At 29.5% G+C, this 57,671-nt stretch carries 55 protein-coding genes, 1 pseudogene and 1 other annotated feature (1 of these 57 running past the window's edge); of the genes and pseudogenes, 50 read left to right on the top strand and 6 right to left on the bottom strand.

Annotated features, from left to right (window positions below; genetic code table 11):
• The 12 genes from dnaA to VJI77_RS06130 form a co-directional block, all read left to right on the top strand.
• On the top strand, positions 1 to 682 hold the final stretch of the coding sequence (dnaA, locus tag VJI77_RS06185; RefSeq protein ID WP_009354385.1) for a chromosomal replication initiator protein DnaA. 734 nt of this gene lie to the left of the window's left edge; only the last 682 of its 1,416 coding nucleotides appear in the window; the start codon falls outside the window, past its left edge; its stop codon occupies positions 680 to 682.
• Positions 683 to 958: 276 nt separating this feature from the next.
• Complete coding sequence (dnaN, locus tag VJI77_RS06180; protein ID WP_323988762.1) at positions 959 to 2,065, top strand: DNA polymerase III subunit beta; 1,107 nt, start codon at positions 959 to 961, stop codon at positions 2,063 to 2,065.
• A gap of 9 nt (positions 2,066 to 2,074) precedes the next feature.
• Entirely contained in the window at positions 2,075 to 2,296 is a 222-nt protein-coding gene (locus VJI77_RS06175) for an RNA-binding S4 domain-containing protein (protein WP_323988761.1), read from the top strand.
• 2 nt (positions 2,297 to 2,298) lie between these two features.
• Positions 2,299 to 3,399 (top strand): DNA replication/repair protein RecF, encoded by a 1,101-nt coding sequence (gene recF / locus VJI77_RS06170; RefSeq protein WP_323988760.1) that lies wholly within the window; start codon positions 2,299 to 2,301, stop codon positions 3,397 to 3,399.
• Complete coding sequence (gene gyrB, locus VJI77_RS06165) at positions 3,392 to 5,308, top strand: DNA topoisomerase (ATP-hydrolyzing) subunit B (protein WP_323988759.1); 1,917 nt, start codon at positions 3,392 to 3,394, stop codon at positions 5,306 to 5,308. Before recF ends, gyrB begins: the two co-directional genes overlap by 8 nt.
• A 9-nt stretch (positions 5,309 to 5,317) precedes the next feature.
• The gene (gene gyrA / locus VJI77_RS06160) at positions 5,318 to 7,747 is read left to right on the top strand and encodes a DNA gyrase subunit A (protein ID WP_323988758.1); all 2,430 of its coding nucleotides are present in this window, start codon (positions 5,318 to 5,320) and stop codon (positions 7,745 to 7,747) included.
• A 9-nt stretch (positions 7,748 to 7,756) separates the two neighbouring features.
• The gene (locus VJI77_RS06155; RefSeq protein ID WP_293439793.1) at positions 7,757 to 8,062 is read left to right on the top strand and encodes an STAS domain-containing protein; all 306 of its coding nucleotides are present in this window, start codon (positions 7,757 to 7,759) and stop codon (positions 8,060 to 8,062) included.
• A gap of 2 nt (positions 8,063 to 8,064) precedes the next feature.
• Positions 8,065 to 8,412, top strand: a complete 348-nt coding sequence (locus VJI77_RS06150) for an ATP-binding protein (RefSeq protein ID WP_323988757.1) — start codon at positions 8,065 to 8,067, stop codon at positions 8,410 to 8,412.
• A gap of 4 nt (positions 8,413 to 8,416) precedes the next feature.
• Entirely contained in the window at positions 8,417 to 9,181 is a 765-nt protein-coding gene (locus tag VJI77_RS06145; RefSeq protein WP_248111278.1) for a SigB/SigF/SigG family RNA polymerase sigma factor, read from the top strand.
• 219 nt (positions 9,182 to 9,400) lie between these two features.
• Positions 9,401 to 10,513: a DNA (cytosine-5-)-methyltransferase gene (dcm, locus tag VJI77_RS06140; protein WP_323988756.1), complete on the top strand. Its 1,113-nt coding sequence runs from the start codon at positions 9,401 to 9,403 to the stop codon at positions 10,511 to 10,513.
• A 15-nt stretch (positions 10,514 to 10,528) separates the two neighbouring features.
• Positions 10,529 to 11,596 carry an HpaII family restriction endonuclease gene (locus VJI77_RS06135; protein WP_323988755.1) on the top strand — a complete coding sequence of 356 codons (1,068 nt, stop codon included), beginning with the start codon at positions 10,529 to 10,531 and terminating at the stop codon, positions 11,594 to 11,596.
• Positions 11,597 to 11,665: 69 nt separating this feature from the next.
• Positions 11,666 to 13,048 (top strand): DUF4026 domain-containing protein, encoded by a 1,383-nt coding sequence (locus VJI77_RS06130; RefSeq protein ID WP_323988754.1) that lies wholly within the window; start codon positions 11,666 to 11,668, stop codon positions 13,046 to 13,048.
• Between the two features lie 177 nt (positions 13,049 to 13,225).
• Here VJI77_RS06130 and VJI77_RS06125 read toward each other — a convergent pair whose 3' ends face one another.
• A complete protein-coding gene (locus VJI77_RS06125) occupies positions 13,226 to 13,855 on the bottom strand; it encodes an MBL fold metallo-hydrolase (RefSeq protein WP_323988753.1) in 630 nt (209 codons plus the stop codon).
• A gap of 375 nt (positions 13,856 to 14,230) precedes the next feature.
• Between VJI77_RS06125 and VJI77_RS06120 the strand changes: the two genes are divergently transcribed.
• The 13 genes and pseudogenes from VJI77_RS06120 to VJI77_RS06060 all read left to right on the top strand — a co-directional run bounded on the left by VJI77_RS06120 (position 14,231) and on the right by VJI77_RS06060 (position 28,743).
• On the top strand, positions 14,231 to 19,078 hold the full coding sequence (locus VJI77_RS06120) for a S8 family serine peptidase (RefSeq protein WP_323988752.1): 4,848 nt from the start codon (positions 14,231 to 14,233) through the stop codon (positions 19,076 to 19,078).
• A gap of 148 nt (positions 19,079 to 19,226) precedes the next feature.
• Positions 19,227 to 20,363 (top strand): cysteine desulfurase family protein, encoded by a 1,137-nt coding sequence (locus VJI77_RS06115; RefSeq protein WP_323988751.1) that lies wholly within the window; start codon positions 19,227 to 19,229, stop codon positions 20,361 to 20,363.
• Positions 20,363 to 21,535 carry a tRNA uracil 4-sulfurtransferase ThiI gene (gene thiI / locus VJI77_RS06110; RefSeq protein ID WP_323988750.1) on the top strand — a complete coding sequence of 391 codons (1,173 nt, stop codon included), beginning with the start codon at positions 20,363 to 20,365 and terminating at the stop codon, positions 21,533 to 21,535. Before VJI77_RS06115 ends, thiI begins: the two co-directional genes overlap by 1 nt.
• The gene (locus tag VJI77_RS06105) at positions 21,525 to 22,424 is read left to right on the top strand and encodes a DMT family transporter (protein ID WP_323988749.1); all 900 of its coding nucleotides are present in this window, start codon (positions 21,525 to 21,527) and stop codon (positions 22,422 to 22,424) included. Before thiI ends, VJI77_RS06105 begins: the two co-directional genes overlap by 11 nt.
• Positions 22,425 to 22,507: 83 nt before the next feature.
• Positions 22,508 to 23,305 (top strand): DUF6612 family protein, encoded by a 798-nt coding sequence (locus VJI77_RS06100; RefSeq protein ID WP_323988748.1) that lies wholly within the window; start codon positions 22,508 to 22,510, stop codon positions 23,303 to 23,305.
• Positions 23,306 to 23,434: 129 nt separating this feature from the next.
• A complete protein-coding gene (locus tag VJI77_RS06095; RefSeq protein ID WP_323988747.1) occupies positions 23,435 to 24,280 on the top strand; it encodes a DUF6612 family protein in 846 nt (281 codons plus the stop codon).
• A 118-nt stretch (positions 24,281 to 24,398) separates the two neighbouring features.
• Positions 24,399 to 24,653, top strand: a complete 255-nt coding sequence (locus tag VJI77_RS06090; protein WP_323988746.1) for a hypothetical protein — start codon at positions 24,399 to 24,401, stop codon at positions 24,651 to 24,653.
• A complete protein-coding gene (locus VJI77_RS06085) occupies positions 24,602 to 25,240 on the top strand; it encodes a DUF6612 family protein (protein ID WP_323988745.1) in 639 nt (212 codons plus the stop codon). Before VJI77_RS06090 ends, VJI77_RS06085 begins: the two co-directional genes overlap by 52 nt.
• A gap of 118 nt (positions 25,241 to 25,358) precedes the next feature.
• Positions 25,359 to 25,520 (top strand): hypothetical protein, encoded by a 162-nt coding sequence (locus VJI77_RS06080; RefSeq protein WP_323988744.1) that lies wholly within the window; start codon positions 25,359 to 25,361, stop codon positions 25,518 to 25,520.
• 12 nt (positions 25,521 to 25,532) lie between these two features.
• Positions 25,533 to 26,210: pseudogene (locus VJI77_RS06075) on the top strand (DUF6612 family protein); the annotation flags it as partial.
• A gap of 133 nt (positions 26,211 to 26,343) precedes the next feature.
• Positions 26,344 to 27,255: a DUF6612 family protein gene (locus tag VJI77_RS06070; RefSeq protein ID WP_009354831.1), complete on the top strand. Its 912-nt coding sequence runs from the start codon at positions 26,344 to 26,346 to the stop codon at positions 27,253 to 27,255.
• A gap of 135 nt (positions 27,256 to 27,390) precedes the next feature.
• Positions 27,391 to 28,206, top strand: coding sequence for a DUF6612 family protein (locus VJI77_RS06065; RefSeq protein WP_323988743.1), 816 nt, complete (start codon positions 27,391 to 27,393; stop codon positions 28,204 to 28,206).
• Between the two features lie 33 nt (positions 28,207 to 28,239).
• Positions 28,240 to 28,743, top strand: coding sequence for a hypothetical protein (locus tag VJI77_RS06060; protein WP_323988742.1), 504 nt, complete (start codon positions 28,240 to 28,242; stop codon positions 28,741 to 28,743).
• Positions 28,744 to 28,759: 16 nt separating this feature from the next.
• Here VJI77_RS06060 and VJI77_RS06055 read toward each other — a convergent pair whose 3' ends face one another.
• The 4 genes from VJI77_RS06055 to brnQ form a co-directional block, all read right to left on the bottom strand.
• Entirely contained in the window at positions 28,760 to 29,260 is a 501-nt protein-coding gene (locus VJI77_RS06055) for an HXXEE domain-containing protein (protein ID WP_323988741.1), read from the bottom strand.
• Positions 29,261 to 29,343: 83 nt separating this feature from the next.
• Positions 29,344 to 30,081, bottom strand: a complete 738-nt coding sequence (locus tag VJI77_RS06050) for an ABC transporter permease (RefSeq protein WP_313961399.1) — start codon at positions 30,079 to 30,081, stop codon at positions 29,344 to 29,346.
• Positions 30,074 to 30,985, bottom strand: a complete 912-nt coding sequence (locus VJI77_RS06045; RefSeq protein WP_323988740.1) for an ATP-binding cassette domain-containing protein — start codon at positions 30,983 to 30,985, stop codon at positions 30,074 to 30,076. The genes VJI77_RS06050 and VJI77_RS06045 overlap by 8 nt, the downstream gene beginning before the upstream one ends.
• Before the next feature lie 125 nt (positions 30,986 to 31,110).
• On the bottom strand, positions 31,111 to 32,445 hold the full coding sequence (brnQ, locus tag VJI77_RS06040) for a branched-chain amino acid transport system II carrier protein (RefSeq protein ID WP_323988739.1): 1,335 nt from the start codon (positions 32,443 to 32,445) through the stop codon (positions 31,111 to 31,113).
• Positions 32,446 to 32,547: 102 nt separating this feature from the next.
• Positions 32,548 to 32,771, bottom strand: a binding site (T-box leader).
• Positions 32,772 to 32,963: 192 nt separating this feature from the next.
• Between brnQ and VJI77_RS06035 the strand changes: the two genes are divergently transcribed.
• The 12 genes from VJI77_RS06035 to VJI77_RS05980 all read left to right on the top strand — a co-directional run bounded on the left by VJI77_RS06035 (position 32,964) and on the right by VJI77_RS05980 (position 43,938).
• Positions 32,964 to 33,656, top strand: coding sequence for a Crp/Fnr family transcriptional regulator (locus tag VJI77_RS06035; protein ID WP_293439806.1), 693 nt, complete (start codon positions 32,964 to 32,966; stop codon positions 33,654 to 33,656).
• 492 nt (positions 33,657 to 34,148) lie between these two features.
• Entirely contained in the window at positions 34,149 to 34,967 is an 819-nt protein-coding gene (gene modA, locus VJI77_RS06030) for a molybdate ABC transporter substrate-binding protein (RefSeq protein ID WP_323988738.1), read from the top strand.
• A 47-nt stretch (positions 34,968 to 35,014) separates the two neighbouring features.
• Positions 35,015 to 35,677, top strand: coding sequence for a molybdate ABC transporter permease subunit (gene modB, locus VJI77_RS06025; protein ID WP_009448367.1), 663 nt, complete (start codon positions 35,015 to 35,017; stop codon positions 35,675 to 35,677).
• A gap of 16 nt (positions 35,678 to 35,693) precedes the next feature.
• Positions 35,694 to 36,737 (top strand): sulfate/molybdate ABC transporter ATP-binding protein, encoded by a 1,044-nt coding sequence (locus VJI77_RS06020; protein WP_323988737.1) that lies wholly within the window; start codon positions 35,694 to 35,696, stop codon positions 36,735 to 36,737.
• Between the two features lie 20 nt (positions 36,738 to 36,757).
• A complete protein-coding gene (moaA, locus tag VJI77_RS06015) occupies positions 36,758 to 37,699 on the top strand; it encodes a GTP 3',8-cyclase MoaA (RefSeq protein ID WP_323988735.1) in 942 nt (313 codons plus the stop codon).
• A 1-nt stretch (position 37,700) separates the two neighbouring features.
• Positions 37,701 to 38,186: a cyclic pyranopterin monophosphate synthase MoaC gene (gene moaC / locus VJI77_RS06010; RefSeq protein WP_323988734.1), complete on the top strand. Its 486-nt coding sequence runs from the start codon at positions 37,701 to 37,703 to the stop codon at positions 38,184 to 38,186.
• A complete protein-coding gene (locus VJI77_RS06005) occupies positions 38,186 to 38,617 on the top strand; it encodes an MOSC domain-containing protein (protein ID WP_323988733.1) in 432 nt (143 codons plus the stop codon). Before moaC ends, VJI77_RS06005 begins: the two co-directional genes overlap by 1 nt.
• An 856-nt stretch (positions 38,618 to 39,473) precedes the next feature.
• Entirely contained in the window at positions 39,474 to 40,478 is a 1,005-nt protein-coding gene (locus VJI77_RS06000; protein ID WP_313961409.1) for an ABC transporter ATP-binding protein, read from the top strand.
• The gene (locus VJI77_RS05995) at positions 40,478 to 41,413 is read left to right on the top strand and encodes an ATP-binding cassette domain-containing protein (protein ID WP_323988732.1); all 936 of its coding nucleotides are present in this window, start codon (positions 40,478 to 40,480) and stop codon (positions 41,411 to 41,413) included. Before VJI77_RS06000 ends, VJI77_RS05995 begins: the two co-directional genes overlap by 1 nt.
• 1 nt (position 41,414) lies before the next feature.
• Entirely contained in the window at positions 41,415 to 42,371 is a 957-nt protein-coding gene (opp4B, locus tag VJI77_RS05990) for an oligopeptide ABC transporter permease (RefSeq protein ID WP_323988731.1), read from the top strand.
• Positions 42,372 to 42,387: 16 nt separating this feature from the next.
• Positions 42,388 to 43,302, top strand: coding sequence for an ABC transporter permease (locus tag VJI77_RS05985; RefSeq protein ID WP_313961412.1), 915 nt, complete (start codon positions 42,388 to 42,390; stop codon positions 43,300 to 43,302).
• Positions 43,303 to 43,506: 204 nt separating this feature from the next.
• Entirely contained in the window at positions 43,507 to 43,938 is a 432-nt protein-coding gene (locus VJI77_RS05980) for a hypothetical protein (protein WP_323988730.1), read from the top strand.
• Positions 43,939 to 44,589: 651 nt separating this feature from the next.
• Here VJI77_RS05980 and VJI77_RS05975 read toward each other — a convergent pair.
• Positions 44,590 to 45,006, bottom strand: a complete 417-nt coding sequence (locus VJI77_RS05975; protein WP_323988729.1) for a hypothetical protein — start codon at positions 45,004 to 45,006, stop codon at positions 44,590 to 44,592.
• 234 nt (positions 45,007 to 45,240) lie between these two features.
• Between VJI77_RS05975 and greA the strand changes: the two genes are divergently transcribed.
• The 13 genes from greA to pyrE all read left to right on the top strand — a co-directional run bounded on the left by greA (position 45,241) and on the right by pyrE (position 57,586).
• Positions 45,241 to 45,723 carry a transcription elongation factor GreA gene (greA, locus tag VJI77_RS05970; protein ID WP_009354343.1) on the top strand — a complete coding sequence of 161 codons (483 nt, stop codon included), beginning with the start codon at positions 45,241 to 45,243 and terminating at the stop codon, positions 45,721 to 45,723.
• 35 nt (positions 45,724 to 45,758) lie between these two features.
• Positions 45,759 to 47,216, top strand: a complete 1,458-nt coding sequence (lysS, locus tag VJI77_RS05965) for a lysine--tRNA ligase (protein WP_323988816.1) — start codon at positions 45,759 to 45,761, stop codon at positions 47,214 to 47,216.
• 9 nt (positions 47,217 to 47,225) lie between these two features.
• Positions 47,226 to 47,588 (top strand): hypothetical protein, encoded by a 363-nt coding sequence (locus VJI77_RS05960; protein WP_323988728.1) that lies wholly within the window; start codon positions 47,226 to 47,228, stop codon positions 47,586 to 47,588.
• Positions 47,589 to 47,600: 12 nt separating this feature from the next.
• The gene (locus tag VJI77_RS05955; RefSeq protein WP_313961646.1) at positions 47,601 to 48,791 is read left to right on the top strand and encodes a DegT/DnrJ/EryC1/StrS family aminotransferase; all 1,191 of its coding nucleotides are present in this window, start codon (positions 47,601 to 47,603) and stop codon (positions 48,789 to 48,791) included.
• A 2-nt stretch (positions 48,792 to 48,793) separates the two neighbouring features.
• Entirely contained in the window at positions 48,794 to 49,678 is an 885-nt protein-coding gene (locus VJI77_RS05950; RefSeq protein WP_323988727.1) for a UTP--glucose-1-phosphate uridylyltransferase, read from the top strand.
• A 2-nt stretch (positions 49,679 to 49,680) separates the two neighbouring features.
• Positions 49,681 to 51,507 carry a polysaccharide biosynthesis protein gene (locus tag VJI77_RS05945; RefSeq protein ID WP_323988725.1) on the top strand — a complete coding sequence of 609 codons (1,827 nt, stop codon included), beginning with the start codon at positions 49,681 to 49,683 and terminating at the stop codon, positions 51,505 to 51,507.
• A 485-nt stretch (positions 51,508 to 51,992) separates the two neighbouring features.
• Positions 51,993 to 52,913, top strand: coding sequence for an aspartate carbamoyltransferase (pyrB, locus tag VJI77_RS05940; protein WP_323988724.1), 921 nt, complete (start codon positions 51,993 to 51,995; stop codon positions 52,911 to 52,913).
• Positions 52,913 to 53,356 (top strand): aspartate carbamoyltransferase regulatory subunit, encoded by a 444-nt coding sequence (locus tag VJI77_RS05935; RefSeq protein ID WP_029949439.1) that lies wholly within the window; start codon positions 52,913 to 52,915, stop codon positions 53,354 to 53,356. The genes pyrB and VJI77_RS05935 overlap by 1 nt, the downstream gene beginning before the upstream one ends.
• Positions 53,340 to 54,527: a dihydroorotase gene (locus VJI77_RS05930; RefSeq protein WP_323988723.1), complete on the top strand. Its 1,188-nt coding sequence runs from the start codon at positions 53,340 to 53,342 to the stop codon at positions 54,525 to 54,527. The genes VJI77_RS05935 and VJI77_RS05930 overlap by 17 nt, the downstream gene beginning before the upstream one ends.
• Positions 54,527 to 55,381: an orotidine-5'-phosphate decarboxylase gene (gene pyrF / locus VJI77_RS05925; RefSeq protein WP_323988722.1), complete on the top strand. Its 855-nt coding sequence runs from the start codon at positions 54,527 to 54,529 to the stop codon at positions 55,379 to 55,381. Before VJI77_RS05930 ends, pyrF begins: the two co-directional genes overlap by 1 nt.
• Positions 55,371 to 56,099 (top strand): dihydroorotate dehydrogenase electron transfer subunit, encoded by a 729-nt coding sequence (locus VJI77_RS05920; RefSeq protein ID WP_004832568.1) that lies wholly within the window; start codon positions 55,371 to 55,373, stop codon positions 56,097 to 56,099. The genes pyrF and VJI77_RS05920 overlap by 11 nt, the downstream gene beginning before the upstream one ends.
• Entirely contained in the window at positions 56,099 to 56,995 is an 897-nt protein-coding gene (locus VJI77_RS05915; protein WP_323988721.1) for a dihydroorotate dehydrogenase, read from the top strand. Before VJI77_RS05920 ends, VJI77_RS05915 begins: the two co-directional genes overlap by 1 nt.
• A gap of 9 nt (positions 56,996 to 57,004) precedes the next feature.
• The gene (gene pyrE, locus VJI77_RS05910) at positions 57,005 to 57,586 is read left to right on the top strand and encodes an orotate phosphoribosyltransferase (RefSeq protein ID WP_323988720.1); all 582 of its coding nucleotides are present in this window, start codon (positions 57,005 to 57,007) and stop codon (positions 57,584 to 57,586) included.
• The last annotated feature ends 85 nt before the right edge of the window (positions 57,587 to 57,671 follow it).

The raw sequence follows: 57,671 nt of genomic DNA, 5'->3' as shown, positions 1-57,671 counted from the left end.
AAAGACTGCAACACAAGAGGAATTTTTCCATACTTTTAATGAATTATACAGTAGAAATAAGCAAATTATAATTTCATCAGATAGACCACCAAAGGAGATTAAAAATCTGGAGGACAGACTTAAGAGTAGATTTAATATGGGTCTAACTGTTGATATTCAACCACCTGATTTTGAGACGAGAATGGCTATTTTACAAGATAAGGTAAAGTATGAGCCTATAGCTCTTTCAAATGAAGTTTTAGAATTTATTGCAATGAATATAAAGACGAACATAAGAGAGCTCGAAGGGGCTTTAATTAATGTTTTGGCTCATTATAAATTGAAACAAGATGCTCCAATGACTGTTGATTATGTAAAGGGAATTTTATCCCAAAAACTTAATGAACTAAATAGGAGAGAATTGGATATTGATTTGATAAAGGAAACTGTAAGTGAATATTTTAAAATAGAAGTTTCCGATTTAAGCTCTAAAAATAGGGCTAACTCAATTGCTTATCCAAGACAGGTTGCGATGTATCTTTGTAGAAATATGTTAGACTGTGCTTTAGGAAATATAGGTTCAGCCTTTGAGAAAGATCATACTACCATAATGCATGGGGTTAAGAAAATTGATGAAAAGATAAAGACTACTGAATCTGTAAGAAAAGATATAGAAAACATAAAGAAAATGTTAGAAGATTAATATTACAAAAAAGTAATATTATTTTTAAAGAAATTTTTAGTTATTCGACTTATACTGTTTATAAGTATGTTGATAAGTTGTTGATAACTTTGTAAGATTTTTTTAGTTGTTAATATGTTTATAAGTCTATAATTATTTTGTGATTTATACAGTAGTTATACAGTAAATAAATATTGATATTTCAATGTTTAAAAGGGTTGTTTAAGATATCCACAGCCCCTACTACTATTACTACTAAATTATATATTTTTTATATGTGAAAAAAAGGAGAAAATTATGGAAATAAAGATAATGCAAAATGAACTTTTGGGTTTGATAAATATATCTTTAAGAGCTATAAGTTTAAAAAATAACACTTCAATACTAGAAGGAATTTTATTTATTGCAAAGGATAATAGATTAACTTTAAAGTCAACTGATTTGGAACTTGCAATTGAAACTTCAACTGAATGTAAAGTTGAAAAAGAAGGAGAAGTTTTACTTAATGCTTCAATGATTTCTAATATAGTGAGAAAATTACCTAATGATGAAGTATATATAAAGGTTGATAGAGAAAAAGTCTTTATTCAAAGTGAAAATGCGAAATTCAATATAATTGCAATGGATATTTATTCATATCCTGAATTTCCAACTTTTGAAAACAAAGTGGACTTTTATGTTCAAGAAAATTTGCTTAAAGTTGCAACTAAACAAACTATTTTTGCAACAGCTATTGATGATTATAGAATAGTTTTAAATGGTGTTGATGTTGAAATAGAAAATAAAAATGTTGATTTTGTTGCACTTGATGGACATAGAATTGCAAAGAGAAGTTTTAAGATAGAAGAAGATATTGAGAAAAAAGTTATAATTCCACCAAGAGCTTTAAACGAAATTTCAAAGATTGTTCCTGAGGGCTCTGTTGTTGGAGTTTCACTGGTAAGAGGAAGTGCGATTTTCACTTTTGAAAATACAATCTTTTCAACAAGAGTAATTGACGGAGAGTATTTGAACTACAAGGCACTATTCTCCTACGAACATAAGACAAAAGTTATTGTTTCAAGACGTGATTTAATAAATGCAATTGAAAGAGCAAATATTATCTATAAGGCAGAAAAGGGCGATTTAGTTACTTTTACAATAGATGATAATAGTATTTTAGTTGAAGGATCATCTGAAATTGGAGATTTAAAAGATATTATCGACATCAAAAAAGAAGGAGATAATTTAAAAATAGCCTTTAATTCAAAATATGTTTTAGAGGGATTAAAGACAATAGAACAGGATTTTGTTGAAATTACATTTAATGGTAGAGCAGGAGCTTGTATCATAAGACCTGAAGATGAAAATATAGATTATACTTATTTAGTTTTACCTGTTTTGTTGCAAGATTCTCAATACTAGGAGTTTAAAATGGAAGAAATTATTATTGATACCGAATTTATAAAATTGGATTCGTTGTTGAAATATGCAGCTGTTGTTCAAACTGGAGCTGATGCTAAATTCTTTATTTCTGAAGGATTAGTTTTGGTTGACGGAGAAGTTGAAACAAGACGTGGTAGAAAAATTTATGACGGAATGACTGTTAAGGTATTGGCAGACGAAGAAGTAAATTTGATTATTAAAAAGAGGTAGAGTTGATAGTTGAAAAAATACATTTGACCAACTTTAGAAATTTAAAAGATATTTCTTTTGAGTTTAAAGAGAATATAAATGTTTTTGTCGGAAAAAATGGAATCGGAAAGACGAATGTTTTGGAGGCGATTTATATTTCTCTTGTTGCGTCAAGTTTTAGGCAGGCAAAACAAGAAGATTTTATAAGTTTTGGAGAGAATTTTACGAAAGTTGATACTTTTGTAAATGAAAAGGGATTTGAAAATAAAATTTCTTTTTTATATACTGACGATAAGAAAAAAGTTTTTAAAATTGATGATATTAAACTTAAGAGTATAAATGAGCTTTACGACTTTTCAAATGTTATTGGATTTTTTCCTGATGAGCTAAAAATTATTACAGAAAGTCCAAATTTTAGAAGGAATTTTTTTGATAGCTTTATTATGAAGATGACAAAGGGCTATAAACAAAAATTAAATTTATATAGAAATGTTATTTTCAGAAGAAATTTACTCTTAAAGGGAATGAATTTATCCAGTTTTTATAAGCAGGAGATGAATGCTCTTACAAAAAAGCTTGCTCTTTTGTGCTATGAAATAAGTATGGAGAGAAAAAAGTTGATTGATTTGATAAATATGGAAATAAATTCAATTCATCAACAATTATCAGGAGAAACTCTTTCTGTAGAGTATGAGTCAATTTTATCGGATTATAAAAAATCAGAAAATGAATGTCTAAAGGAAATTTTAGAAAATTTTTCTAAGTCCTATAAATTGGATAGTGAAAATAAGACTACAAACTTTGGTATTCACAAGGAAAATTTTAAATTTATCTTAAATGGTAAAGATGCAAAGAGTTTTTCTTCACAAGGTCAAAAGAGAAATATTATAATTACAGTTAAGATGTGTCAAAAGAATATTTTTGAAGAGTATAAGAGAGTAAAGCCAATAATTTTACTCGACGATCTATTTAGTGAATTGGACGAAGATAGAAGATATGAAATTTTGGAATATTTAACGGATAATCAAGTCTTTATAACGACTACAGATAAATCTTTTGTAAATAATTTTAAGAATATTAATGTTATAGAAATGGAAAAAGTGAGAAAGGAAAAATATGAGTAAAGAAAAAATTAGAAATTACGGGGCGAAAGACATTAAGGTTTTAACAGGTCTTGAACCAGTTAGACTTAGACCTGGTATGTATATAGGTTCGACAGGAGTAAAGGGACTTCATCATCTAGTTTATGAAGTTGTTGACAATAGTATTGACGAAGCTTTGGCAGGAGTTTGTGATACAATTACAGTTACAATCTTTGAAGATAATTCTGTAAGAGTTGAAGACAATGGTAGTGGTATTCCGGTAGAAGTGCATCCACAAACAGGAAAATCAACCCTTGAAACAGTTTTGACAATTCTACATGCCGGAGGTAAGTTCAATAACAATGCTTACCAAGTTTCAGGGGGACTTCATGGAGTTGGGGTTTCTGTTGTAAATGCTCTTTCAGAATGGCTTATTGCAAATGTAAAAAGAGATGGAAAACTTTATGAACAACAATTTTCAAGGGGAAATGCTACTTCAAAGCTTGAAGTGGTAGGTACTTCAAAAGAAACTGGAACAATAATAACTTTTAAACCTGATTCTGAAATTTTTGATACAACTATCTATGAAAAAGAAATTTTAAGAAACAGATTTAGAGAAATGGCATTTTTAAATAAAGGTGTTAAAATTATTTTTACAGATGAAAGAGAAGATTTTACAGAAACTTTTCATTATGAAGGTGGAATAAAATCTTTTGTTGAGTATATGAATAGAAATAAAAATAGTCTTCATAGCGAAGTTATTTATTTTCAAGGACAAAGAGGAGATTCACAAGTTGAAATTTCTATGCAATATACAGACGGATACTCTGAAAATGTCTTAACTTTTGCAAATAATATCCATACACCTGAAGGTGGAAGCCATTTAGTAGGATTTAAGACTGCTCTTACTCGTACTTTAAATGACTATGGAAGAAAATACAATTTAATTAAGGATAAGGACGCAAATCTTCAAGGGGATGATACAAGAGAAGGTCTTACAGGAATTGTTTCAATAAAACTTCCTAATCCACAATTTGAAGGACAAACTAAGGCAAAACTTGGAAATAGTGAAAGTCGTGGTATTGTTGAAGCATTCCTATATGATAATTTGATGACTTTCCTAGAAGAAAATCCAAAAGTTGGTAAAATTATTATAGAAAAGGCTCAAAGTAGTGCAAGAGCGAGAGAAGCTGCAAGAAAGGCAAGAGATTTAACTCGTAAAAAATCCATTCTTGACAATACTACTTTACCTGGTAAATTATCCGACTGCCAAGAAAGTGATATTGCTGTAAATGAAATTTATCTTGTCGAAGGGGACTCTGCGGGTGGTTCTGCAAAACAAGGTAGAGATAGTAAATTCCAAGCAGTTTTACCACTTAAAGGTAAGATTATGAATGTTGAAAAGGCAAGAATTGACAAGATTTTAGGTTATGAAGAAATTAAATCAATGATTACTGCTTTTGGAACAGGAATCGGAAAAGATTTTAACTTAGATAATTTAAGATATGGAAAAATAGTTATAATGACAGATGCCGACGTTGACGGTGCACATATTAGAACTTTGATTTTAACATTTTTCTATCGTTATATGAAAGAATTAATCGAACAAGGTCATGTATATATTGCACAACCACCACTTTATGGAATTATTAAAGGTGTTAAGGTTGTAAAATATTGTTGGACTGATGAAGAATTACAAGCTAGTTTAGATGAACTTGGTCGTGATTCACATAGAATTCAAAGATATAAAGGTCTTGGGGAAATGAATCCTGCACAACTTTGGGAAACAACTATGAATCCTGAAAACAGACTTTTCCTACAAGTAAATATTGATGATGAAGAACTTGTGTCAATAGATGAAACTTTCTCAACTCTTATGGGAGATAAGGTTGAACCAAGACGTGAATTTATAGAACAAAATGCGAAATATGTTGAAAATATTGACGCATAGGAGGAATAGATGGCTGATATAGAAAATAAAATGAATATAGTCGATGTAGATATCGAAAAGGAAATGAAAAAGTCATACCTTGAATATGCCATGAGTGTTATTGTTGCAAGAGCTTTGCCTGATGTTAGAGATGGTTTAAAGCCTGTTCATAGAAGAATTATTTATGCAATGCAAGGTCTTGGACTTTTACCAGACAAGCCTTATAAAAAATCTTCAAGACTTGTTGGGGAAGTAATGGGTAAATATCACCCTCATGGTGACTCTGCAATTTATGATGCAACAGTTAGACTTGCGCAAGATTTTAACTTGCGTTATCCTCTTGTTGACGGTCAAGGTAACTTTGGTACTATTGACGGAGACGGTGCTGCCGCTCCTCGTTATACAGAAGTTAGAATGCAAAAACTTGCTCTTGAAATGTTAAGAGATATTAATAAAGATACAGTTGACTTCGCACCAAACTATGACGAAAACGAAAAAGAACCGGTTGTTTTACCAAGTAAATTTCCAAATCTTTTGGTAAATGGTGCAGCTGGTATCGCCGTTGGTATGGCTACAAATATGCCACCACATAATTTAAATGAAGTAATTGATGCAACTTGCGAATATATCGACAATTTCGACATTTCCGTTGATGAACTTATGAAATTCGTAAAAGGTCCTGATTTTCCAACAGGTGCATATATTATGGGACTTGAAGGAATCAAACAAGCTTATCATACAGGACGTGGAAAAATTACTGTAAGAGCAGTTGCAAATATTGAAGAACATAATAATAAAACTAGAATTATAGTTACAGAAATTCCATATCAAGTTAATAAAACTAATTTGATTATGAAGATTGTTGAGCTTATCAAAGATAAGAGAATTGAAGGAATTTCAGATCTTAGAGATGAAAGTAATATGAAAGGGATTAGAATTGTAATCGAATTAAAGAGAGATGCTAATCCGAATATTATTTTAAATAATCTTTATAAACATACACAAATGCAAACTACTTTTGGGGTAATAAACCTTGCACTTGTAAATGGTGAACCTAAAGTTTTAAATTTAAAGGAATTAATCGGACATTATGTTGAACATCAAAGAGATGTAATCACAAGACGTTGTAGATTTGAACTTAAAAAAGCTGAAGACAGAGCTCATATTGTTGAAGGACTTTTAAAAGCGATTGATCATATCGACGAAATAATTAAGATAATCAGAGCTTCTTACTCAGACGCGCAAGAAAAACTTATGGAACGTTTCGGTTTTACTAAAATTCAAGCTGAAAGCATCCTAGAAATGCGTTTAAGAAGACTTCAAGGTCTTGAAAGAGAAAAATTACAAGATGAATACAATTCTTTAATTAAAGAAATTGCAAGACTTAAAGAAATTTTAGGAAATGAAAGATTAATTTTAAATATAATCAAAGAAGAATTAACTGAAATAAAAGAAAAATTTGGTGATGACAGAAGAACTGAAATCAAACCTAATTTTGATGAAATTGAAATTGAAGAGTTAATCAAAGAAGAAGATGTTGTAATAACTCTTACAAAACAAGGTTATATCAAGAGAATTCCTTCTGATACTTACAAAGTACAAAACAGAGGTGGAAAAGGTGTTGTTGCTCTTACTACAAAAGAAGATGACTATGTTGACAGTCTTTTCGTAACTTCAACTCATAGCTTGATTTTATTCTTTACGAATAAAGGAAGAGTTTATAAACTAAAGGCTTATGAAATTCCTGAAGGAAAAAGACAAGCAAAAGGTCAAAATATTATAAATCTTTTAGAATTAATGCATGGAGAAAAAGTAAATGCAGTAATTCCGGTAAAAGATGCAGAAGCTGATGAATACTTGATTATGGCTACAAAGAAGGGAACAATCAAGAGAACATCTGTTGAACTTTTCAAGGCTATTAGAAAAGTTGGAATGAAAGCAATTAATTTAGTTGATGATGACGAATTAATCCAAGTTAGAGTTTCACCAGTTGAAGATTCAGCTATTCTAGTTACAAAAAAAGGTCTTGCGATTAAATTTGCACTCTCAGACCTTAGAGAAATCGGAAGAACTGGACAGGGTGTAAGAGGAATTAAACTTGATAAAGACGATGAAGTTGTTTCAATGAATCTTGACTCTGAAGGAAAACACCTACTTGTATTCTCTGAATATGGCTATGGAAAGAGAACTTTAGCTTCAAACTACAAAGTACAAAACAGAGGCGGAAAAGGTGTTAAAACTTATAAAGTAACTGAAAAAACAGGTTTTGTAGTTTCATCTAAAATGGTAAATCCAAATGATGAAGTCATCGTACTTTCACAAAGTGGAGGAATTATTAGACTTCTTGTTAAAGACATACCAGTAAAAGGTAGAGATACACAAGGTGTTATAATAAAAGATGTAAATAAAGACGAAGATAAAATCGTTGCAGTTGCAAAATATGTAAATGATGTTGAATAAGGAGATGCTATGGAATTAAAAGTTGATTTAAGACAAGAGGGAGAAAAACTTTTTGTCGACTTACAAGGTGATTTGGATATAAATTCCAATAAAGAATTTAAAGAAAAAGTTAATTCCGTTCAAGGAGTAAAAAAAATAACAGTGAATTGTGAAAATCTTTCATATATTGATTCAACAGGACTCGGTGCTTTTATAAGTATCTACAAACATATAAAAGAAAAAGGAGAGAAACTTGTTATTACAGGCTTAAAACCACATATCAAAAAAATCTTTCTTATAACTGACTTAGATAAAGTTTTTGAAATCGAGGGGTAATTATGGATAAAATATTTGTAAAATTTCCTTCAGAAAAAAAATATATTTCAACTTTAAGACTTTCAATATCTTCCATAGCTAATACAATCTCTATGGATATTGAAAATATCGAAGATTTAAAAGTTTCAATTTCTGAAGTTGTAAATTTATTTGTAGATGAAAGTGAATTTTTTGAAATCAGTATGGATGTCTTTGAAGATAAAATCGAAATTGAAGTCATGCCTGACATTTCCCTTTCAGGAATTCAAGAAAAAGAAGAAAATAAATTTGCTTTACTAATTTTGGAAAATTTAGTTGATAAAGTAGAATTCAGAGAAAATAGTGTACTTTTAGTTAAAAATAAAGGATAAAAAAATGAAAAAGGTATATAACAAACCGGACTCAGAACAAATAAAAGCTCTATTTAAAGAGTATTTTGAAAATCCCACACCAGAACTTAGAGATAAATTAATAGAAAAAAATCTATATATGGCTGAAATTTTAGCTAAAAAATATGTAAATCGTGGAATAGACTATGATGATCTATTCCAAGTTGCAAGTCTTGGCTTAATTTATGCCATAGATAGATATGACATCTCAAAAGGCTTTGAATTTTCAAGTTTCGCTATGCCGACTATCGTCGGAGAAATAAAAAGATATTTCAGAGACAAAGGTTGGGTAATTCGAGTTCCAAGAAGAATACAAGAGAACTCTAAAAAAGTTAATAATGCAAAATATCATTTAACACAAGAGCTTGGAAGAACTCCAACAATTAAGGATATTGCAGACTATGTAGAACTTTCTGAAGAAGAAGTGTTGGAAATTATGGAAGCTAGTAAAGTTTATACACCTCAATCATTAGATCAAAGTTTTGAAAATTCAGATAGTGAAGACAAAGACACAAACTTAATTGATATTGTTGGAGAAGAAGACAAAGAATTTGACTTTGTTGACAATCAAGATTTTATTAAAAAAACTTTAGAAAAACTAACAGAAGTTGAAAAACAAATAATACTTGGAAGATATTTTGAACAAAAAACGCAAGTTGCCCTTGCAAAAGAGCTAAACATTTCACAGATGACAGTAAGTCGTCTCGAAAAAAAAGCCCTTGCAAAATTTAGAGAAGAATTGAATATGTAAATTTAGGAGAAAAATCAACGGGAAGCCGTTGATTTTTTGTGTGGGAAGTTGTTAGAATTATTATTAATATCTAGTATAAATAAAGATTTTTAAAATATTTTATGTTATAATTATTTATATATAATATAAAAAAAAGCAGTTATGAAAATTTTACTAAATTGAAATAAATAAGTGTTATAAAATTCGTATAAGCAATAAAAGCTGATGGGGGAGATTATATTGAATAAAATTTATAAAACCATTGATTTATTTGCGGGAATAGGTGGAATAAGAAGAGGTTTTGAAAAAACAGGTAGATTTAAAAATGTACTATCTGCTGAAGTAGATAAGTATGCTTGTGAATCTTATGAATTTATATATGGAGAGAATCCTTATAATGATGTTACAACGGATGAATTTAAACAATTAGTTAAAGATACAGATTATGATATTCTTTTAGGTGGATTTCCTTGTCAAGCTTTTTCAATAGCTGGACTAAAAGAAGGATTTGAAGATGAAACAAGAGGAACATTATTTTTTGATATAGCTAAGATATTACAGATGACTAAGCCTAAGGCTTTTTTATTAGAAAATGTAGAAGGATTATTAAAGCATGATAAAGGAAATACATTTAATGTAATTGCAAAAACATTAGATGAATTAGGATATTATGTGGTAGGAGTTGACATAGAAAAAACATTTTTTGGTAAAAAATATTCTGTAAAACAGGAAAGTATAGTTAGGACACCCTATAATTTTGGAATACCCCAAAAACGAGCAAGAGTATTTATTATGGGTTTTAGGAAAAATGATATTCCAAAGGGGTATAAATTTCCAATGTTACCAAAAGAACGTAAATTAAATTTATATAAAGATTTAAATGACTTGTTAGAAAAAGATGTAGAACCAAAATATTATCTTTCTCAAAAATATATAGATACTTTAAATAAACATAAGAAAAGACATAAAACTAATAATTCTGGATTTGGATATATTATTGTTAATGACGAACCTAATCCAATAGCAAATACAATAATGGCTACTGGTGGTTCTGGAAAAGAAAGAAATCTAATAAGGCAGTATAAGAAAGAATATGTAGGATTAGAGAATATTTCAGGGAAAAAAGGTGCTCTAAATAATGAAGGAATTAGATATATGACACCTTTAGAATGGGGTAAATTACAAGGATTTGTAAATTATGCTTTTATTGAAAATGAAATAGATAAATTTAAATTACCTAGTACAATTAGTAATACACAAAAATATAAATTGTTTGGGAATTCGGTTTGTATTCCTGTTATTGAGAGTATGGCAGAGTATATGATTGATAGATTAGATGAAATTTATAATTAAAAGGAAAAATGATATATGAAATTTAATAAAGGTGAATGGTCAGAATTATATGCAATTTTTTATTTGTTATGTAATAGAAAACTACATATAGTTGATTCTAATTTAAAAGCTATAAGTAATAATATTTTTTTGGTTGAAAGTATATTTTCTAGTAAGAAAAATGGAATTATAAGATTTGATATTAATAATGAATTTGTAATACCTACAATTTTTGGAGAAATGATTAATCCAATAAAAATTAGAGATATCGAATTTTTAAAAAATGTACTTTTTAAGAGTATCATTACATTAGGAGGTAATGGGAAAGGTTCATTTGAAATTAAATCTATTGAAAAATGGCTTTGTAAAAATAGTATAAATATTAGTAATTTTAAAGGTTCTTCACAGTTGAAAGAAGATATAAATTTACTAAATTTTGATGTCAGGACAAATAAAATATATAATTTAGGATATAGTATAAAGTCACAACTCGGAAGTCCTGCTACTATATTAAATGCAAGTAATCATACTAATTTTAGATATAAAGTAAAAGGTCTAAATACAGAACAAATAAATGAAATTAATTCGATAAATACCAGAACTAAATTAAAAGATAGAATTGAAAAAATCTATAGTTATCGTGGTAAAATATTTTTTGATAAAGTTATAAGTGAAACTTTTGAAACTAATTTAAAAATGATTGATATGCTACTTCCAGAAGCTTTGGCAGAATGTTTAATAAAATCATATGAAGAAGGAGAAAAAGATTTAAAAAAATTATTTGAGAAGTCTTCTGTTTATTCTAATTTGAACATATCAATAAAAAAATTAGAAGACTTTTTAACTGCTGTTAGTTTTGGGATGTTTCCTAGTGAACAATGGAATGGAAGATATTCTGCTAATGGTGGATTAATAATTGTTACTATGAATTCAGAAGTTTATGTTTTAGATATGATATATTTTTATAATGAAGTTAAAAAGTATTTAATAAATGAAACAAAATTAGATTCACCAAGTAGTTCTAGGTATGATATGCTACGTCTAGAAGAACAAGAAGGAGAAATTTATTTTACTTTAAATTTACAAGTAAGATATAAAAAATAACTGATAACCGTTATTTTTATTGTGATATACTTCTTATAAGTTTTTAATAAATTACAAAGGAGAAAAATTATGGGTTATTTTAAAAATTTGTTTAAAGGATTAATCAAAGATTCAAAGGAAAAGAAAGAAGAGCATTCTAATGAAGAGTATTCTCCTGCTTTGATTAAAGAAGCACATCTTACTTATTGGGAAGAATTTTCATATATGTTGGCTTTAACACCTGAAAATTACACAATTACTGAAGATACTTTTGCTAATATTAAAGCCATAGATGGTGTTGAAATTAAAGAAAAAATTATGCCAAGTGAAGATTTACCAGGAAAACTTGTTATATCATATGATGGAGTAGAATATGAAGTAGGATTTTATATTGGAGATTTTTATACAGAAGAAATGTATCAATGGCAACTACAATATTTTACTGAAGAGGAAAAAGAACAGATTTTAAAAGTAAAAAATGCCTTAAATGTTTATATGAAGTTTGAAGGTAATCCTAAAAAATGTTATCATTTACAGCTAAAACTTGTCTATGCTATGATTCCTGAGATGGTGGCTCTTTGTGATGAAAGTGCTGAGAGATTATTAAATAAAAAATGGGTTGAATTAGCAGCAAATTCTAATGTGCTTCCTGCTCCTATAAGTTTATATACTGTTCAAGCTGTTTATGATGAAAATGAAGTTTGGCTACATACACATGGATTGTGTAGATGTAATTTGCATGAAATTGAAATTTTAGGTTCAAATAAGGACGACTCCGGAACACATTATGACTTAATTTCAAGTTATGCTTGTAGATTGTTAGATGAAAACAATCCTGTTGAAGAGGATGATGTAAATGAAATTGGTGAAGAAACTATAAATATGGGAGTTTTTTATAATGGAGAACCGATAGTTGCTACGTCAAAAAAATGGATAAATGCTTTGAAATATTATCCTAAGGATATTCTTGGAGGTATTGAAGATAGAAAAGAATCACATAATTCTAAAACAAATATACTTTTCCTTTATGGAAGTGAAGAAGATTTTAATAAAAATCGTTTAAGAAAGCCTTCAGAGTTCACAAAAAAACTGGAGAATAATCCTCTGTATTATATAAGTACTGAAGAAACTGCAAGAATGAGTTCTTTGGCGAGAGAAAGATTTTCTTATGTCGAAAGGATGCTTAGGGAAAAACAAGATGGTAAAGATATTGGGATTATTATTAAATTAGGTCTTGAAACAATTGATGAAGATGGTAATTTGGATAAGAAAAATCGTGAACATATTTGGTTTGAGGCTCTTTCTATGGAAGGAGATAGTTTTAAGGCAAGATTGACTCAAGAATCTTATAACATTCCTAATTTACATGAAGGCGATGAGGGGACATATTCTATAGATTATGTGAGTGATTGGAGGATTCATACTGAAAATGGTGTCGTAAGTCCAGAGACAGTATATTTATTGGATTTATAATATTATATGTTAAAAGTAAACAATTTTATCCCTTAAATTAAGGTATATTTTAAGGGATAAAAAGATTATTAAGGGGAAATCTAAAGAGAGGACATAGGCAGAGCTACAAAATATATAAGATTAAAATAGTGAAAAAATCAACGGAAATCCGTTGATTTTTTGTTGTTTTAATTAAAATTATTTAAAGCTGTTATTTGTTGGCTTTCCATGCCCATAATACAGAGTTCTATTGCTAAGAGATTTAATTTTTTCAGCAGTTCTTTTTATTTCGTCAAAGTCACTATACAGATGTCCAGTTGCAGGGAAAATCCAGTTATCAAGTGCATCACCAACTATAAGTCCATTGCCTGTATCAACTCCTATTGACCCTTTAGTATGTCCTGCAAGTTCAATTATTTTTGCATCTATTCCATATTCTGAAAGTTTATCTTCATCTTTTACAAATATTAGATTTTTTGGTTTTTCAACTTTCCTATTTTCAAGTTTTTTGATAGATAGAGAAAGAATAACTTTTCCAATTATTCCGTAAGAATTGAGTGGCTGTTTATCATAACTATCAAAAAGTTCTTCATCTAATTGATTTATAGCTACAGGAATATTGTATTTTTCAGACAATACTGCAGCATTTTCTGCATGGTCAAAATGAACATGAGTAAGAACAATAAGTTTCATATCATATTTATTACATTCTGATATTACTTTATTTAAATTTTCTTTGCTTCCCGTATCGACCAAGATTGCATTATTTCCATTTGATACAATATAGCAACTACCAGTTCCACATTTTATTCTAGAAATTTCAGTCATTTTATTACCTCTATAATTGAAAGTTATATCTTTTTATATTGTTCTATATTATATCACTAATACTAAATTTTTTCCACTTCAAAAATTATTACTTTTTTAATTACATTGAAAATTCATGTCCGATGTATTCATATATTAAGACTTTTATATTTTTTAGTAAGGAATAATGATTAAGTAAATAAGGTTGGATAATAAATTTTTAAAAATACTCCCTTTTTATTTTATTTTTAGAAATATTCTTTAAAATTTAACATTTCTTTTAAAATATTACTTTAAATAGTATATACAAAACTAAATAAATATGTTATACTGATAAAGTAGTATATTTTATACTCAAGAAATTTATTTATTTTTACGTTTAAGGAGGATTTTTCTATGAAGAAAAGATTTTTGACTCTGCTATTAACGTTTTCATTATTATTAGGAAGCACAAGCACTCTTTTTGCTAATGAAAAAGTTAATACAGCTCCAAAAATTACAAAAACTGAAAATAAGTTTAAAGGCGACGAAAACGAAGAAAAAACTTATATTGTAGTTTTAAAAGAGGATTCTAAAGTAGATTTTGAGAGCTTAAAGACAGCAGAAGGAAAGAAAGCAAGAGAAGCTAAAAGTAAAGCATTAATCAAAGCTTTTAAAGATGAGCTTGCTAAAGCTGAAATAAGTTATGAAGCATATTATGAATATGACTTGTTATTTGCTGGAATTGCTTTAAAAACTAAGGTTAAAAATATTAAAACAATTTCAAAAATGAATTCCGTTGAATCTGTTGAAGTTTCAAATGAATATTTAAAACCTACAGTTAAAGAATCTAATAAAGAATTTAATTCTAAGAGAAGAACAAGAAGTTTAGATTCAAACAATCTAATGAAAGTTACAGACGAACTTAGAAAGAAATATAATGGTCAAGGTCGTGTTGTATCTGTATTAGACACAGGTGTTGATATAAATCATGATATCTTAAGAGTTACAGATGTTTCAAAAGGAAAATATCCAACTAAAGCGTCTATGGATGATAAGATGAAAGAAGCTGGAATTAGTTATGGTAGCTGGAGAACTGACAAAGTTGTTTATGCTCATAATTACAGCACAAACGGAAAAAATGTAAAAGAAGAAATCAGAGAAGAATCTCATGGTATGCATGTTTCCGGTATTTCAGTAGGTAATCCTAAAAATGAAGCTGAATTTAATAAAGAAGATGGAACAACTAAAAAAGAAAGAATTATAGGTACTGCTCCTGAAGCACAACTTATTTTTATGGGAGTTTTCCAAGGACAATCAACATTTACTCATATTTATGCGAAAGCTGTTGAAGACTCTGTAAAACTTGGTGCTGACAGTATTAACTTAAGTTTAGGTGCTCCTAACGGATCTATCGCATCTGTTGGGAAAGCTATGGAAAAAGCTATTGCTTATGCAAGAAAAATGGGAGTTATCGTAGCTATCGCAGCTGGTAATGATGGCCATTTTGGTGCATTCAATGACAAACCTCCTGTTACAAATCCTGACTATGGTACAGTTGGAAGTCCAGGGGTTGCAAAAGACGCTTTGACTGTTGCAGCTATGTATACTGATGTTGAAAGAGTAAGAACTATAAGTATTGAAGGAGTTAAGGGTGGATTAAAGACAGGTGATTTCTTCCCTGCTTATGATGATGAGGGAGATCCTATTCCTGAACAAAACTTTATCCCTTCTGGTCAAGATTCACAAAGCTATAATGTAGTTGATGCAGGTCTTGGAAATACAGAAGCTGACTATAAAGATAAAGAAGTTAAAGACAAACTTGTTATTGTAAAAAGAGGTGGAGCTACTTTTGCAGATAAGATTATTATGGCTCACTCTAAAGGTGCAAAAGGTGTTATAATATACAACCACGAAGACGGTGGAGATGATATCATCAATATGGCATTTGGAGAGCAAATGTCACAAGTAAAGATTCCATCTGTATTTGTTGGAAACACAGCTGGTAAGAAAATTCTTGCAAATTTAGATAAAAAAGTTAAATTTACAAAACAATTAAGCATTATACCTTATGCTAATGGTGGACAACTAACTGATTTCTCATCTTATGGTTGGGCATCTGACGGAACTTTTAAACCTGATATAACTGCTCCAGGTGGACTTATTTATTCTTCAATAAATAATAATAAATATACAACAATGAGTGGTACTTCAATGGCAACTCCTCATATAGCAGGTGCTGTTGCCCTTATAAGAGAAAGTTTAAGCCAAAGACATCCTGAAATTAAGGGAGAACAAGAATATGATATTCTAAAGGCAATGATGATGAGTACAGCAGATCCTGTTAAGGAAGCTGGAACTGAAAATTATGTTTCTCCTAGAAAACAAGGTGCTGGTGCTATCAATGTTGAAAAAGCTACTTCAAGTGAACTTTATGTATTAGATAGCAATAATAATCCAAAAGTTTGGTTAAATGATGTTGATAGTAAATTTGATATCAAATTAAAAGTTGTAAATATTGGAAATGAAGCAAAAACTTTAAAATATAAAACAGTTTTAGGTACTGATGAAAATGATGGTAAAAAATTTGCTTTAAAGACAAGAACTCTTGAAACAATTCAAGGAAAAGAAATCACTGTACCTGCAAAGAGTTCAGTAGATGTAACAATAACAGTTGATGCAAGTAAGTTTGAAGAAAAATTAAGTAAACAAATGCCAAATGGTTACTTCTTAGAAGGCTTTGTATTCTTTGAAGATGCAAAAGACGGAACAAAAGAAGTTAATATAGCATTTAGTGGATTTAAAGGAAAATGGGCAAATGTACCTCTTTGGGAAAAACCTGTTTATGAATTTGATTTAAACAAAGAATTTCCAATGTATATGTTACAAGGAAATACTTATACAGGAGATGTTACATCTCTTGTAACTTCTGAAAATAATCCTTATGCAAGAGGAAAACAATGGAATGACGGTAAAGGAACACAATATAATTTTGTTGGAAGCAAGGGAGAAATTCCTTTAGGTTTCGATGCTGGTAATTTCAAATTTTCAAAAGAAAACTTGGCAATCTCTCCAAATGGAGATAATAATAAAGACTTTGTCGCATTCAAAGGTGTGTTCTATAGAAATGCGCAATATATAAAAGCTAGTGTTTATGATGAAAAGGGAAATCTTGTTTATGAAAATGGCTCAGGTTATGCATATAAAAATAGTGATAACTACAGTGCAGATGCTTCAAGATCAAACTATGTAAATCAAACTTATTGGGCTGGAACAACAACTGATGGCAAAGCTCTTCAAGAAGGAAAGTACAAATATGTTATAAGTGCTAACTCTGAAACAGGTGGTTCTGCTTTTGCTGAACAAAAAACAGAATTTGAAGTAAAAGTTGACGTTACTGCTCCAAAGATTGCTAAACCTAAGGTTGAAGGAAATATCTATAAACCAGAAATTACAGATAATCTAAGTGGTGTTGAAGAAACATTCTTAAGATATATTGATAAAGATGGAAAAACTCAATGGATTACCGCTAAAGATGATGGTACTTTTGAAATTCCTGAAGGAATAGATCATAAGAATATTTATATTCATACTTTTGACCATGCAGGAAATATCGCATCACTTAATTTAGATGGCTCTGAATATTCTGCACCTCAAATAAAACCACAAGATTTAGGAGCAAATATTAAACCAGTATTTAGAGTAACAAATTATAAAGACTTTGAAGGAAATCATATTGAAGGTTCTGAAAAACTTAATATGTTCCCAATTGAAATTAATTGGAGAGAAAAAGTTTGGATTAACTCTAATGGACAAGGTTGGAATTCTATGAGTGCATTTAACTATGTTAATGGATTACTAAATGTTACTCCAGGAAGTCATGAATTCTATATAGACCAAATTCCTGATGTTTATGAACCATTAAAAGAACAATCAAAGACTGTTAAGGTTGAAAAAGGTAAAGAATCAGAAGTTGTTTTTGAAACTAAACAAAAAGAAGAAAAGATTCCAAAGGGATTTGGAGAAGTTAATATCAGATTACAAATAAACGACTATTCTGATAACTATATGGGACCAGGCGCTACTTATGTAATCAAAGATAAAGACGGAAAAGAAATTAATAGAGATACTTTAAAAACATATACTAAACTATATGAAACTGCAGTAAAAGATAAAAACGGAAAACTAACAGGACTTAATTTCTTTAAAGATTTAATGACTATTTTACCTGTTGGAGAATATACTGTAGAAATTAAAACAAAAGATGATTCTCTAAAATTTGAAACAACTTCAATTAAATTTACAGTTGAAGAAAATAAACCAAAGAAAGTAATCTTCAAAACACAAGAAACTATCAATGATATTGTAAATATTTCCTTTGAAGGTTTAGATAAACTTCCTGAAGGAATCAAAGTAACTTTAGAAAATCTTGAAACTAAAGAAAAAATCGCTTTAAAAGAAAGTAAATTTAATAAAAAAGTATTCTATGGAGATATTCCAAATGGTAAATACAAAGTTACAATAAAAGTTCCAGAAGGATATAGAGTTGATAGAGATTCATTTGATATTACAGTTAATAATGCTAAAGTTAAAGAAATTGTAAATATCAATAAGTTAGTAACACTAACAGATAAAAACAAGAAAGTTACAGTTTCAAGTTTTGATTTAAAAGAAGATTGGACTTTAGTTGCTGAAGTTAAAGATAAAAATTCAGTTGAAAAACTAAAAGATTCTGAAGCTGATTTATATGACATTTACTTCCTTGATAAAAATGGTCAAAAGATTAAATTACCTAACGGAGAATATAATGTTTCTATAGTAAAAGCTGAAGGAAAGACTGCAAAAAATGTTTACTATGTAAATGATAAAGGTGAACTTGATGCAGAAAAATTTGAAATTGATCAAAATGATAAAAATGTAACATTTACAACAACTCACTTCTCAGGTTATGCGGTTGATTACGGTAAGGTTAATCAAGATCCACAAAAACCAGAGGACCCACAAAAACCGGAAGACCCACAAAATCCAAATCCTAACCCAGGAAATCCTACTAATCCAGGACAACCGGGAGAAGATGATAATCAAAAACCTGGACAAGATGGAAAGAACTCAACAAATCCACCTAAAGATAATAGTAGAAAGGGTTCTAAGAAAAAAGGACTTGTTAAGACAAATCTTGATTCTAAAGTTTTAGGACTTGTTGTAGTTGCAATTGGCTCTTTGGGAATGACAATAGTTGTAGGTAAAAAAAGAAAAAATAAATAGAAAAAGATAATTTAAAAAGTGGTTACAATGTAACCACTTTTTTGTGTCTTTTTAAGAAGAAATGCTTTATCTAAAAAACTATTATTGCTTATTTCATCATTTTATATTAAAATATTGTTAGTGAAATGAGTTTTTTTAAGGAGTTATTATGATTTATTTAGATAATGCCGCGACTACGAGAGTTCGCGATGAAGTTATAGATATTATGGTCAAATATTTAAAAGAAAATTATGGAAATCCATCATCTCTTTATGATTTTGGATATTCCGTTTCTAAAGATATAAATTCTTGTAGAGAAGTTATAGCAAAATATATAAATTGCAAGGCTGAAGAGGTATTTTTTAACTCCTGTGCAACAGAGGGTAATAATACTGCAATTTTTGGAGCGATTTCAACTGCAAAGGGAAAAAATATTGTTTCAACGGAGATAGAACACTCTTCCGTTTTTAATGTCTATAAATTTTTAAAAGAGAAAAAAGAGATTAGATTTTTAAAATTGGATGAATTTGGATATATCGACATTGAGAGTGTAAAAAATCTCGTAGATGAAAATACTGAAATAGTTTCAATAGCCTATGTTCATAATGAACTTGGCATTATTCAAGATGTTGAAAGCATTGGAAAAGCTATTAAGGAAAAGAATAAGAAATGTATTTTTCATGTTGACTCTGCACAGGCTTTTGGGAAAGTCAATATTGATGTAAAAAAATCCAAGATTGATATTTTAACTTTGAGTGGACATAAAATTCACGCTCAAAAGGGAATTGGAGCAATCTATGTAAGTAAAAATATAAATTTAAGACCTTTTGTTTTAGGTGGAGGTCAGGAAAAAGACTTTAGATCCGGAACGGAAAATGTGGCTGGAATAATGGGTTTAAAAGTCGCTACCGAATTTATGTATGAAAATCTTGAGAATAGAAAAAAACAATTGAAAAATTTAAGAGATTTACTGATTTCAGGTATTTCAAAAATTGAAAATCATAAATTTTTAACTAATAAAGACGGAGTTCCAAATATTGTAACAGTCGCTTTTGAAAATATCAGAAGCGAGGTGCTTTTACATTTCTTGGAGAGTGAAAAGATTTATATTTCAACAGGCTCTGCTTGTAGCAAGGGTAAAAAGAGTAGAACTTTTGATGGAATAGGTCTTGATAACAAATACAATGATGGGGTTGTAAGGATTTCTCTTTCCGAGTTTAATACAGAAGAAGAAATTAAAGTTTTTATTGAAAAATTAGAAAAGTATGTAAATGAAATTAGAATGATTATGAAAAGAGGAAGATAATGGATTATTTAATCAGTGTCAGCTTTGGAGAGCTGACTTTAAAGGGAGATAATAGAAAAGATTTTGAAAATAGGATAATAAGAAAGATAAAAAAAGCGATAGCAGATTTTGAAGTTGAAGAATTTTACAAAGAGCAGGGAAAAGTCTATATAAAGGCAGATAGAGAGCTTTTTGATGAAATGATTGAACAAATTAAAAAAGTTTTTGGAATTTTTTATATCTGTGAAGTTTTAAGAACTGAAAAAAAGCTTGAAAATATAAAAGAAGCTACAAGAGTTTTAGTGAGTGATTTAGGAATAAATGAAGAAAAAACTTTTAAAGTATTTGTAAATAGAGTTGATAAGAAATTTACTCCAAAATCTCCTGAGCTTTCAAGAGAGCTTGGAGGCGCTGTTCTTAGAAATTTCGGAAATCTTTTAAAGGTTGATGTTCATAATCCACAAATGCCAATTTTCGTAGATGTTAAAGAATATGTATATGTCTATGTAAAGAGATATAAGGGCTTTGGTGGACTTCCAATAGGCTCAAGTGGAAGAGGACTTTTGCTTCTTTCAGGTGGAATTGACAGTCCCGTTGCTGGTTTTGTTATGGGCAAAAGAGGTATGGAAATTGGTGCAATACATTTTCATTCCTATCCTTTTACAAGTGAAAGAGGAGAGGAAAAAGTTAAAGACCTTGCGAAAATCCTTTCAAATTATGTTGGAAAATTCACAATGACAAGCATAAATCTTTTACCTATTCAAAAGGAAATTGCAAGTAAATGTCCTGAAAAAGAAATTACTATTCTAGGTAGAATTTTTATGATGAAAATTGCAGAAAAACTTGCAATTAAACAAAATTATCATGCACTAATTACAGGAGAAAGTCTTGGACAGGTTGCAAGTCAAACTATTCAAGGAATTACAGTTGTGGATAAATCTACTGAAATATCAATTTTAAGACCTTTAATAGCAATGGATAAAACTGAAATCATTGATATTGCAAGAACGATTGACACTTATGAAACAAGTATCTTACCTTTTGAGGACTGTTGTACTGTGTTCTTGCCAAAACATCCGGTAACAAAACCAAAGATTGAAGATATAAATAATAGTTTAGCTCTTTTAGAAGTTGATAAACTTATTGATGAAGCATTGGCAAATAAGAAGGTGTATGACATAAATGAACAATAATACAAAAGGATTTTTATATGCAATTTCCGGCGCGATTTGTTGGGGATTTTCGGGATTTTGTAGTGATTATTTATTTTCTGTTAAGAAAATATCTCCACTTTGGGTTTCTCCGATAAGACTTTTGACTGCATCTATAATTCTATTTTTCTTATCACTTTTTGTGGTTGGTAAAAAAACTTTTGACCCACTAAAAGATAAAAAAGATATTTTAAGACTTATTAACTTTGGAATATCTGGACTTGTAGGGGCTCAATTTACATATCTTATGGCAATTTCCTATTCAAATGCAGCTACTGCTACAGTTTTACAATGTTTAGGAGTATCTTATCTAGTTTTATATGTATGTATAAGAAACTTAAGATTTCCGACAAAGGTTGAATTTGTATCTTTGTTATTTGCATTAGTCGGGACATTTTTAATTACAACACATGGAAATTTAAATTCTCTTTCAATAAATTCAAAGGCGTTATTTTGGGGATTGCTTGGGGGAATTGGACTTGCAGCCTATAGTTTAACCCCCGTTGAATTACTTAAAAAATTTAATTGCTTTTCAGTTTTAAGTTATTCAATGTTTATTGGGGGAGTTTTTTTGACTTTACTTTTAAAACCTTGGACAATATCTGTTGAATGGGATTTTTTAACTATTCTTGCATTTTTAGGACTTATAGTAATTGGAACTGTAATTTCATTTTTCCTTTTTATGAGTGGAGTTAATTTAATCGGATCTGTAAATGCAAGTCTTTTAAATACATTTGAACCACTATCAGCAATATTTTTTAGTGTAGTTTTACTTAATTTGAAATTAAAATTAATTGACTTTATTGGCTTTTTCCTAATAATCTCGACAGTATTTATACTAAAAATAGGAAATAAGAATAATTTCAGATAATATTAAGCGAATTAATTTAATCACTTTACTTTTTATTAGAAATGTATTACTATATAGTTATACATTTATTAAGGAGGTGTATTATGAAAAAAATACAAAAAATAATGATGGCTCTTGTTCTTTGTTCAATTTCTATTGGAGCGGTTGCTTGTTCATCTAGTAAGATAAGCAATGAAGACCTTGTTAAAAAAGTTAATGAAGCTACAAAATCAGTAACAAGTTTAAAATCTAAAAATGCAAGTACAGTAAGTATAGATGTTAATAGTAAAAAAGTAACAACTAAATTTGATTTAGAAACTGAAATGACTAAAGAACCATCAGTGGTAAAAATTAGTGGAAAGTCTGAAACTTCCGGAAATACTGTTATTAATAATCAGTATATTACTACAGATACTTATTATTTTCAAAATAATTATAATAAACAGTGGTATAATCTTAAAGAAGAAAGTACTAGAAAATTATATGATGGTCAAAAAAATTCAGCTGATTATGCAAATATAGTTGAACTTTTGACTGCTTTGGAAAAGAATTTGAAAATAGAACAAAAAGATTCAAACTATGAAGCTACTTACTCAGGAACTGATGATGCAATTAAGGAACCTTTGAAGAAAATTATAATAGCTAGTCAACCTACTTCAAAAGGTGTTCTTAATAATGATATAGAATTGGAACAATTTGATGTAAAATTTATAATTGATAAAAAAACATTTAACCCAACAGAATTTAATATAAAAACTAAATTTAAAGTTCTTGTTGCAAAACAAACATTAAATATAGATGTAGATTTTAATATTAAATATTCTGATGTAAATGGTGTTAAAGAAATAATTATTCCTGATGAAGTTAAAAATTCTCAAGAATGGAATAACAAAAAAAATTAAATATAAAAAATTTTTAATACAGATAAGCTCTAGTTTGTCTGTATTTTTTTACGAAATTTATTTTAAGTCTTTACATTTTTAAAAAAATATATTACTATATAGTTGTACATTTTATTTAGGAGGTATAATATGAAAAAAATAAAAAGAATTTTAATGGCATTAGCTATTTGTTCACTTTCTATAGTTGCAGTAGGATGTTCTTCTGATGAAAAGAAAAATACTACTAACAATACGAATGAAACAAAAGAAACAAAATCTGAAAAATTATCAAATGAGGAAATTGTAAAGAAGATAAATGAAGCTACAAAAGAAATTAAGAGCTCAAAAATACAAGCTGAAAATAAGATGGTTATGAATTTAGCCGGTAACAAAACAGAAACAGCTATAAATATGAATATGGAAACAAGCTCTGATCCTGTTGTTGTTAAAATGAGTGGCTCAATGAATGCAATGGGACAACAAGTTAGCTTAGATATGTATTTTACAGAAGATGCTGTTTATTCTAAAAATGTTATAACAAAAGAATGGGTTAAGATTACAGATCCATCAATGAGAAAAACAATGGAAGCTCAAAAAAATGCTTCAAATATGGATCAAATGTTAAGTATTATGGATTCTGTTCAAAAAAATCTAAAAATTGAAGATAAAGGTTCAGAATATGAAATTTCTTACTCAGGAAATGATGAATCAGTTAAGGAAGCATTGAAAGAAGCTATAGGTAAGAGCCAACCAAACTTAAAAAATTATATGCAAAATGTAAGTATTGAAAAATTTGATTTCTTCTATAAGGTTGATAAAAGTACATTTATGCCAAAAGAATATTCAATGAAAACTGTTATAAAAATTTCTCAAGGTGAAAAAGAAATGTCTTTTGATATGGATTTAAAAGCAACACTATCAGATATCAATAAGGTTGCTCCAATTACATTACCTGATGAAGTTAAAAATGCAAAAGAAATGAAAACTAACCAATAATTAAAAAATTAATGCAGATAAACTCGTGTTTATCTGCATTTTTTATGCAATATTTTAAGTCTTTACTTTTTTAAAAAAATATATTACTATATAGCTAGATATTTATTAAGGAGGAGTTATGAAAAAAACACAAAAAATTCTAATAATGCTAGCAATTTTTTTGATTTCTATTGGGGTAGTTGGTTGTTCTTCAAATAAGGAGGAAGATAAGAAAAATATAGCAACTCAAAAAAAGAAAATAAATCTAGTAAATTATCAGGTGAAGAAATTTTTAAAAAAGTTAATGATGCCACAAAAGAAATTAAGAGTTCAAAAAGAAAAATGGATTATAGCGAAATTATGTCGGCTGCTGGTAAGAAAACTGAAACATTAGTAAATACAGAGGCAATAACAACTGATAATCCAAGCATTACTAAACTATATAGTACAGTGAATTTACTAGAAAAAAAATCTAATGTTGAATCATATTTTACCGATGGAGTTGTTTATGCTAAAAATGAGAAATCAAATGAATGGTTTAGTATTGAAGATGAGGAACTAAAAAAATCATTATACACAGAAAAAGAATTTACAGAAATTAATGGAATTATGGAAATCATAGAGTCCGTAAAAGATAAGTTAAAAATGGAAGAAAAAGATTCTGAATATGAAATTAGCTATTCAGGTGCAGATGCATCCATTAAAGATTATTTAAAAAAAGTTACTTTTATGGATGAAGATATTTTAGAAAAACTTCTGGATATAGTGGATATAGAAAAAATTGAGATAAATTATAAAGTTGACAAAAGTACTTTTATGCCAAAAGAATATACTCTTCAAATTAAACTAAAAATACGAGAAGGCAAGGAAGATGATCATTTTAAAATAAATTTAAAAGCAGTATATTCTGAAATCAATAAAGTTGAACCAATAAAATTACCAGATGAAGTAAAAAATGCACAGGAATATAAAGGTAATTAAAATTTTAAGCAGATAAACTCTATTTTATCTGCTTTTTAACTTAAAAATAATCAAAAACTTTACTTTTTATTAGGTATGTATTACAATATAGTTGTACATTTTAATAAGGAGGTACAATATGAAAAAAGTACAAAGAATATTAATGGCTCTTGCTATTTGCTCAGTTTCTCTTGTAGCAGTAGGGTGTTCATCAAAAGATAACAACAATAATAACAACAATAATAATAACAATAATTCAAATAATAATCAAAAAAAAGAAAATGTTATATCAGCTGAATAACTTTATAATAAAGTTTTAGAAGCTTCAAAAAATGTAAAGAGTTCAAAAGTTAAAGTTCAAAGTAAAGTAACAAGTGATATTTTTGGCAAAGGGGCAATTTGTAATTCGGAAATTGAAGCAACAATGTCTTTAGAACCATTTACAGTTAAATTAGATGGTAAGACTACTATAGTTGGACAACAATCCAGTGGATACAATATGTATTTTAGTAAAGAAGAAATGTATTTTCTATCATCATTGGATAAAAAATGGTATAAAGTTAAGGAAGGAAATTTCAAAAAAATTTTTGGACAACAAAAGAATGTTGGAAATTTAGATGCTATTCCTGAATTAATTAAGGTTCTAGGAGAAAATCTTTCAATAGTTGAGGAGGGTTCAAACTATGTAGTTACTTATTCTGGAAAAGATGAAGTAGCTAAACAATCACTTACAAAATCCATACTTTCAACTCAACCTACTTTGGCAAAATCATTTGAAAATATGACTCTTGAAAATTATGAAGTAAAATATATAATTGATAAAACTACTTTTTATCCAGTAGAAAGTGAGATAAAGATAAAAGCTACAGTTAAACAGGAACAAGGGTCTGTATCATTTGATTCAGAAACGAAATTTACCTATTCTGATATAAATAAGGTTGAGTCGTTAAAAATACCAGATGAAGTTAAAAATGCAAAAGAAATGAAATAAAGCGAAAAGAAAACAGAAATATTTTAATGCAGATAAATTTCGATTTATCTGCATTTTTTAAATTAGTTTAAGGCTTTACTTTTATGAAAAAATATATTACTATATAGTTGTACATTTATTAAGGAGGTTTAATATGAAAAAAGTACAAAGAATTTTAATGGCTCTTGCTATTTGTTCACTTTCTGTTGTCGTGGTAGCTTGTTCATCTAAAGAGGATAAAAAGAAAACTACTACAACAGAAAATAAAGATAATAGTAAAAAAGAAGAAAATAAAAAAGAAGAAGAAAAAGGAACTAAAGTAGATAGTTCAGAGTTTCTTCAAAAATATACTGAAGCAATTAAAACAGTAAAAAGTTCAAAGGCTGTTGTTGAAAAAAAACAAACAATAAATGGTGATAATGGAACATTTGTTTCTACTGTAACTATGGATATGTCAATGTCTGATAATCCAACTATTATAAAAATTTATCGTACTAGTCTAAGTTCTGAAAATAAAAAGACAGATAATGAGCAATATATTACAGATAGTGTAATTTATAGTCAACATTATCAAACTAAAGAATGGTCAAAAGCTACATTTGAAGCCATTAGAAAGCTAAGTGATGGAAGAAGAGATCTTGTAAACTATAAGAATGCTCTAGAATTTTTGACATCTGTAAAAGATAATTTAACAGTAGTACAAAAAAGCTCAACTTATGAAGTTACTTATTCAGGAAATGATTCTTCATTTGGAGATGTAATTTCAAAGGTCTTAATTTATATTGATAGGAGTACAGAAAAATTACTTAAACAGGTAAAATCTAGTGGTTTTGAATTTAAATTTATAGTAGATGCAAAGACTTTTTTACCAACAGAATTTTATATTAAAGCTAATTATGATTATTATGAAAATGGGCAAAAAGTTGATGGACTTGGAATGGTTGAAGAAATATCCGCAAAATATTCAGATGTAAATAATGTTGAAGCTATAACAATTCCTGAAAATGTTCTAAATGCGAAAAATGCAGATCCAAATTTGCCTGAAGCACCTTCAGTTCCCAAATAATGATATGAACCCCTAAATCTGAACAAAGACTTTGGGGGTTTTTGTATGTCAAAATATAAATACTCCAAATATAGCAATTCATTCCTTATATTTACTTTTTATTATAAATATATTACAATTTAGTGGGGGTTTTATATGAAAATAATGAAAAAAATTCTTTTTGTTTTTTCTATTTGCCTATTTTTTACTATAGCAGTTGGCTGTTCATCTAAGGTTGATAATACTAAAAATGATGAATTGGTTAAGAAAGTAGCAGAAGCTACAAAATCAGTAAAAAGCGCAAATGCAAAAATAGAAACTATACAAAATTTTACAAGTCCAGATCAAAATGCCCACTCAATTATAAAATTAGATACATCAATGACAGTAAATCCAGCCATTGTAAAAATAGAACGTAATGCAGAAAGAGATGGACAGAAGTTTGAGAGCATGTTATATATTACAGATGATACTATCTATATAGAAGATATTAAAAATACAAGTTGGAAGAGGGCTACTAACGAGAAGTTTAGAGAAGGATATAATGGAAAAAGAAAACTTACAAACTTTGAAATAGTAACGGAATTTCTAACTGCTATTCAAAATAAAATGAAAGTAGAAGAAAAGGAATTAAGCTATGAAATTACTTACTCAGGAAGTGAAACCGTTGTTAGTAAAGTCCTTAATGAAATTCTAGACTCTGTTCAAACAGGAACTGAAGAAATAAGAAAGCAACTATTGGTTGAAAAAGTTGAAGTAAGATATATAATTGATAAAAATACATTTTTACCAACAGAATGTGAAATAAAAGCTAAATTTGCATATTTCAAAGATGGGCAAAGAATTATTTCCGTTTCTTTAGACGAAGAATTTACCGTAAAATATTCTGATATAGACGAAGTTAAGGAAATAATAATCCCTGAAGATGCTAAAAATGGAAAACTAATTGAAACGGATTTATCTTATAAGTAACAATAGTTCAATTTTAAAGGGAGTTAAAATCTGATGTATATTCTAGAAGGTATTGTAAAAGCAATAGGATTAGTTGTTTTAATATCAATTTTAATGTTCTTTGCAAAGAAACCAACAAAAGAAAATAAATTTGAAGCAAAAAAATACATAAAATGGATTATTTTAATAGAAATTATCTTGATTTTTTATGTAATACTAATGCGATTATATTTTGAATACAGCTTTCTTTCATATACATTTGTTATTGGAATAATCATATCCGTAACAACAGCTTATAGACTTATGGTTTATGTTAGAGAAATGGCTTGGTTATCGTTTTTTAAAAAATATGGAGATTATAGTAAAGGAAAAGCTCCATTATACTACTTTAAATATCATCTTTACAGTCTCTTTTTTGGAGAAAGAGATGGTGGGTTCTTTCTTTTTGGTTTTGTTGAAATAATACTTATACTATTTCCAATGGTAATATTTTCTAACTTACTAGCTTTTCTAATATCAAATTTATTTTTAGGAAATGGTTGGAGTATTGTTATATAAATAGGATAATTATTTTTTAATTATTAAATTTTTCACTTACTTTTCTCATCAATTTATGAATAAACATTAAGTTAATTAGCATTATTATAAAACACAATAAAGAAGCTATAATTACACTAAATGTTGAATAAAGAAGCTCAACAATTACTTTGTTTATTAAAAATAAACTTATAGGTAAAAGTAGAATACTAGTTACAAGTGCTGGAATATATCTTCTTATTATAATACTTGAGATTATATGGATAACTAGATGTACTGCAAAGGCAATAAATACTCCAATCCAAAGAAGATAAATCTTAAAATAAATACTTACAGTAGTTATGATTATAGTTAATAAATACTCCTCTAAAACAGCAACTGAAAAAGCTTCTGTAGTTATATTTTGATAAGTTTTTGAAATTCTGCTGTATTTTTTTGTAATATCTATATTTTTTTCAAGCCAAATTCGAAGTCCTATTATCTCTTCCATTTCATGAACCATAAAAACAACTGGAAATAACCATAAAACATCTTGCATTTTATCACCTCTATCTTTGTAATTTTCATAAAAAAGGGAGTCTATTGACTCCCATAATTAATTATCTTATTGTGGAATAAATCCTATTTTATATCTTGTTTTTGAAAAATTAAAATAGTTAAAGCTGAACAAACTATAATCCATACAAACATTGCAATAATAAATATTGTGGTACTCTTCGCTGTTGAAGCTCCGCTAGCAATAGTTGCTATAAAATTAGGAAAAAGTCTTGATATGCTCTTTGATTTTAAAATTAGTTGTTCAACTAAAGTTATAATTATTGTTGAGAATATACTTAAAATTATAGAAATTGCAATAGCGGCTCCTGAACTTTTAACTATAAAAGTAATTAGTGTATAAATTGAGCTAAATGCCCAAAGTGAAAGAATTGAAAGTCCTGATAATTTTAAAATCTCTATTAGTTCACTAGATTTTATTGAAGTTTTTGTAAATATAATCATTGTAGCTAAAGCTGTAGCAACTGTTAAAGCTACAAAAACTATTGCTAATATATAACTCCAAATTAATTTTGAAAGAACTATTTCATGTCTCTTTATTCCTTTGGATGCAACATTTTTAATCGTTCCTGTTTTAAAATCAGTTCCTATAAACATACAAACAATTATTAAGAATATTAATGTTGAAGGATTTGTTACAGTTCTATAATAGGAAAAAGGAATAACTTTAGCTCCCAATTTTGATGCTCCAGCGGCAAATGTGAATATAGTCAAATCAGCAATAGCCATTGAAATTAATATACAAATCCACCAAAATTTTGATTTGTGTAATTTAAATCTGTCATAACTTAAAACTCTATTCATGTTTACCTCCTATAAGTTCCATAAAATAATCTTCCAAGTCAACATTCTTAAATCCATAAGATGTAGGAATTACACCTTTTGCAGTTATTTGTTTAAGAATTTCATCTGAATTTTCATTTTTGGAAATTGTAAACTTACATTTTTCTTTATCAAATGAGTAATCAATATTACTTTCTTTTAAGAAATCTTCTGCGCTCTGAACATCATCTTCTTTAACTTTTATTTCAAAGCCATCTTCTGTTTTTTCATCAAGTTCTTTAGCAGTAAATTCTTTAATAAGTCTACCTTTATCTATAACTCCATATCTTGTTGCCAATTTATGAAGTTCTCCTAAGATATGGCTTGAAACTAAAACAGTAATATTCTTTTCTTTATTTAATCTTAAAATCAAATTTCTAACATCTCTAATACCTTCAGGATCTAGTCCATTTGTAGGTTCGTCAAGCACTAAAAATTCAGGATTTCCTACAAGTGCAAGAGCTATTGAAAGTCTTTGTTTCATACCAAGAGAAAAATCTTTAGCTTTTTTCTTGCCTGTAGACTCAAGTCCTACAACACTAAGCAAATCGTCAATTTCTGAACTGCTAAGTTTAACTCCTACAGCCTTAGATTGAGCAATTATATTATCTTTTGCTGTCATCTTAGGGAATAATGCAGGATTTTCTATAATACAACCTGTTTTATCTCTTCCTTCGCTTAGATTACTTGAACCAAAAAGCTCAATTTCACCACTGTTTTTTTCACAAAGTCCCAATAAAATTCGAATTAAAGTAGTCTTACCAGCACCATTTCTTCCGATAAAACCGTAAATATCTCCACGTTGAATATTCATATCAACGTTATTTACGGCATAATTTTGTCCGAACATTTTAGTAAGACCTCTTATTTTTAAAATATCGTCCATAAAAACCTCCTTATAAAGTTCTTGAACTATATTTTAACACAAAACAGTATCTATATCAATATTATTGTGAAGTAATAAGGTTAATCTTGTTTATATGATGTAGAGCAACAATGAAGGTAGAGATTCTACTTATTGAATGCTGTACTTCTACTATTTTCTAAGAGTTTTGAACTCATTCCTACAAACCAAGTTAAGACCATTGGGATTACCCAACCAAGACTTAAGCTGTAGAAAGGAAGACTTGAAACTAATTTTGTTACTAATGGTAAGGTTAAATTTACACTTTGTAATGATTCTACAACAGCTATAAAAGTTACTGTATAACAAACTAATCTATAAGTAAATTTATTGTATCCAAAATATTTTTCTGTAAGTCCAAGTAGTATTAAAACTATTGAAACAGGATAGATTGCAACTAAAACTGGAACTGAAACTTTTAATATTGTGTTAAGTCCGAAGTTTGCAACTAAGAATGATAAAAATGTCCAGAAAACTATCCATTTATTATAAGATACTTTTTCTTTTGTCATAGTTTCGAAGAATTTACTTATACTTGTTATAAGACCTATACAAGTTGTTAAACAAGCTAGAGTGAATATACTTGCAAGTAAAACTATTCCGAATTTTCCAAATACATATTGTGAAACTGTTGTTAATATTTCAGCACCATTTTTTACATTTTCAGTTAAACCTGAAGTTGTCATTCCTATATAAGCAAGCATTGCATAGATTACAAAAAGGAAAGAACCAGCAACTAAACCAACTTTTACAGTATAACTTATAACTTTTTCCTCATCGTTAACTTGGAAAGATTTTATAGCAAGTGAGATTACAAGGCCGAAGTTTAAAGCGGCTATTGTATCCATTGTATTATATCCTTCTAAAAATCCTTTAACAGTTGAAGAAGTCGCGTAATCTCCAACAGGACTTGTTACAGCATTAGGATTGTTGAAAAGTACTCCAACAAACATTACTGTTATAAGAAGTAAAAGTGCAGGAGTTAAGAATTTTCCCATTCTTGTTACTAATTTACTTGGTTTTAAGCAAACTAAATATGCAACTAAAAAGAATACAAAAGTGTAAACAAGTCTTGAAACACTTACTGAAACATTTTCTGGTAAAAATGGAGCAACTGCCATTTCAAAAGGAAGGCTTCCTGCTCTTGGGATTCCAAGTCCAGGTCCTATTGCCATATATATCATAGTAGTAAATATAATTGCAAAATATTTATCTACTTTTCCTGCTAAATTCGAAAGACCTTTAGTCTTTGCAACACAAACTACACCCAAGATAGGGAATACAACTGCTGTTACTCCAAAGGCTAATAAACTTTGAAAACTTGCAGAACCTGCTTGTTTTCCTAATAGAGGAGGGAATATTAAATTTCCTGCTCCGAAAAATAACCCAAATAGCATTATCGCTACGCTAAAAAATTGTTCTCTTGATAAATTGTTTTTCATAAAAAACCTCCTAAAATTTAATCTTGGACATTTTGTTTAAATAATCTCATTATATAAATGGTGGTAAATTATTTCAAAAAAAAAGTCCTTTGTTCTAATAGAACAAAGGACGAAATAACTTTCCGCGGTACCACCTTAATTTTTCAAAAAATGAAACACTCAAACATCTAACAATGTCGGGTTTTTGTAACGCAAACCACTGCGGGATTCCTTACTCATTTCACGAATCCTTTGTAAAAGATGATTTTCAAAAATTTTCCGTATTAGTTCACACCAACCACTAACTCTCTTAAACTTTCAATTTTCTACTCTTTCTTTCAAATTTAAAATTTATTTTCATTATTTTATCATCTAAAAAAATATTTGTCAATACTTTTTTTAAATTTTTTTGTCCAGAACTTTAAAATAATACAACATTAAAATAATTATTCTCTCATCAAGCGAAAAAATATGAATATGTTGATTTTATTTATAATAAATGTTAGAATTAAAATTACAAAATAGTCAAGGAGGTTTAAATGAAAAACAAGGATATTAATTTACAAAATTTGCTAATTTTTTCTGATTTATCAACTGAAGAGATTGATACTTTTAAAGATGAATTAAATATAATGAGATACAAAAAAAATACATTTTTATTTAAACCTGGAGATAAAGCCAATACCATGTATATAATTGTAAGTGGTAAAATAAAAGTCTTTACGATAAGTAGTTCTGGAATTGAACAAATGCTATATATCTATCAAAAAGATGATTTTATAGGTGGACTTAATCTTATCAAAAAGACTGGTTATATCTACTATGGACAAGCTATTGAAGATACTTATGTAATCTCTCTTTCTAAAGAAAACTTTGACAAGATTATAAATAAATATCCAAAAGTTACAATAAAGATTTTGGAAGAATCCTTTTTGAGAATTCGTCATGCAGAAGATTTAGTCACTAGACTTATAGAAAACAGCGCAGATGTAAAAGTAGCATCACTTCTTTTAAGTTTAGCTAGAAACTTTGGAGTAAAAAAAATAGACGGAATAATGTTGGAATTAAATATAAGTCGTGAAAATATGGGCTCATTCGCAGGACTTACAAGAGAAACCGTAACTCGTAAACTTGCAGAACTAAATGCAAAGGGAGTAATAGAGCTGATTGAAACGAAAAAAATACTAATAAAAGATGTAGATTATTTAAAAGATATTATAGTACAGAGATAATGGAAATTATCTCTTTTTTATTGTGAAACAACAAGGTTCCCGGGAACCCACCCGATGCAAAGCATCGTGGAAAGGTGGGGTTCTTATTGCTAAAAATTCACTTTAATATATAAAACAAAATAGTTCACGTCATAGCACTTTGTAAAGAAATGCTACCAACACGTCATTTCGACTGTAGCGTTAGCGGAATGAATCTAGCCCTAACTCTGCTTACTTGTAAGCAGAAGTAGGTCTGACGGAGTCATTGTAGCATTTGATAAAAGGACTCTGGAAATCTCAACTATTGCTGGTAAGCAATAGTATTTCTGAAAGAAATAAAAAAACAAAATTTCTATATGTATCGTAGATACATAAAAAAATTTACTAATTGGTTATTTTAACAAAAAACGTTCGATTATATTTAAGATAACTTAACCATAGTTATTGACTTATTTTCCTTTAGATGATAAAATTTATTTGACTAAAAGTCAAATATATTTTAAGGAGTATTTTATGAAAAAATTACTAAGAATATTTTTAGTTTTAACTATGATTCTTGGAATTACTGCTTGTTCTTCAAAACCTGCAGAAAAGAAAGAAACTACAGTTGAAAAGACAGAAAAGAAAAAACTAAATGTTTATTGTGCAGCCTCAATGACTGAAACAATGGAACAAATCAAAAAAGTATATGAAGAAAAACATAAGGATATTGAATTAGTTTATACTTTTGATTCTTCAGGAACTTTAAAGAAACAAATCGAACAAGGAGCTGAAGTAGATATTTTCATTTCTGCTGCTCAAAAACAAATGAATGCTTTGGATAAGTCAAAGACTCCGGAAGCTAATGTAGTTATTGACGAAGCAACTAGATTCAATCTTTTAGAAAATAAAGTTGTTCTTGCGGTTTCAAAGGGAAATTCTTTGGGTCTTAAAGATTTTACAGATTTAACAAAAGCTGAAATTTCTAAAATCGCACTTGGGAACTCTGATGTTCCAGTTGGACAATATTCAGAAGAACTTTTGAAAAACTTAAAAATCTGGGATGAAATTCAAAAGAAAGTTACTTTAGGAAGCAATGTTAAAGAAGTTACAACTTGGATTAAAGAAGGGGTTGCAAACTGTGGTATCATCTATGCAACTGATGCTTATTCAGCAGGACTTGAAGTTGTTGCAACTGCAAAAGAAGGAATGATTAAGACTCCTGTTTTATATCCAGCAGCAGTTTTGAAAAATTCTAAAAACTCTAAAGAAGCTAAAGAATTTTTAGAATTCTTAAAAGGCGACGAATGTAAGGCAATTTTTGAAAAAGTTGGTTTTACAAGAGCAAAGTAATTTAAAAAAATAATATAAAAAAATAGTAGTATGAAAGGGAAGTGTTTATGGATTTTTATCCTCTTTTGAATTCGCTAAGAATTGCATTAATTTCTTCTGTGATAACTTTTTTTATCGGGATATTCTTAGCATATTATATTTCAAAACTTAATAGATTTGTAAGGGGAATTTTGGATGTTATTCTAACACTTCCCTTAGTATTACCACCTACGGTTATCGGCTTTTTCATTTTGAGATTATTATCTCCGAAAAGTGCAATCGGAAGTTTTTTCTTGGAAAAATTTTCAATAAGACTTGTTATGAATTGGTATTCTGCAATCTTTGCAACTGTAGTCGTAACTTTTCCTCTAATGTATAGAATAGCCAGAAGTTCTTTTCAAAATTTCGATATGAATTTAAAATACGTTGCTCAAACACTTGGAAAGAGCAATACTTGGATTTTTTGGAGAATAACTTTGCCTAATTGTAAACAGGGGATTTTGGCAGGACTTGTTTTAAGTTTTGCAAGAGCCTTGGGAGAATATGGGGCGACAAGTATGGTTTCAGGCTATACTCCAAATGATACTGCGACAATTTCAACAACTGTTTATCAACTTTGGAGAACGGGAAATGATGCTTTGGCTTATAGATGGGTGCTTGTTAATATTGTAATTTCATTTACAGTTCTTATCATTATAAATATGTTGGAAAATAAAGCGATTAAAGAATAAAAAATTGGAGTAATTTATGATTTATGTTGATATTGAAAAAAGTTTTGGCAAATTTAATTTAAGAACTAAATTTGAATTTGACAATGAAATAATGGGACTTTTAGGGGCTTCAGGAAGCGGAAAAAGTCTTACTTTAAAATGTATTGCAGGAATTGAAAAACCCGATAAAGGAAGAATTGTATTAAATGATAGAGTTCTATTCGACTCTGAAAAAAAGATAAATGTTTCTCCAAAGGATAGAAAAATAGGTTATTTATTTCAAGACAATGCCCTTTTTCCTAATATGAATGTCTATGAAAATATTAAAGTGGGTATAAGAGAAGGAGAAAATTTTGATAAATTAATTATGGAAAAACTTGAAGAAATGAGGATTTCTCATTTAAAAGATAAAAAAATAAATGAAATTTCTGGCGGAGAAAAACAGAGAGTTGCTCTTGCGAGATTACTTATAAACAAGCCGGAAATTATCCTTTTAGATGAGCCTTTTTCTGCCTTAGATGACTATTTAAAATGGAAAATAGAATTGGAAGTTTCTGAAGTTTTAAGAAAATACAAAATTCCTACAATTTTAGTTTCACATAGTAGAGAAGAAGTCTATAGACTTTGTAATGAAATTTGTGTAATGTGCAAAGGGAAAAGCGAAGAGCTTATGAAAAAGAAAGAGCTTTTTAAAAATCCAAAAACTTTTTCTTCCTGCCTTATTTCAGGTTGTAAAAACTTTTCTGAAATTGAAAAAATTTCAGAAAATAGACTTATTGCAAAAGACTGGAATGTTGAGCTTGAAACTAACGATGTGATTTTAGAAAATCATAAAGTTTTAGGAGTTCGTGCACATTTTATCGAATTTGTAAAATCAGAAGAAAACTCATTTGAAGTTGAAATCGACAAGGTTATTGAGGATGTTTTTACTTTTATAATCCTAGTTCGTAAAAAAGGTGCAAGAAAATCCATAAGAGTTGAAGTAACTAAAGACATTTGGGAAAAGGTGGAAAGACAAGAACATATTTATATAACATTAAAAAAGGAAGATTTAATTTTGTTGGAAGCAGAAAATAATTAAAAATCTAGATAGGAGATTATATGAAAGATAGATTTGGAAGAAATATCACCTACCTTAGAATTTCAGTTACTGATTTATGTAATCTAAGATGCAAATACTGTATGCCTGAAAGTGGGGTTGAAAGTCTTTGTCACAGTGATATTCTATCCATTGAAGAAATTGTTGAAATAGTTAAAGTCGCATCGAAAAACGGAATAAAAAAAATTAGGTTGACAGGCGGGGAACCTTTGGTTCGTCGCGGTTTTATTAATTTGTGTAAACAGATTTCCGAAATTAATGAAATTGAAGATATTGCAATAACTACAAATGGAGTTTATCTAAAAGAGATGGCAGATGAACTTTTTGAAAATAAAGTTAGAAGAATAAATTTTAGCCTTGACACTTTGATAAAAGAAAAGTACAATGATATAACAAGGAGAAATGATTTTGATAAGACTATGGAGAGTCTTTTTTATGCTATAAAAAAGGGCTTTAAGGTCAAGATAAATGTAGTTCTAATCGGTGGCTTTAATGATGATGAAATAGAAGACTTTGTAAATTTAGCAAATAAATACGATTTGGAAGTTCGTTTTATAGAGCTTATGCAAATCGGAGAAACTGCAAATTGGTCTAAGGATAAGTTCATTTCAAACAAAATTGTTTTAGAAAAAGTTCCAAAATTGGAGTTCGACGGAGTTTCAGGAGTTGCAAAAATCTATAAGATAAAGGGACAAAAAGGTAGAATAGGACTCATAAGCCCTATAAGTTGTTCATTCTGTGAAGATTGCAATCGTATAAGATTAACAAGTGATGGAAAACTAAAACCTTGCCTACATTCAAAAGATGAAATAAATCTTAAAGGCTTGAGTGGAGAAGAACTTGAAGAAGTTTTCAAGAGAGGAATTTATGAAAAACCTGAAAAACATCATCTTGAAGACGGAAAGAGTGAAAGTGCAAGAGATATGAATAAAATTGGAGGTTAAAATGGAAGAAAAAGTTTTAACTCATATTAATGATCAAGGCCGAGCGAAAATGGTCGATGTTGGAGAAAAAGAAAAGACAAAGAGAATTGCCAAAGCTTTTTCAAAAGTTAAATTAAATGAAGAAACTTTTAATATAGTTGTAAATGGAAAAGCTAAAAAGGGTGATGTTTTAGCTGTTTCTCAAGTCGCCGGAATTATGGGAGCAAAAAAGACTTCCGATATAATTCCAATGTGCCATCCGATAAACTTAGTAGGTGTTGACATTGAATTTAATATGGATTATGAAAACTTTGAAATAGAAATAATTGCCACAACTAAATGTGTCGGGGAAACTGGAGTTGAAATGGAAGCACTGTCAGCAGTTTCAATAGCTGCTCTAACGATATATGATATGTGTAAGGCAGTTCAAAGAGATATTGAAATAACGGATATTAAATTATTGGAAAAATCAGGTGGGAAAAGCGGAGATTTTGTGAGGAGTAAGTAATGAAAGTTTTAGCAGTAAGTATAAGTGAAAGAAAGGGAATAAAAAAACATCCCGTAGAGTACATAGAATTAATTGAAGATTACGGAATAGACGGCGATGCACATGCAGGAAAATGGCATAGACAAGTAAGTTTGCTTGGAGTTGAAAGTATGGAAACGATGAAAGAAAAACTTCCTACCCTTTCAGCAGGAGACTTTGCAGAAAACATCTTAACTGAAGGAATTGTCCTTTACAAATTACCGATTGGAACAATCTTAAAGGTAGGAGAATGTATTCTTGAAGTTACACAAATAGGAAAAGAATGTCATCTAGGCTGTGAAATCAGACATATTGTTGGCGACTGTGTTATGCCAAGAGAGGGAATTTTCACAAAAGTAATAAAAGGTGGAAAGATAAAAGCCGACGATAAAATTGAAATCGTAGAAAAATAAATTAAACTTAAGACATCTAAAATTTAGATGTCTTTTTTATTGTGAAACAACAAGGTTCGCGGGTACCCAGCCGATGCAAAGCATCGTGGAAGGGAGGGGTTATTATTGTGAAACAACAAGGTTCGCGGGTACCCAGCCGATGCAAAGCATCGTGGAAGGGAGGGGTTATTATTGCGAAGCAACAAGGTTCGCGGGCATCCAGCCGATGCAAAGCATCGTGGAAGGGTGTGGTTATTATTGCGAAGCAACAAGGTTCCCGGGCACCCAGCCGATGCAAAGCATCGTGGAAGGGTGGGGTTCTTATAAAATTTTTATGAAAATTTAAGAAATTAATTTCACAAATTTTTTTAATTAGTTCAAAAAATCACAAAAAATTCTTTGATTAACTTTCTACAATCTGTAAAATTATTCAAAATTTCATTTTTGTATGGGATATCTTAAATCAATATAATTGGTTTAACACTTAATGTAGTATATTACAAAAGTTATGACAAAATAAAAATAAGAAAAGAATAACAAAAAGATATTATATATTTTAGATTATTTTCATAAAAAAGCATAATTATACATTTTTGAAATTACCTGCTATTTAGAATAATAAACTTTAAAAATGTTTTCAAGGTACTTGATTATTAATTTTAAATATTGTATAATTATAATTGAATTTATAACATAGATACATTGATTGTTAAAAATTGATTTATTTGTTAGGTTGATTTTTGTTTCATAAGGAATTATTTTTTAAACTTTTTATTCCTTTTCACTTTAGTTTTTTAAAAACGAATTTAGCTATCAAGATGTATTTATGCTTTTATAGAGAATAATACCAAAACACAAAGTTAGGGGGAGAGAATCAATGGATCAAAAGGAATTGCTTTTGGAAATTAAAGATTTACACACAAGTTTTAGAATCCGTGATGAATATTTTGACGCAGTTGATGGCGTTGATATGAAATTATTCTCTGATGAAATACTAGCTATAGTAGGAGAAAGTGGTTGCGGTAAATCGACTTTAGCTACTACTGTTATGGGTTTACACAATCCAAACTTCACTCGTTCAACAGGAGAAATTTTGTTTGAAGGAAAAAATTTAGTAGGTTTGTCAGAAAAAGAATTTAATGAAATTAGAGGGGAAGGGATTGGAATGATTTTCCAAGATCCGCTTTCAGCTTTAAATCCTTTACAAAGAATAGGAAAACAAATCGAGGAAGGTTTGATTTATCATACAAAAATGAATGCTGAAGAAAGAAAAGCGAGAGTTTTGGAATTGATTGAACAAGTAGGTATTCCTAATCCTCCTCGTGTTGCAAGACAATATCCACATGAATTATCAGGTGGTATGAGACAAAGAGTTATCATCGCAATTGCTCTTGCTTGTAAACCTAAGATTATTATTGCAGATGAACCAACAACTGCACTTGACGTAACAATTCAAGCTCAAATCTTAGACCTTTTAGTTCAAATTCAAAAGGAAATTAATGCAGGAATTATTTTGATTACTCACGATTTAGGAGTTGTTGCTCAACTTGCTGACAGAGTTTGTGTAATGTATGCTGGACAAATTGTAGAAGAAGCACCAGTTGTAGAATTATTTACAAATCCAAAGCATCCTTATACTAGAAGTTTGTTGAACAGTATTCCTCAAATGGACGCAGATGATGAAGATTTATATGTAATACAAGGGATGGTTCCTTCACTTAAAAATTTACCAAGACAAGGTTGTAGATTTAAGGCTAGAATCCCTTGGATAAGTGAAGAAGAACATGAAGAAAATCCTACAATGCATGAAGTATCACCAGGGCATTTAGTAAGATGTACTTGTTATAAGAATTTTCATTTTGATGAAAAGGGGGGTAATTAATGAGCTTTTTAGAAATTAAAGACTTAAAGGTTCACTATCCAATAAGAGGAGGCTTTTTCAATAGGATAATCGACCATGTTTTAGCTGTTGATGGCGTAGATATGGTTATTGAAAAGGGAAAGACTTATGGACTTATCGGAGAAAGTGGTAGTGGTAAAAGTACTATCGGTAAAGCTATAATTGGTCTTGAAAAAATTACAAGTGGAGAAGTTATTTTTGAAGACAAAAAACTTACTAAAAGAATGGTAAGAAAAGATAAAGAGTTTACAAGGGATGTTCAAATGATTTTCCAAGATAATATGGCGAGTTTAGACCCTAAGAAAAGAGTTATTGACATCATTGCAGAGCCCTTAAGAAACTTCGAAAAGATGACTGTAACAGAAGAAAGAAAAAGAGTTTTAGAACTATTAGATATAGTTGGTATGCCTGAAGATGCATTATACAAATATTCATTCGAATTTTCAGGTGGACAAAGACAAAGAATAGGGGTTGCTAGAGCAATAAGTTTAAATCCTAAACTTATCATAGCTGACGAACCTGTTTCAGCACTTGACCTTTCAGTTCAAGCACAAGTTTTGAACTTTATGAAAAAGATTCAAAAAGATTTAGGATTATCTTACCTTTTCATTTCTCACGACCTTGGTGTTGTAAAACATATGTGTGATTACATAAATATTATGTACAGAGGAAGACTTGTAGAAAGAGGAACAAAGGAAGATATTTACAAAGATCCACAACATATCTACACTAAGAGATTAATTGCAGCGATTCCTGAAACTGATCCTAGAATTAAGGAACAATTAATTGCAAACAGACTTAGAGTAGAAGAAGAATATAAAGAATTAGAAAAAGAATATTATGATGAAAATGGTAAAGTATTTGATTTGATTAAACTTACAGATACTCACTATGTAGCAAAAAAGGAGGTAAAATAATATGTGGAAAACCGTATTAAAGAGATTTCTTTTAATGATACCTCAATTAGTAATATTAAGCCTTCTTGTATTTATTTTGGCTAAGATGATGCCAGGGGATCCATTCTCTGGACAAATTACACCAACAACTGATCCTAAACAAATAGAAGCTTTAAGAATAAAATATGGTTTCTATGATCCATGGTACCAACAATATTGGAGATGGATTACTAATATAATGCATGGAGATTTTGGTACTAGTTATACATTTAAGTTACCAGTATCTACTCTTTTAGCTCAAAGAGTTAGCAATACATTTTGGTTAGCTTTACTTTGTGTAATATGTTCATATGCCGTTTCATTACCACTTGGTATGATATCAGGTAGATATAGTGGAGGCAAGTTTGATAGAGCAGTTACATTGTATAACTTCGTAACTTATGCGATTCCAGGTTATATCTTCTACTTAGTTATGATTTTAGTATTTGGTTATACATTACATTGGTTCCCAGCATCTGGTTCTGTTGATGCTGGTGTTACGGGTTTTGCCTATGTAATAAGTAGATTTAGACATATGATATTACCTGCAATATGTTATACTTTAATTGCTACAACAGTAACAGTTCAATATTTGAGAAATGAAGTTATAGATGCTAAAAGTTCAGACTATGTAAGAACTGCAAGAAGTAAGGGAGTTCCTATAGATAAAGTTTATTCACATCATATCTTTAGAAATTCTGTTTTGCCAATAGCCGCATTCTTTGGTTTTACATTAACAGGACTTATTTCAGGTTCTGTATTTATGGAAACAATCTTTAGTTATCCTGGAATGGGTAAATTATTCTTTGAATCAATTTCATCAAGAGATTATTCATTGTTAACAGCATTAATTATGATTTACGGATTTATGACTCTACTTGGAAGTTTGTTATCAGACATCATTATGAGTATAGTTGATCCAAGAATAAGAATAGACTAATAGGGGGAGTGATAAAATGAGTAAGAAAAAAGAAATGGAAAAAGATGCTTCCCTACATAATCAAGAAATTACACCAAGTGCTTTTCACGTAATTGTTAGGGAATTTAGAAAAGACAAATTAGCGACATTTTCACTTTTAGTATTTATTACGATAATATTAGTAGTGTTTATAGGAAGTTTGTTCTTCAATTTAGAAGAAGTAATGAAAGTAAATCTTATGGAATCATTCCTAAGACCAGGAGAAGGTGGACATTTGCTAGGAACTGACCAAGCAGGACGACCACTTTTAGGACAACTTTTCCTTGGAACTAGGAATTCAATCCTTATAGGTGTATCAGTAACTATTTTAACTAATTTAATTGGTATAATAGTTGGTTTGATTATCGGATACTATGGTGGTATAGTTGATAATATCATCATGAGAATTATAGACTTTATTCAAGTATTACCAATTCTTATGCTTATTATCGTATTCATAACATTAGTTCCTAGATACAATGTATTTACATTCGTAATCATAATGACTGTATTCTACTGGGTTGGTATTGCAAGACTTGTAAGATCAAAAGCTCTTTCTGAAGGAAGACGTGATTATATAAGTGCTTCTAAGACAATGGGAACACCAGCTTGGAAGATAATGTTCGGTGGAATCTTACCAAATATCAGCTCAATTCTTATAATTAGTTTTATCTTAGATTTAGCTGGTAATATGGGAATTGAAATCGGACTTACATTCCTTGGTTTCGGTTTACCAGATGGAATACCTTCACTTGGAACACTAATCAACAAGGCATTGGATCCTATAGTTTTAAGAGATAGAATGTACATTTGGTTACCTGCATCATTATTAGTACTTGTACTAATGCTTTCAATTAACTATGCTGGACAAGCATTAAGAAGAGCATCAGATGCAAAACAAAGATTAGGTTAGAAATAATTTAACATAAAAAATTAAGCGTAGAGTGTTCTACGCTTTTTTTGTTGTGAAACCATTATATAAAAAAGATATATCGTAAATATTTATTATAAAAAGGTGCAAAAATCTGTTTACAAGCATCATTTAATATGATATAATTTAATTACAGTATTAATTTAATTAAATGCTGTGAGTAATTTATTTAAAGGAGGATTGCCAATGAAGAGATTTATTAAATATTTGTTAGTTTGTTGTTGTGTATTAGCTTTTTCAGGATATGTTTATTCTGAATGTATAACTTATGAAGAAATGAAACCTTTTACAAATAGAGACTATTTTTCCTATAAGGGATATCTTAGAATTTATTTAAATTCTACAGCAGTAGAATATAATAGAGAGGAAGATACTCTAAAGGTTGCAAAAAAACATGCTGATTTTATAGAAATAGATACAGAAGGAGAAGATGAAAAAGGAGCTTATTCAATTCCTAAACTATATTACAATCCAAGAATAATTGAGAAAAATGGTAAAAAATATATAACAGCAGATGGAATTCCTGAAGACATCTTAATAAAAGACAAAAATTTATTAGTTATTGAATCAAAGAAACTTGAATATAATTTTGTTGATTTATTCGGAGATGCAGATTAAAATAAAATCAAAAAAAATGGATGCTTTTGCATCCATTTTTTGTTTAGGAAAGTTAAATATCACAGCAAGTTAATTTATCTTTATAAAAATTGGGAGGATTTAAAAGGACCAATAACTATACTGTTAATATGTAAAATGTGGTAGCGAAGAAAAGGAAAACTTATGGGAGGAGTTTATTATCTTTAAACACTACCACACAGTTTATATATACCATAAAAATCAATTTTAAAACACAAAAAAATTTATTATTAAACATATTTAGCTGTGAAATTAAAACTGTACTATAATAAAATATGATAAAAGGCAAAAAAATAAAAACATAGTGATTTAATTTTCTATGAAATTCTTGCATTTTTTTTAGAATTTTTACTTATAGGAAAAAATTTTTAAGCTTCATATCATATATTAAGTGGTTACAATTTCTTATATATTATCTCGAACACGGTTAATCTAGCCCTAACTTTGTTTACTTGTAAACAAAAGTAGGTCTGACGGGGTAATTGTATCGTTAGATACAATTGATCTGGAAATCTCATACTATTGCTTGATGGCAAGCAATAGTATTTCTGAAAGAAATCAAAAATACAATTTATATATGTATCTTCGATATATTAAACAAAAAACTCCACTTGTGTGGAGTTTAGTCAATTCTTATTTTTTGCTGTCTTTATATAAATCCGGTAAGCATCTATAATTTACATTATCTTCTTCGTCTAAAATTGTATTTTCATCTACAACAACTAGTTTATATTTAAAATCTTTGGCAACAATATATTTTTTGCCATCTCTTTCTTCGATTTTTACACCAGAATATTCTTTATTTTTACTTTTTTCATATTTATCTCTATTTTTTTCAATTTGTTCGGGATTTGTGTTAGGTTTAATTAGACTTGGGCCATGAAACATAAGTTTTGGAGACTTAAATTTTTCTTTTACTATAACCAATTGTGCTCCGCCATCTCCTTCATAAACCTTGTTTTCAATTTTTTTCAACATTCCTGTAGATGCACAAGAACATAATGCCAAAGAAACTAATAATAAACTAACAAGTTTTTTAAGTCTAGTCATAAAATCCTCCCTTTGTAAAATAACTATTTAAATACCTTTTACTTTATTATAAAAACAAAGTAAAACATTAATACTTTGACAAATACATTTTAACATATATTTAAACTTTAGTCAAGCAATTTCATAAATATAATTTTAGTATTTTATATGTAATATTCATAGTTTGATTGACTTTTTTTTATGTTTTTAGTATAATTATTTGAATAGTATTGTAGATTTTTAAGGAGAGATATTATGGACGAAAAAGAAATATTTTTAACCGCTGAAGGGTTAAAAAAATTGGAATTAGAATTAGAAGAATTAAAAACTGTAAAAAGACAAGAAATTGCAGAAAAAATAAAGATTGCTAGAGATTTTGGAGACCTTTCTGAAAACTCTGAATATGATGAAGCTAAAAATGAACAAGCTCAGATAGAAGAAAAAATAGTTAAACTTGACAATATGATTGCAAATGCAAAGATAATTGATGAAGTTGAATTAGATACAAAAACTGTAAATGTTGGTGCTACAGTTACTTTAGTTCAAGTTGAAAGCAAGAAAAAAATAGAATATACTATTGTAGGTTCTGCTGAAAGTAATCCACTTGAAGGAAAAATTTCAAATGAATCTCCGGTCGGTAGAGCTATTTTAGGAAAGAAAAAAGGAAATAAAGTTCAAGTACAATTACCTAACGGAAATGTTGTAGAATATAAAATACAAAATATTAAGGTAAATTAAGAGGTGATATAGTGGAAGAACAAAATTTAAATGAAATGCTCTTAGTTAGAAGACAAAAATTACAAGAGTTAGTTGATGCAGGAAAAGACCCACATGAGATAGAAAAGTTTGAAGGTACTATTTATTCAAAAGAGATAAAAGATAATTATGAAAATTATGAAGGAAAAGTTGTAAGACTTGCTGGTCGTATTAGAACAAAAAGAGGACATGGTAAAGTTTGTTTTATGGACTTGCAAGATTTTTCTGGAAAAATTCAACTTTTCAATAAGCTTGATGTTTTAGGCGAAAGTTATGAAGAAGTTAAGACTTTAGACATTGGAGATATTGTAGGGGTTGAAGGAGAAGTTTTCACAACTCATGCAGGAGAAATTTCAATAAGAAGTTCAAAGGTTGTCTTACTTACAAAATCTTTACAACTTTTACCAGAAAAGTTTCATGGCCTAAAAGATGTTGACTTAAGATATAGACAAAGATATGTAGATTTAATTGTAAATCCTGAAATCAAAGATGTTTTTGTTATGAGAAGTAAAATTATTTCTTCTATTAGAAAATATCTTGATAGTAGAGGATTCTTAGAAGTTGAAACACCTATTTTAAATACAATTGCCGGTGGAGCGAATGCAAGACCTTTTATAACTCATCACAATACTTTGGATATTGATATGTATCTTAGAATTGCAAATGAATTATATTTAAAGAGATTGATTGTAGGTGGTTTCGATAAAGTTTATGAAATGGGAAGAATGTTCAGAAATGAAGGTATGGATAAACTTCATAATCCTGAATATACTGCAATTGAATTATATCAAGCCTATGTTGACTATGAAGAAATGATGACACTTTGTGAAGAAATGGTTTATACTGTTTGTATGGAAGTTGTTGGAAAGTCTGAAGTTGAGTTACAAGGTAAAGTTATCGACTTTAAACCACCTTGGAGAAGAATTTCAATGGTTGACGCTGTAAAAGAATATGCAGGAGTTGATTTTGAAACAATTTTAACTGATGAAGAAGCAAGAAAGCTTGCTATTGAAAAGAAAATAGAAGTAACAGAACATACTACAAGAGGAGAAGTTATTTCTCTATTCTTTGAAGAATTTTGCGAAGAATATATGGTTCAACCTACTTTTGTTACTAAGCATCCTGTGGAAATCAGTCCACTTGCTAAGAGAGATCCTAAGGACAAGAGATATACTCAAAGATTTGAGGCTTTTGTAAATTGTGGAGAGATTGCAAATGCTTTTAGTGAATTAAATGATGCGATAGATCAAAAGCAAAGATTTTTAAAACAAGTTGAAGCCAGAGAAAATGGAGATGACGAAGCACAAATGATGGATTATGATTTCATCAATGCGCTTGAGATAGGTCTTCCACCAACAGGTGGTATGGGAATTGGAATTGATAGACTTATTATGTACTTGACTAATCAAGAATCTATAAGAGATGTATTACTTTTCCCAACAATGAAACCTATGGTTGAAAAGGATAGTGAATAGGAGTTCATTATGAAAAAAAGAAATTTAGTTGCGATTTGTTTAGTTTGTCTTTCTTTTGTTGGTTGTTCAAGTTTCCATACAGGAAAAGTTGTTGTAGACGATGAAAAGAAAGAAGATAAAGTTGAAAATGTTGAATATATTCTTGTTGATGAAGATGACAAAGAATCTTTAATTAAAAACATTAAAGAAGGCAAAGGTGCTGTTATAGATAAGAAGAAAAATTCATCTTCTGATAAGACTAATGAAAATACTGATAACAACAATAACAGTAATAATAGCAATAATAAAAATAACAGCAACAATAACAACAATAATAGAAATAATAATAACAATAATAACAATAATAGAAATAATAATAACAACAATAGATAGGACAGTGATTATATGAGAATAGAATTTTCTCCACCAGATATTACCCAATTAGAGATTGATGAAGTTGTTGATACTTTAAAATCAGGTTGGATAACAACTGGTCCGAAAACTAAAAGATTAGAACAAGAACTATCTGCTTTTACAAATACAGATAAAACAGTTTGTTTAAACTCTGCAACAGCTGCAATGGAGCTTACTTTAAGAGTTCTTGGAGTTGAAGAAGGAGATGAAGTTATAACTTGTGCATATACTTATACTGCATCTGCAAGTGTTATTCATCATGTTGGAGCAAAAATTGTCTTAGTTGATTGTAATAAAGAAGATAAGTTTATGGACTTAAAAGCTTTAGAAAATGCTATTACAGAAAAGACAAAGGTAATTATTCCAGTTGATTTGGCTGGGAAGCCTTGTAAATATGATGAAATTTTTGAAATTGTAGAAAAAAAGAAAGCCTTATTTAAGCCTAATAATAAATTACAAGAAAAAATCGGTAGAGTTATAGTTATGGCTGATGCCGCTCATTCACTTGGAGCTGTATATAAAGGCAAACCGAGTGGAAGTATTGCTGATTTTACTTGTTTTTCTTTCCATGCAGTTAAAAATTTTACTGTTGCTGAGGGTGGCTCAGTTACTTGGAATAGAGATTTAGGCTTGGATAATGATGAAATTTATAGAGAATTTCAACTTTTATCTTTGCATGGGCAATCAAAGGATGCTCTTTCAAAGATGAAACCTGGTTCTTGGGAGTATGATATTGTTGCTCCTAATTATAAATGCAATTTAACTGATATTGCTTCAGGTATTGGTTTAGCTCAGTTAAAGAGATATCCAAATCTGTTGAAAAGACGTTTTGAAATTGTAGAAAGATATAATAGAGGATTTGAAGGAACAAGAATTAAACCTTTTGTTCACTTTGAAGAAGATAGAAAATCTTGTTGTCATCTTTATATTGTAAATATCGATGGTGCAAGTGAAGAAGAGAGAAATGAAATAATTATAAAGATGGCTGAAAGAGGAATTTCAACTAATGTTCATTATAAGCCTTTGCCTATGCATACTGCTTATAAGAATTTAGGTTTTGACATCAAGGATTATCCAAATGCCTATGATAATTATAAATCAGAAATTACTTTGCCACTTCATACTTTATTGACAGATGAACAAGTTGATTATGTAATTGAAAATTTGAAGGCGTTGGTGTAGTTATGAAGATAAAAAAAGTCGTGATTCCAACTGCTGGACTCGCTACTAGAATGTTTCCTGCAACTAAAGGTGTTCCAAAGGCAATGTTGCCGATTTTTGACAAACCTACTTTACAATATGTTATTGAAGAAGTTGTAGAGGCAGGAATTGATGAGGTAATTCTTATTGTAAATGAAGATTATTTTACTATTGATAAGCATTTTAACTCTGAAATTGATCCAAGAGTTAAAAATTCGAATAATGTATCAAAAAGTGATATTGAATCTTTAGAAAAAATATTAGAATGTAAGATAAGTTTTATAATTCAAAAAGAACAAAAAGGATTGGGTCATGCAATTCTTTGTGCAAAAGAAGCAGTAAATGGCGAAGATTTTTCAGTTGTTTTGGGGGATGTTATAATTGATTGTAAAGACAGTTCATGCACAAAAGAGCTTGTTGATATTTATAACAGATACGGAAAAACAGTAGTAGGAGTTGAAGTTGTGCCTGATGAGAAAAGACACAATTATGGCATTTTGGAAGGAAAAGAAATCGAAAAAGATGTTTTTGACTCAACTAGACTTATAGAAAAGCCGAGTATTGATGAAACAAATTCAAATTTAGCGATGGTCGGAAGATACATTGTTAAAAATGAAATCTTTGAAATTCTTGAAAATCAAAAAGCAGGAAAAAATGGAGAAATACAATTTACAGACTCCTTAAATGAATTGACTTTAAAAGGAGATTTATTAGGATATAAATTTGACGGAAAAACTTATGACGTTGGAAATAAACTTGGAGTTCTGATTGCAAGTGTTGAATATGGCTTGAAAGATGAAACAAATAAAAATGCTATTAAGGAGTATTTGAAAGAATTAGTTTCATCGGATTTTAAAATGGGAGAATAATAATGGTCAGAAAAATATTTTTAATAATACTGGATATTATAGTTATAAATCTTTGCTACTATTTAGGATTTTTATTAAAATTTGACTGGCATATTCCTGCAAATTATTGGTATATGTATAGCAAATGGATAATTCCTATAGTTTTAATCAAAATTGTAGTTTTTGCTCTATTTGGATTATATAGAATAATGTGGAGATATGCTGATTTTAAAGAATTGTCTAGAATTTTTATGGCAATAGTTGTAGCAAATGTTCTAACAGGAATATTTTTGATTTCAATGAATGTAGGATTTCCGAGAAGTGTTATGGCACTTGTATTTGTAATTGATATGTTCTTTGTTACTGGTACAAGATATCTTTCAAAAGCTAGAAAAAATTTAGTTTTTTCAATCCCTGTTGAAAAACTTAAAAGAGTTTTAATAGTTGGTGCTGGAGATGCAGGGGTCTTAGTTCTTAATGAACTTAGAAAACATAAAGAATTAGGATATAAGGTTGTAGTTTTTATTGATGACGATAAAAATAAAATAGGAACAGAAATTTTAGGAATTCCAGTTGTTGGTGGAAAAGAAAAAATAATTTCAGCAATTAACGAATTTAGAATTGATGAAGTTATTTTGGCAATGCCTTCAGCAAATAGGGAAATTCAACAAGACATTTCAGATATTTGTTCAAAATTATCTATGAAGATTAAAATAATTCCTGGAATGTATGAATTAATTGATGATCAAAAATTAAATATAAGAGATTTAAGAGATGTTGAAATTGGAGATTTACTTGGACGTGATGAAGTTAAATTAGATCAAGAAGTCCTAAATGATTTCTTGAGAAATAAAACAGTCTTGGTAACAGGTGGAGGTGGTTCAATTGGCTCCGAGCTTTGTAGACAAATAGCGAAATTCAGTCCAAAAAGATTGATAATTTTAGACATCTACGAAAATAATGCCTATGAAATTCAAATGGAACTTGTAAGACATTATAAGGATTTGGATTTAGTTGTAGAAATTGAATCAATAAGAGATGCAGTAAGAATGGATATTATCTTTGGAAAATATAAACCGGATGTAGTATTTCATGCAGCTGCTCATAAACATGTTCCACTTATGGAAAACAGCTCAACTTCTGCAATTAAAAACAATGTTTTTGGAACATTAAATGTTCTAAGAGCTTGCGATAAGCACGGTGTTTCAAGATTCGTTTTAATTTCAACAGATAAAGCTGTAAATCCGACATCTGTAATGGGAACTACAAAGAGAATTTGTGAAATGTTAGTTCAAACATTTAACGAAAAATCCAAAACAGAATTTGTTGCAGTTAGATTCGGAAATGTATTGGGCTCAAACGGATCTGTAATTCCACTTTTCATCAATCAAATTAAAGAGGGTGGACCTGTTACAGTTACTCACGAAGATATAATAAGATACTTTATGACAATCCCTGAAGCTTGCCAACTTGTATTACAAGCAGGAGCAATCGCCAAAGGGGGAGAAATCTTTATACTTGATATGGGTGAACCAGTTAAGATACTTGATTTGGCAAAGAACCTTATTAGACTTTCTGGCTATGAACCTTATAAAGACATCGACATAAAGATTACAGGACTTAGACCGGGCGAAAAACTTTATGAAGAAATACTATTAAATATGGAAAATTCAGTTGCAACTGACTATGAAAAAATATTTATAGAAAAACCGATAGTTCACGATGTAGAAGCTTTAAAAGACGGACTTGAAAGACTTGATAAAGTTAAAAACACTCTGGATAAAAAAGAAATTACAGACATCTTAAAAGATATGGTTCCGACATTTAAACCTGATTTGTTGAATAAGTAAGAACCCCACCCTTCCACGATGCTTCGCATCGGATGGGTACCCGAGAACCTTGTTGCTTCGCAATAGAAACACTCCACCAAAAAGGTGGAGTTTTTTTGTGAAATCTTTTAAAAATGTATTGACAATATAGTTCTATTATTGTATAATAATCAAAGAAAATTTGACGGAGGTAAATTTTATGACAAATACAGTTCAAATGTCGGTTTTTAATAGCAAGAATAATTGTTTAATTGACTCTTCTGTTTTTGGTCTTAAATTTTCTCTTTTTAATAAACTTAGTAATTTAGCTAGGAATTCATTTTTTAAAAAATGTATTTCTAGCATTTTTTTTAAGTTTATAAAATTTCCTTTTATCAAAGTTGTTAAGGACTTTGTAAAGGAATTATATTTAATATTTTTCGTTAATATTTTAAATTTTAGGAAATAACTTTTAGTTATTTCCTTTTTTTGTGATTATGACAAAATGACTTAATAGGAGGGATTGTATGAAAGAATTTAGAAATTTAGTTAGTAGTGAGGACTTTTCTTGTGAAGAGTTGCTTGAACTTATGGAGTTAGGAGCAGAGATTTATAATAATCCTGAAAAATTTTCAGAAAAATGTAGGGGAAAAGTTTTAGCTTCATTATTTTTTGAACCGTCAACAAGAACAAGATTGAGTTTTGAAGCAGCTATGCTTAGACTTGGTGGAAGTTGTATAACTGTTCCGGATCCTAAAGTTTCATCAGCAACTAAGGGAGAAAGCCTACAAGATACAATAAAAACAGTGGGTTGTTATTCAGATATTATAGCTATGCGTCATCCTCATGAGGGTTCTGCAGAGCTTGCAAAAGAAGTTACACTTGTTCCTTTTATTAATGCGGGAGACGGTGGACATCAACATCCAACTCAAACTCTTACAGATTTACTTACAATTTCTCAATATAAGAAAAGTTTGGAAAATATGACTATTGGTCTTTGTGGGGACTTAAAATTCGGAAGAACTGTTCATTCACTTGTTAAGACACTTTCAAAGTTTAAGGGAAATAAATTTATCTTTATTTCACCTGTTGAGCTTGTTATTCCAGAATATATTAAGATGTATCTAAATGATCATAATGTAGAGTTTATTGAAGTTAGAACAATAGAAGAAGTTATGGATAAACTTGATATTCTATATATGACAAGAGTTCAAAGGGAAAGATTTTTCAATGAGGCTGATTATGTAAGGCTTAAAGATACTTACATTTTAGATAATAAGAAGATGAAAACAGCAAAGGATGATATGATAATTCTTCACCCATTGCCAAGAGTAAATGAAATTGCGACAGAAGTTGATGAAGATCCTAGAGCAAAGTATTTTAATCAAGTTAAATTCGGTATGATAATCAGAATGGCATTAATCTTAAAATTGTTGGAGGTAAAATAATGTTAAATATTAATAGTATTTCAAATGGAATTGTAATAGACCATATTAAACCGGGTCTTGGATATGAAATTTTTAAACTTTTAGAATTGGATAGTGCAGATTTTACAGTTGCACTTATAATGAATGCAGATTCTAAAAAATATGGCAAAAAAGACATGATAAAGATTGAAAATGTTATGGATATTGACCTTGCGATTTTAGGTTTAATCGACAAAGATTTGACTGTAAACATCATAGAAAATGAAAAAATCAAGGAAAAACTTTCAATGATTTTACCGGAAAAAGTAGAGGGTTTTATAAAATGTAAAAATCCACGTTGCATAACTTGCCACGAAAATGTTCCAAATAAATTTATATTAGTTAATAGAGAAAAGGGAATTTATAGATGTAATTACTGTGATAATTTGTATTCTTGTGGAGGACATAATGAAAAAAATAGTTAAAAATGCAATCTTGGTGGATAAAAATATAAATAGAGTCGGAGAGATAAAGATTGAAGATGGAAAGATTGTAGAGATTGGCAAAAATTTGAGTTTTGATGACAGTTTTGAAATTATAGATGCGAAGAGAAAGACTGTTATGCCTGCATTTGTGGATTTGCATGTGCATTTTAGAGATCCGGGTTTTACTTATAAGGAAGATTTAAAAACAGGCTCACTTTCAGCTTTAAGAGGTGGATATACAACTGTAAATACAATGGCAAACACAAAGCCGATTTGCGGTGATTTGGAAACTTATAATGATATAATGAAGAGAGCAAAGGAATTGGATTTAGTAGATATAAATCAAATAGTTGCAGTTACTAAAAATTTTGACGGAAAAAATTTGGTTGACTATTCAAAATTTGAAAATGCAAAATTTTTATCCGATGACGGTAAGGGTGTGCTTTCTGAAACTACAATGTACAGAGCGATTTTAGAGGTGAAAAAATACGATAAAATCATAATGATACATGCAGAAAGTGAACTTTCTCCAATTGATTACAGAATAGCGGAAGACCTTATGACTTTAAGGGATGTCTATCTTGCAAAGAGATTGGATGGAAGAATTCATCTTTGCCACATCAGTACAATCGACTCTTTGGAAGCTGTAAGACGTGGGAAAAAAGAGGGAGTAAAGGTTACTTGTGAAGTAACTCCACATCATATTGCACTTTGGGATAACTCCTACAGAGTAAATCCGCCGATAAGAGAAAAGGCAGATGTTGAGGCTTTAATAGATGGAATTTTGGATGGAACTGTTGATGCGATTGCAACGGATCATGCCCCACATACTGCAGAGGATAAGGCAAATGGAAGTCCGGGACTTGTTGGTCTTGAAACTGCATTTGCGATTTGTAATACAAAATTGGTTAAAGAGAGAAATATCGACATAAGAACTTTGTCAAAAGTAATGTCCTATGGTGGAGCTAATTTAATGGGAATTAAAAAAGGTCTTTTAAAAGAGGGATATTTTGCAGATTTGGTTATAGTTGATACTGATAAAAAAATTGTTGTAGATTCAAGTAAATTTGCATCAAAAGCAAAAAATACACCTTTTGATAAAATGGAACTTTACGGAGAAGTGCTTATGACAATTAAAGCGGGAGAAATTAAGTATAAAGGAGAATTTTAATGATAATAGATAGATTATATGAAGCAGTAAAAGAAAAAGGGTTTGTTTGTGTTGGACTTGACAGCCATTTAGACTATATTCCAAATTATATTAAAGAAAAGCACGAAAAAATTTCAGATATAATTTTTGAATACAATAAGACAATAATTGATGCAACAAGTGATATTGTAGCAATCTACAAACCACAAATTGCATATTATGAAGCAAACGGACTTGAAGGCCTTATTGCTTATCAAAGAACTTTAAGATATCTTAAAGAAAAGGGACTTTTAAGTATCGGAGATGTTAAAAGAGGGGATATTGCAAGTACTGCAAAGGAATATGCAAAGGCACATTTTAAAGGAGAGTTTGAAGCAGACTTTATAACTCTTAATCCATATATGGGAATGGACAGTATCACACCTTATTTAGATTATTTGAAAACAGGAGAAAAGGGAATTTTCGTTTTACTTAGAACTTCAAATGAGGGAGCAAAGGACATTGAATGTCTTGACTACAACGGAGAGGCTCTATATTTTAAAGTTGGAGATGAACTTAAAAAATTTGCTGATGAATTGACTTCTGAATGTGGATATTCCCCTTTGGGATTTGTCGTAGGAGCAACTCATAGTGAAGAAGCTAAGAAGATAAGAGAAAGATATAAAAATATTTTCTTCTTATTACCGGGATATGGAGCGCAAGGCGCAAAAGCAGAAGACATCAGAACTTACTTGAATGACTTTAACGGCGGAGTTGTAAACTCTTCAAGAGGAATTATAAAATACTATCAAAAATTTGAAGACGGCGAAGAAAGATTTGCTCATTATACAAGAGAAGCTGTTTTGAATATGAGGAAGGATATTTATGGAGAATAAATCATACGAAAAAGTTGAAATAATTTTAAATGAAAAAATCTCTGAAGGCATTTACAAAATGGATGTTAAGGGAGAATTTAAAGCTAAAGTCGGACAATTTTATATGGTTAAATGCTTTGAGGACGGGACTATGCTTCCCCGTCCGATAAGTATCTGCGATATGGAGGACAATAAATTAACTTTTCTTTATGCAGTTGTGGGAAAAGGGACAAAGATTATGTCTGAAAAGAAAGTAGGAGACAACATAGAAATTTTAGGACCGCTTGGTAACGGATTTCCGATTGATGAATATAAGGGCAAAAAAGTTGCTCTTGTTGCAGGGGGAATTGGAATTGCACCAATGCTATATCTTGCAAAGAAATTGGAAGCAGATGTGGATTTATATGCAGGCTTTAGAGATGAAATATATTTTACTGAAGAATTTAAGGAATTTACAAAAAATACATATATCGCAACAAATACGGGAAGTGTAGGACATAAGGGATTCATAACTGAAATAATAAAAGATGATTATGATGTAATTTATTGTTGCGGTCCAAATCCTATGATGAATTCTGTAAAAAATTTAGGCTTTGACATACCTGTCTATGTTTCTTTAGAGAGTAGAATGGGTTGTGGAATCGGGGCTTGTCTAGCTTGTAGTTGTAAAACTAAAAACGGAATGAAAAGAATTTGCAAGGAAGGTCCTGTATTTGAAGTTAAGGAGGTGAATTTTTAATGTTGGAAGTAGATATTTGTGGAGTTAAATTTAAAAACCCCGTTATCGGAGCGTCCGGAACTTTCGGATTCGGCAGAGAATATGCTGAATATATCGACTTAAACAGAATAGGCGGTATTTCTACAAAGGGACTTACTTTTGCAGGTAAGGACGGAAATACGGGAATTAGAATTTACGAAACACCTGCAGGGATAATGAACAGTATCGGACTTCAAAATCCTTCAGTACCGACTTTCATTGAAGAAGATTTACCTTTTATGGAAAGTTTTGATACACAGATTTTAGCAAACATTGGAGGTTCACAATTAGAGGATTATTTAAAATCTGTAGAACTTATCAATAAGACGAATATAAAAATAATTGAATTAAATATATCCTGTCCGAATGTAAAATCAGGTGGAATGGCTTTTGGAATAAAATGTGATATTGCAGAGGGAATCGTAAGAAAAGTTAGAGAAAATACGGATAAAGTCCTTATGGTAAAATTATCTCCAAATGCTGAAAATATAAAAGAAATGGCAAAAACTTGTGTTGAAGCGGGAGCGGATTGTCTTTCACTTGTTAATACATTTAATGCCTTGGCGATAGATATTTATAATAGAAAAGCAGTTTTTGACAATGTAACGGCAGGACTTTCAGGAGCTTGTATAAAACCGATAGCTCTTAGAATGGTAAGAGATGTCGCTTCGGTTGTAGATGTTCCAATTATCGGAATGGGTGGAATAATGAATTGGCAAGATGCGATTGAATTTATTATGGCTGGAGCAACTGCAATTCAAGTCGGAACAGCAAACTTTATCAATCCGAGAGTTATGATTGATATAATTGAAGGAATGGAAAAATTCTGTAAAGAACAAAATATAAAAAATTTAGAAGAAATTAGAGGAATTATTTAGGAGGAAATTATGGATCAAAGAGTATTGGAATTATTAAAAGAAAGTGAAGCATTATTAGAAGGACATTTCTTATTATCATCAGGAAAACATAGCGACAAATATGTTCAATGTGCAAAACTTTTGATGTATCCAGAAAAAGCTGAAGAAGTTTGTAAGGTAATTAAGAAAAAACTTGAAGATGCAAATGTAAAAGTTGATGCAGTAGTTGGACCTGCAATGGGTGGAATTGTAATTGCCTACGAATTGGGAAGAGCCTTGGGAGTAAGAGCGATGTTCACAGAAAGAGAAAATGAAATGATGACTTTAAGAAGAGGATTTTTCATAAATGAGGGAGAAAATGTGCTTGTAGTTGAAGACGTTGTTACAACGGGGAAATCTTCATTGGAAACAATAAAAGTTCTAAAAGAACATGGTGCAAATGTAGTTGGAATCGCTTCAATTGTTGATAGAACAAATGGAAAATCAAATATCGGATATCAACTTTTCCCTGCAATTTCCTTAAATGTTCAAGCATTTGACAAGGAGGATTGTCCACTTTGTAGAGAAGGAAAAATTGAACTAGTAAAACCGGGAAGCAGAAAAAAATTCTAAGCTATAAGAACCCCACCCTTCCACGATGCTTTGCATCGGGTGGGTACCCGGGAACCTTGTTGCTTCGCAATAACAACCCCACCCT

Source organism: Parvimonas sp. D2, assembly GCF_035282635.1.
In the GTDB taxonomy this organism is placed as follows: Bacteria; Bacillota; Clostridia; order Tissierellales; family Peptoniphilaceae; genus Parvimonas.
This window is presented reverse-complemented; position numbering and strand designations above follow the sequence as displayed.

Excerpts from the sequence above, each read along its gene's own strand:
- dnaN (WP_323988762.1), top strand. The coding sequence starts at position 959 with ATGGAAATAAAGATAATGCAAAATGAACTTTTGGGTTTGATAAATATA.
- VJI77_RS06175 (WP_323988761.1), top strand. The coding sequence starts at position 2,075 with ATGGAAGAAATTATTATTGATACCGAATTTATAAAATTGGATTCGTTG.
- gyrB (WP_323988759.1), top strand. The coding sequence starts at position 3,392 with ATGAGTAAAGAAAAAATTAGAAATTACGGGGCGAAAGACATTAAGGTT.
- gyrA (WP_323988758.1), top strand. The coding sequence starts at position 5,318 with ATGGCTGATATAGAAAATAAAATGAATATAGTCGATGTAGATATCGAA.
- VJI77_RS06155 (WP_293439793.1), top strand. The coding sequence starts at position 7,757 with ATGGAATTAAAAGTTGATTTAAGACAAGAGGGAGAAAAACTTTTTGTC.
- VJI77_RS06150 (WP_323988757.1), top strand. The coding sequence starts at position 8,065 with ATGGATAAAATATTTGTAAAATTTCCTTCAGAAAAAAAATATATTTCA.
- VJI77_RS06145 (WP_248111278.1), top strand. The coding sequence starts at position 8,417 with ATGAAAAAGGTATATAACAAACCGGACTCAGAACAAATAAAAGCTCTA.
- VJI77_RS06135 (WP_323988755.1), top strand. The coding sequence starts at position 10,529 with ATGAAATTTAATAAAGGTGAATGGTCAGAATTATATGCAATTTTTTAT.
- VJI77_RS06130 (WP_323988754.1), top strand. The coding sequence starts at position 11,666 with ATGGGTTATTTTAAAAATTTGTTTAAAGGATTAATCAAAGATTCAAAG.
- VJI77_RS06125 (WP_323988753.1), bottom strand. The coding sequence starts at position 13,855 with ATGACTGAAATTTCTAGAATAAAATGTGGAACTGGTAGTTGCTATATT.
- VJI77_RS06120 (WP_323988752.1), top strand. The coding sequence starts at position 14,231 with ATGAAGAAAAGATTTTTGACTCTGCTATTAACGTTTTCATTATTATTA.
- VJI77_RS06115 (WP_323988751.1), top strand. The coding sequence starts at position 19,227 with ATGATTTATTTAGATAATGCCGCGACTACGAGAGTTCGCGATGAAGTT.
- thiI (WP_323988750.1), top strand. The coding sequence starts at position 20,363 with ATGGATTATTTAATCAGTGTCAGCTTTGGAGAGCTGACTTTAAAGGGA.
- VJI77_RS06105 (WP_323988749.1), top strand. The coding sequence starts at position 21,525 with ATGAACAATAATACAAAAGGATTTTTATATGCAATTTCCGGCGCGATT.
- VJI77_RS06100 (WP_323988748.1), top strand. The coding sequence starts at position 22,508 with ATGAAAAAAATACAAAAAATAATGATGGCTCTTGTTCTTTGTTCAATT.
- VJI77_RS06095 (WP_323988747.1), top strand. The coding sequence starts at position 23,435 with ATGAAAAAAATAAAAAGAATTTTAATGGCATTAGCTATTTGTTCACTT.
- VJI77_RS06090 (WP_323988746.1), top strand. The coding sequence starts at position 24,399 with ATGAAAAAAACACAAAAAATTCTAATAATGCTAGCAATTTTTTTGATT.
- VJI77_RS06085 (WP_323988745.1), top strand. The coding sequence starts at position 24,602 with ATGGATTATAGCGAAATTATGTCGGCTGCTGGTAAGAAAACTGAAACA.
- VJI77_RS06080 (WP_323988744.1), top strand. The coding sequence starts at position 25,359 with ATGAAAAAAGTACAAAGAATATTAATGGCTCTTGCTATTTGCTCAGTT.
- VJI77_RS06070 (WP_009354831.1), top strand. The coding sequence starts at position 26,344 with ATGAAAAAAGTACAAAGAATTTTAATGGCTCTTGCTATTTGTTCACTT.
- VJI77_RS06065 (WP_323988743.1), top strand. The coding sequence starts at position 27,391 with ATGAAAATAATGAAAAAAATTCTTTTTGTTTTTTCTATTTGCCTATTT.
- VJI77_RS06060 (WP_323988742.1), top strand. The coding sequence starts at position 28,240 with ATGTATATTCTAGAAGGTATTGTAAAAGCAATAGGATTAGTTGTTTTA.
- VJI77_RS06055 (WP_323988741.1), bottom strand. The coding sequence starts at position 29,260 with ATGCAAGATGTTTTATGGTTATTTCCAGTTGTTTTTATGGTTCATGAA.
- VJI77_RS06050 (WP_313961399.1), bottom strand. The coding sequence starts at position 30,081 with ATGAATAGAGTTTTAAGTTATGACAGATTTAAATTACACAAATCAAAA.
- VJI77_RS06045 (WP_323988740.1), bottom strand. The coding sequence starts at position 30,985 with ATGGACGATATTTTAAAAATAAGAGGTCTTACTAAAATGTTCGGACAA.
- brnQ (WP_323988739.1), bottom strand. The coding sequence starts at position 32,445 with ATGAAAAACAATTTATCAAGAGAACAATTTTTTAGCGTAGCGATAATG.
- VJI77_RS06035 (WP_293439806.1), top strand. The coding sequence starts at position 32,964 with ATGAAAAACAAGGATATTAATTTACAAAATTTGCTAATTTTTTCTGAT.
- modA (WP_323988738.1), top strand. The coding sequence starts at position 34,149 with ATGAAAAAATTACTAAGAATATTTTTAGTTTTAACTATGATTCTTGGA.
- modB (WP_009448367.1), top strand. The coding sequence starts at position 35,015 with ATGGATTTTTATCCTCTTTTGAATTCGCTAAGAATTGCATTAATTTCT.
- VJI77_RS06020 (WP_323988737.1), top strand. The coding sequence starts at position 35,694 with ATGATTTATGTTGATATTGAAAAAAGTTTTGGCAAATTTAATTTAAGA.
- moaA (WP_323988735.1), top strand. The coding sequence starts at position 36,758 with ATGAAAGATAGATTTGGAAGAAATATCACCTACCTTAGAATTTCAGTT.
- moaC (WP_323988734.1), top strand. The coding sequence starts at position 37,701 with ATGGAAGAAAAAGTTTTAACTCATATTAATGATCAAGGCCGAGCGAAA.
- VJI77_RS06005 (WP_323988733.1), top strand. The coding sequence starts at position 38,186 with ATGAAAGTTTTAGCAGTAAGTATAAGTGAAAGAAAGGGAATAAAAAAA.
- VJI77_RS06000 (WP_313961409.1), top strand. The coding sequence starts at position 39,474 with ATGGATCAAAAGGAATTGCTTTTGGAAATTAAAGATTTACACACAAGT.
- VJI77_RS05995 (WP_323988732.1), top strand. The coding sequence starts at position 40,478 with ATGAGCTTTTTAGAAATTAAAGACTTAAAGGTTCACTATCCAATAAGA.
- opp4B (WP_323988731.1), top strand. The coding sequence starts at position 41,415 with ATGTGGAAAACCGTATTAAAGAGATTTCTTTTAATGATACCTCAATTA.
- VJI77_RS05985 (WP_313961412.1), top strand. The coding sequence starts at position 42,388 with ATGAGTAAGAAAAAAGAAATGGAAAAAGATGCTTCCCTACATAATCAA.
- VJI77_RS05980 (WP_323988730.1), top strand. The coding sequence starts at position 43,507 with ATGAAGAGATTTATTAAATATTTGTTAGTTTGTTGTTGTGTATTAGCT.
- VJI77_RS05975 (WP_323988729.1), bottom strand. The coding sequence starts at position 45,006 with ATGACTAGACTTAAAAAACTTGTTAGTTTATTATTAGTTTCTTTGGCA.
- greA (WP_009354343.1), top strand. The coding sequence starts at position 45,241 with ATGGACGAAAAAGAAATATTTTTAACCGCTGAAGGGTTAAAAAAATTG.
- lysS (WP_323988816.1), top strand. The coding sequence starts at position 45,759 with ATGCTCTTAGTTAGAAGACAAAAATTACAAGAGTTAGTTGATGCAGGA.
- VJI77_RS05960 (WP_323988728.1), top strand. The coding sequence starts at position 47,226 with ATGAAAAAAAGAAATTTAGTTGCGATTTGTTTAGTTTGTCTTTCTTTT.
- VJI77_RS05955 (WP_313961646.1), top strand. The coding sequence starts at position 47,601 with ATGAGAATAGAATTTTCTCCACCAGATATTACCCAATTAGAGATTGAT.
- VJI77_RS05950 (WP_323988727.1), top strand. The coding sequence starts at position 48,794 with ATGAAGATAAAAAAAGTCGTGATTCCAACTGCTGGACTCGCTACTAGA.
- VJI77_RS05945 (WP_323988725.1), top strand. The coding sequence starts at position 49,681 with ATGGTCAGAAAAATATTTTTAATAATACTGGATATTATAGTTATAAAT.
- pyrB (WP_323988724.1), top strand. The coding sequence starts at position 51,993 with ATGAAAGAATTTAGAAATTTAGTTAGTAGTGAGGACTTTTCTTGTGAA.
- VJI77_RS05935 (WP_029949439.1), top strand. The coding sequence starts at position 52,913 with ATGTTAAATATTAATAGTATTTCAAATGGAATTGTAATAGACCATATT.
- VJI77_RS05930 (WP_323988723.1), top strand. The coding sequence starts at position 53,340 with ATGAAAAAAATAGTTAAAAATGCAATCTTGGTGGATAAAAATATAAAT.
- pyrF (WP_323988722.1), top strand. The coding sequence starts at position 54,527 with ATGATAATAGATAGATTATATGAAGCAGTAAAAGAAAAAGGGTTTGTT.
- VJI77_RS05920 (WP_004832568.1), top strand. The coding sequence starts at position 55,371 with ATGGAGAATAAATCATACGAAAAAGTTGAAATAATTTTAAATGAAAAA.
- VJI77_RS05915 (WP_323988721.1), top strand. The coding sequence starts at position 56,099 with ATGTTGGAAGTAGATATTTGTGGAGTTAAATTTAAAAACCCCGTTATC.
- pyrE (WP_323988720.1), top strand. The coding sequence starts at position 57,005 with ATGGATCAAAGAGTATTGGAATTATTAAAAGAAAGTGAAGCATTATTA.